Annotated in this window: 60 protein-coding genes and 1 pseudogene; 26 read left to right on the top strand and 35 right to left on the bottom strand. The window is 53.6% G+C overall.

Annotation, left to right across the window (positions count from 1 at the left end; translation table 11 throughout):
- A partial coding sequence (recO, locus tag AC2FNV_RS16260) for a DNA repair protein RecO (RefSeq protein WP_496773907.1) occupies window positions 1–174 on the bottom strand: 174 nt, incomplete at its 3' end.
- Between the two features lie 88 nt (window positions 175–262).
- A complete protein-coding gene (locus AC2FNV_RS16265; protein WP_170608396.1) occupies window positions 263–586 on the bottom strand; it encodes a SemiSWEET transporter in 324 nt (107 codons plus the stop codon).
- 413 nt (window positions 587–999) lie between these two features.
- Here AC2FNV_RS16265 and AC2FNV_RS16270 point away from each other — a divergent pair, with 413 nt between their 5' ends.
- Window positions 1,000–1,650, top strand: a complete 651-nt coding sequence (locus AC2FNV_RS16270) for an FkbM family methyltransferase (RefSeq protein WP_170608398.1) — start codon at window positions 1,000–1,002, stop codon at window positions 1,648–1,650.
- Window positions 1,651–1,742: 92 nt separating this feature from the next.
- Here the strand turns inward: AC2FNV_RS16270 and AC2FNV_RS16275 are convergent, their stop codons facing one another.
- The 12 genes from AC2FNV_RS16275 to folK all read right to left on the bottom strand — a co-directional run bounded on the left by AC2FNV_RS16275 (window position 1,743) and on the right by folK (window position 11,426).
- Window positions 1,743–2,072, bottom strand: coding sequence for a DUF1491 family protein (locus tag AC2FNV_RS16275; protein ID WP_170476889.1), 330 nt, complete (start codon window positions 2,070–2,072; stop codon window positions 1,743–1,745).
- Window positions 2,069–2,977, bottom strand: coding sequence for a GTPase Era (era, locus tag AC2FNV_RS16280; RefSeq protein WP_496773908.1), 909 nt, complete (start codon window positions 2,975–2,977; stop codon window positions 2,069–2,071). Before era ends, AC2FNV_RS16275 begins: the two co-directional genes overlap by 4 nt.
- A 180-nt stretch (window positions 2,978–3,157) precedes the next feature.
- Complete coding sequence (rnc, locus tag AC2FNV_RS16285) at window positions 3,158–3,838, bottom strand: ribonuclease III (RefSeq protein ID WP_170476888.1); 681 nt, start codon at window positions 3,836–3,838, stop codon at window positions 3,158–3,160.
- On the bottom strand, window positions 3,835–4,674 hold the full coding sequence (lepB, locus tag AC2FNV_RS16290) for a signal peptidase I (RefSeq protein ID WP_170608400.1): 840 nt from the start codon (window positions 4,672–4,674) through the stop codon (window positions 3,835–3,837). The genes rnc and lepB overlap by 4 nt, the downstream gene beginning before the upstream one ends.
- A 59-nt stretch (window positions 4,675–4,733) precedes the next feature.
- Window positions 4,734–5,153, bottom strand: coding sequence for a holo-ACP synthase (acpS, locus tag AC2FNV_RS16295; protein WP_170476884.1), 420 nt, complete (start codon window positions 5,151–5,153; stop codon window positions 4,734–4,736).
- Between the two features lies 1 nt (window position 5,154).
- On the bottom strand, window positions 5,155–6,132 hold the full coding sequence (locus tag AC2FNV_RS16300) for an NADPH:quinone reductase (RefSeq protein ID WP_170608402.1): 978 nt from the start codon (window positions 6,130–6,132) through the stop codon (window positions 5,155–5,157).
- Window positions 6,133–6,175: 43 nt separating this feature from the next.
- Complete coding sequence (locus tag AC2FNV_RS16305) at window positions 6,176–6,799, bottom strand: LysE family translocator (protein WP_170608404.1); 624 nt, start codon at window positions 6,797–6,799, stop codon at window positions 6,176–6,178.
- The gene (locus AC2FNV_RS16310; RefSeq protein ID WP_170608406.1) at window positions 6,796–7,542 is read right to left on the bottom strand and encodes a pyridoxine 5'-phosphate synthase; all 747 of its coding nucleotides are present in this window, start codon (window positions 7,540–7,542) and stop codon (window positions 6,796–6,798) included. Before AC2FNV_RS16310 ends, AC2FNV_RS16305 begins: the two co-directional genes overlap by 4 nt.
- The gene (locus AC2FNV_RS16315) at window positions 7,535–8,233 is read right to left on the bottom strand and encodes a DUF2062 domain-containing protein (protein ID WP_170476876.1); all 699 of its coding nucleotides are present in this window, start codon (window positions 8,231–8,233) and stop codon (window positions 7,535–7,537) included. Before AC2FNV_RS16315 ends, AC2FNV_RS16310 begins: the two co-directional genes overlap by 8 nt.
- Before the next feature lie 16 nt (window positions 8,234–8,249).
- Entirely contained in the window at window positions 8,250–10,382 is a 2,133-nt protein-coding gene (locus AC2FNV_RS16320; protein WP_170608408.1) for a RelA/SpoT family protein, read from the bottom strand.
- 26 nt (window positions 10,383–10,408) lie between these two features.
- Window positions 10,409–10,762 (bottom strand): DNA-directed RNA polymerase subunit omega, encoded by a 354-nt coding sequence (gene rpoZ, locus AC2FNV_RS16325; protein WP_170476872.1) that lies wholly within the window; start codon window positions 10,760–10,762, stop codon window positions 10,409–10,411.
- Window positions 10,763–10,856: 94 nt separating this feature from the next.
- Window positions 10,857–11,426, bottom strand: coding sequence for a 2-amino-4-hydroxy-6-hydroxymethyldihydropteridine diphosphokinase (folK, locus tag AC2FNV_RS16330; protein ID WP_170608410.1), 570 nt, complete (start codon window positions 11,424–11,426; stop codon window positions 10,857–10,859).
- A gap of 137 nt (window positions 11,427–11,563) precedes the next feature.
- Here folK and AC2FNV_RS16335 point away from each other — a divergent pair, with 137 nt between their 5' ends.
- The 6 genes from AC2FNV_RS16335 (at window position 11,564) to AC2FNV_RS16360 (ending at window position 15,407) form a co-directional block, all read left to right on the top strand.
- The gene (locus AC2FNV_RS16335) at window positions 11,564–12,139 is read left to right on the top strand and encodes a LabA-like NYN domain-containing protein (RefSeq protein ID WP_170608412.1); all 576 of its coding nucleotides are present in this window, start codon (window positions 11,564–11,566) and stop codon (window positions 12,137–12,139) included.
- Window positions 12,140–12,337: 198 nt separating this feature from the next.
- Window positions 12,338–13,288 (top strand): 4-hydroxy-3-methylbut-2-enyl diphosphate reductase, encoded by a 951-nt coding sequence (gene ispH / locus AC2FNV_RS16340; RefSeq protein ID WP_170608414.1) that lies wholly within the window; start codon window positions 12,338–12,340, stop codon window positions 13,286–13,288.
- The gene (locus AC2FNV_RS16345; RefSeq protein WP_170476864.1) at window positions 13,285–13,737 is read left to right on the top strand and encodes a DUF3429 domain-containing protein; all 453 of its coding nucleotides are present in this window, start codon (window positions 13,285–13,287) and stop codon (window positions 13,735–13,737) included. The genes ispH and AC2FNV_RS16345 overlap by 4 nt, the downstream gene beginning before the upstream one ends.
- Window positions 13,734–14,327, top strand: coding sequence for a class I SAM-dependent DNA methyltransferase (locus AC2FNV_RS16350; RefSeq protein WP_170608416.1), 594 nt, complete (start codon window positions 13,734–13,736; stop codon window positions 14,325–14,327). The genes AC2FNV_RS16345 and AC2FNV_RS16350 overlap by 4 nt, the downstream gene beginning before the upstream one ends.
- Window positions 14,320–14,787, top strand: a complete 468-nt coding sequence (rnhA, locus tag AC2FNV_RS16355; protein WP_170476860.1) for a ribonuclease HI — start codon at window positions 14,320–14,322, stop codon at window positions 14,785–14,787. The genes AC2FNV_RS16350 and rnhA overlap by 8 nt, the downstream gene beginning before the upstream one ends.
- Window positions 14,784–15,407, top strand: coding sequence for a trimeric intracellular cation channel family protein (locus AC2FNV_RS16360; protein ID WP_170608418.1), 624 nt, complete (start codon window positions 14,784–14,786; stop codon window positions 15,405–15,407). Before rnhA ends, AC2FNV_RS16360 begins: the two co-directional genes overlap by 4 nt.
- A 440-nt stretch (window positions 15,408–15,847) precedes the next feature.
- Here AC2FNV_RS16360 and AC2FNV_RS16365 read toward each other — a convergent pair whose 3' ends face one another.
- The 5 genes from AC2FNV_RS16365 to def (AC2FNV_RS16385) are packed head-to-tail and all read right to left on the bottom strand — an operon-like array spanning window position 15,848 to window position 18,275.
- Window positions 15,848–16,084, bottom strand: coding sequence for a GlsB/YeaQ/YmgE family stress response membrane protein (locus AC2FNV_RS16365; protein WP_170476856.1), 237 nt, complete (start codon window positions 16,082–16,084; stop codon window positions 15,848–15,850).
- 1 nt (window position 16,085) lies between these two features.
- Entirely contained in the window at window positions 16,086–16,322 is a 237-nt protein-coding gene (locus AC2FNV_RS16370; protein ID WP_170476854.1) for a hypothetical protein, read from the bottom strand.
- Between the two features lie 6 nt (window positions 16,323–16,328).
- Window positions 16,329–17,243: a methionyl-tRNA formyltransferase gene (fmt, locus tag AC2FNV_RS16375; protein WP_170608422.1), complete on the bottom strand. Its 915-nt coding sequence runs from the start codon at window positions 17,241–17,243 to the stop codon at window positions 16,329–16,331.
- Window positions 17,244–17,265: 22 nt separating this feature from the next.
- Window positions 17,266–17,760 (bottom strand): peptide deformylase, encoded by a 495-nt coding sequence (gene def / locus AC2FNV_RS16380; RefSeq protein WP_170608424.1) that lies wholly within the window; start codon window positions 17,758–17,760, stop codon window positions 17,266–17,268.
- Window positions 17,757–18,275, bottom strand: coding sequence for a peptide deformylase (gene def / locus AC2FNV_RS16385; protein WP_170476848.1), 519 nt, complete (start codon window positions 18,273–18,275; stop codon window positions 17,757–17,759). Before def (AC2FNV_RS16385) ends, def (AC2FNV_RS16380) begins: the two co-directional genes overlap by 4 nt.
- A 94-nt stretch (window positions 18,276–18,369) precedes the next feature.
- Between def (AC2FNV_RS16385) and AC2FNV_RS16390 the strand changes: the two genes are divergently transcribed.
- Window positions 18,370–19,542 (top strand): MalY/PatB family protein, encoded by a 1,173-nt coding sequence (locus AC2FNV_RS16390; RefSeq protein WP_170608426.1) that lies wholly within the window; start codon window positions 18,370–18,372, stop codon window positions 19,540–19,542.
- 523 nt (window positions 19,543–20,065) lie between these two features.
- On the opposite strand, the gene AC2FNV_RS16395 is transcribed toward AC2FNV_RS16390, so the two are convergent.
- The gene (locus tag AC2FNV_RS16395) at window positions 20,066–20,419 is read right to left on the bottom strand and encodes a hypothetical protein (protein WP_170476844.1); all 354 of its coding nucleotides are present in this window, start codon (window positions 20,417–20,419) and stop codon (window positions 20,066–20,068) included.
- A 207-nt stretch (window positions 20,420–20,626) separates the two neighbouring features.
- Between AC2FNV_RS16395 and AC2FNV_RS16400 the strand changes: the two genes are divergently transcribed.
- On the top strand, window positions 20,627–21,616 hold the full coding sequence (locus AC2FNV_RS16400) for a glutathione S-transferase family protein (protein WP_170608428.1): 990 nt from the start codon (window positions 20,627–20,629) through the stop codon (window positions 21,614–21,616).
- Here AC2FNV_RS16400 and AC2FNV_RS16405 read toward each other — a convergent pair.
- Window positions 21,598–21,960, bottom strand: coding sequence for a response regulator transcription factor (locus AC2FNV_RS16405; RefSeq protein WP_170608430.1), 363 nt, complete (start codon window positions 21,958–21,960; stop codon window positions 21,598–21,600). The genes AC2FNV_RS16400 and AC2FNV_RS16405 overlap by 19 nt on opposite strands.
- A gap of 183 nt (window positions 21,961–22,143) precedes the next feature.
- On the opposite strand from AC2FNV_RS16405, the gene AC2FNV_RS16410 reads away from it, so the two are divergent.
- The 3 genes from AC2FNV_RS16410 to AC2FNV_RS16420 are packed head-to-tail and all read left to right on the top strand — an operon-like array spanning window position 22,144 to window position 25,207.
- Window positions 22,144–23,109 carry a threonine-phosphate decarboxylase gene (locus AC2FNV_RS16410; RefSeq protein WP_170608432.1) on the top strand — a complete coding sequence of 322 codons (966 nt, stop codon included), beginning with the start codon at window positions 22,144–22,146 and terminating at the stop codon, window positions 23,107–23,109.
- On the top strand, window positions 23,106–24,044 hold the full coding sequence (gene cbiB, locus AC2FNV_RS16415; protein ID WP_170608433.1) for an adenosylcobinamide-phosphate synthase CbiB: 939 nt from the start codon (window positions 23,106–23,108) through the stop codon (window positions 24,042–24,044). The genes AC2FNV_RS16410 and cbiB overlap by 4 nt, the downstream gene beginning before the upstream one ends.
- Window positions 24,044–25,207: a lytic murein transglycosylase gene (locus tag AC2FNV_RS16420; RefSeq protein WP_170608505.1), complete on the top strand. Its 1,164-nt coding sequence runs from the start codon at window positions 24,044–24,046 to the stop codon at window positions 25,205–25,207. The genes cbiB and AC2FNV_RS16420 overlap by 1 nt, the downstream gene beginning before the upstream one ends.
- 12 nt (window positions 25,208–25,219) lie before the next feature.
- Here AC2FNV_RS16420 and AC2FNV_RS16425 read toward each other — a convergent pair whose 3' ends face one another.
- The 4 genes from AC2FNV_RS16425 to AC2FNV_RS16440 form a co-directional block, all read right to left on the bottom strand.
- Window positions 25,220–26,017: a class II glutamine amidotransferase gene (locus AC2FNV_RS16425; protein WP_170608434.1), complete on the bottom strand. Its 798-nt coding sequence runs from the start codon at window positions 26,015–26,017 to the stop codon at window positions 25,220–25,222.
- Between the two features lie 130 nt (window positions 26,018–26,147).
- Entirely contained in the window at window positions 26,148–26,498 is a 351-nt protein-coding gene (locus AC2FNV_RS16430) for a hypothetical protein (RefSeq protein ID WP_170608435.1), read from the bottom strand.
- A 54-nt stretch (window positions 26,499–26,552) separates the two neighbouring features.
- Window positions 26,553–30,008: a chromosome segregation SMC family protein gene (locus AC2FNV_RS16435; protein WP_170608436.1), complete on the bottom strand. Its 3,456-nt coding sequence runs from the start codon at window positions 30,006–30,008 to the stop codon at window positions 26,553–26,555.
- Window positions 30,009–30,383: 375 nt separating this feature from the next.
- The gene (locus tag AC2FNV_RS16440; RefSeq protein WP_170608437.1) at window positions 30,384–31,571 is read right to left on the bottom strand and encodes an aminotransferase-like domain-containing protein; all 1,188 of its coding nucleotides are present in this window, start codon (window positions 31,569–31,571) and stop codon (window positions 30,384–30,386) included.
- 159 nt (window positions 31,572–31,730) lie between these two features.
- Here AC2FNV_RS16440 and AC2FNV_RS16445 point away from each other — a divergent pair, with 159 nt between their 5' ends.
- Window positions 31,731–32,501, top strand: coding sequence for a FadR/GntR family transcriptional regulator (locus AC2FNV_RS16445; RefSeq protein ID WP_170608438.1), 771 nt, complete (start codon window positions 31,731–31,733; stop codon window positions 32,499–32,501).
- A 613-nt stretch (window positions 32,502–33,114) separates the two neighbouring features.
- Here the strand turns inward: AC2FNV_RS16445 and AC2FNV_RS16450 are convergent.
- The 5 genes from AC2FNV_RS16450 to AC2FNV_RS16470 form a co-directional block, all read right to left on the bottom strand.
- Window positions 33,115–33,675 (bottom strand): F0F1 ATP synthase subunit B, encoded by a 561-nt coding sequence (locus AC2FNV_RS16450; protein ID WP_170608439.1) that lies wholly within the window; start codon window positions 33,673–33,675, stop codon window positions 33,115–33,117.
- 5 nt (window positions 33,676–33,680) lie between these two features.
- Window positions 33,681–34,232, bottom strand: a complete 552-nt coding sequence (locus AC2FNV_RS16455) for a F0F1 ATP synthase subunit B' (RefSeq protein ID WP_170476821.1) — start codon at window positions 34,230–34,232, stop codon at window positions 33,681–33,683.
- Window positions 34,233–34,318: 86 nt separating this feature from the next.
- Window positions 34,319–34,543 (bottom strand): F0F1 ATP synthase subunit C, encoded by a 225-nt coding sequence (locus AC2FNV_RS16460; protein ID WP_008755373.1) that lies wholly within the window; start codon window positions 34,541–34,543, stop codon window positions 34,319–34,321.
- A gap of 48 nt (window positions 34,544–34,591) precedes the next feature.
- A complete protein-coding gene (locus tag AC2FNV_RS16465) occupies window positions 34,592–35,350 on the bottom strand; it encodes a F0F1 ATP synthase subunit A (RefSeq protein WP_170476819.1) in 759 nt (252 codons plus the stop codon).
- A 2-nt stretch (window positions 35,351–35,352) separates the two neighbouring features.
- Entirely contained in the window at window positions 35,353–35,685 is a 333-nt protein-coding gene (locus tag AC2FNV_RS16470; protein WP_170608441.1) for an AtpZ/AtpI family protein, read from the bottom strand.
- Between the two features lie 394 nt (window positions 35,686–36,079).
- Here AC2FNV_RS16470 and AC2FNV_RS16475 point away from each other — a divergent pair, with 394 nt between their 5' ends.
- Window positions 36,080–36,415: an ArsR/SmtB family transcription factor gene (locus tag AC2FNV_RS16475; protein ID WP_170476816.1), complete on the top strand. Its 336-nt coding sequence runs from the start codon at window positions 36,080–36,082 to the stop codon at window positions 36,413–36,415.
- A 7-nt stretch (window positions 36,416–36,422) separates the two neighbouring features.
- Here the strand turns inward: AC2FNV_RS16475 and AC2FNV_RS16480 are convergent, their stop codons facing one another.
- From AC2FNV_RS16480 to AC2FNV_RS16495, 4 genes are all read right to left on the bottom strand, one after another.
- Window positions 36,423–36,836: a universal stress protein gene (locus AC2FNV_RS16480; RefSeq protein WP_170476814.1), complete on the bottom strand. Its 414-nt coding sequence runs from the start codon at window positions 36,834–36,836 to the stop codon at window positions 36,423–36,425.
- 99 nt (window positions 36,837–36,935) lie between these two features.
- A complete protein-coding gene (locus AC2FNV_RS16485; protein ID WP_170608443.1) occupies window positions 36,936–37,214 on the bottom strand; it encodes a hypothetical protein in 279 nt (92 codons plus the stop codon).
- Window positions 37,215–37,294: 80 nt separating this feature from the next.
- Window positions 37,295–38,218 (bottom strand): DMT family transporter, encoded by a 924-nt coding sequence (locus AC2FNV_RS16490; RefSeq protein WP_496773900.1) that lies wholly within the window; start codon window positions 38,216–38,218, stop codon window positions 37,295–37,297.
- Window positions 38,206–39,084 carry a LysR family transcriptional regulator gene (locus AC2FNV_RS16495; protein ID WP_170608444.1) on the bottom strand — a complete coding sequence of 293 codons (879 nt, stop codon included), beginning with the start codon at window positions 39,082–39,084 and terminating at the stop codon, window positions 38,206–38,208. Before AC2FNV_RS16495 ends, AC2FNV_RS16490 begins: the two co-directional genes overlap by 13 nt.
- A gap of 118 nt (window positions 39,085–39,202) precedes the next feature.
- Here AC2FNV_RS16495 and AC2FNV_RS16500 point away from each other — a divergent pair, with 118 nt between their 5' ends.
- Entirely contained in the window at window positions 39,203–39,784 is a 582-nt protein-coding gene (locus AC2FNV_RS16500; protein WP_170476807.1) for an FMN-dependent NADH-azoreductase, read from the top strand.
- Between the two features lie 73 nt (window positions 39,785–39,857).
- Window positions 39,858–40,598, top strand: coding sequence for an aspartate/glutamate racemase family protein (locus AC2FNV_RS16505; RefSeq protein WP_170608446.1), 741 nt, complete (start codon window positions 39,858–39,860; stop codon window positions 40,596–40,598).
- Here the strand turns inward: AC2FNV_RS16505 and AC2FNV_RS16510 are convergent, their stop codons facing one another.
- Window positions 40,599–41,129: a prolyl-tRNA synthetase associated domain-containing protein gene (locus AC2FNV_RS16510; protein WP_170608448.1), complete on the bottom strand. Its 531-nt coding sequence runs from the start codon at window positions 41,127–41,129 to the stop codon at window positions 40,599–40,601. It abuts the gene before it with no gap.
- Window positions 41,130–41,219: 90 nt separating this feature from the next.
- On the opposite strand from AC2FNV_RS16510, the gene AC2FNV_RS16515 reads away from it, so the two are divergent.
- The 10 genes and pseudogenes from AC2FNV_RS16515 to AC2FNV_RS16560 form a co-directional block, all read left to right on the top strand.
- Window positions 41,220–41,738, top strand: a complete 519-nt coding sequence (locus tag AC2FNV_RS16515; protein ID WP_170608450.1) for a hypothetical protein — start codon at window positions 41,220–41,222, stop codon at window positions 41,736–41,738.
- Window positions 41,739–41,898: 160 nt separating this feature from the next.
- Complete coding sequence (gene ffh, locus AC2FNV_RS16520; RefSeq protein ID WP_170608452.1) at window positions 41,899–43,404, top strand: signal recognition particle protein; 1,506 nt, start codon at window positions 41,899–41,901, stop codon at window positions 43,402–43,404.
- Window positions 43,401–43,943, top strand: a complete 543-nt coding sequence (locus AC2FNV_RS16525) for a GNAT family N-acetyltransferase (RefSeq protein WP_170608454.1) — start codon at window positions 43,401–43,403, stop codon at window positions 43,941–43,943. Before ffh ends, AC2FNV_RS16525 begins: the two co-directional genes overlap by 4 nt.
- The gene (locus tag AC2FNV_RS16530; protein WP_170476796.1) at window positions 43,940–44,488 is read left to right on the top strand and encodes a GNAT family N-acetyltransferase; all 549 of its coding nucleotides are present in this window, start codon (window positions 43,940–43,942) and stop codon (window positions 44,486–44,488) included. Before AC2FNV_RS16525 ends, AC2FNV_RS16530 begins: the two co-directional genes overlap by 4 nt.
- Window positions 44,485–45,036, top strand: a complete 552-nt coding sequence (locus AC2FNV_RS16535; RefSeq protein ID WP_170608456.1) for a GNAT family N-acetyltransferase — start codon at window positions 44,485–44,487, stop codon at window positions 45,034–45,036. Before AC2FNV_RS16530 ends, AC2FNV_RS16535 begins: the two co-directional genes overlap by 4 nt.
- The gene (locus tag AC2FNV_RS16540) at window positions 45,033–45,329 is read left to right on the top strand and encodes a chorismate mutase (protein ID WP_170476793.1); all 297 of its coding nucleotides are present in this window, start codon (window positions 45,033–45,035) and stop codon (window positions 45,327–45,329) included. The genes AC2FNV_RS16535 and AC2FNV_RS16540 overlap by 4 nt, the downstream gene beginning before the upstream one ends.
- A gap of 69 nt (window positions 45,330–45,398) precedes the next feature.
- Complete coding sequence (gene rpsP, locus AC2FNV_RS16545; protein ID WP_170476791.1) at window positions 45,399–45,794, top strand: 30S ribosomal protein S16; 396 nt, start codon at window positions 45,399–45,401, stop codon at window positions 45,792–45,794.
- Between the two features lie 13 nt (window positions 45,795–45,807).
- Window positions 45,808–46,443, top strand: a complete 636-nt coding sequence (bluB, locus tag AC2FNV_RS16550; RefSeq protein ID WP_170608458.1) for a 5,6-dimethylbenzimidazole synthase — start codon at window positions 45,808–45,810, stop codon at window positions 46,441–46,443.
- A gap of 146 nt (window positions 46,444–46,589) precedes the next feature.
- Entirely contained in the window at window positions 46,590–47,093 is a 504-nt protein-coding gene (gene rimM / locus AC2FNV_RS16555; RefSeq protein WP_170608460.1) for a ribosome maturation factor RimM, read from the top strand.
- A pseudogene (locus AC2FNV_RS16560) lies at window positions 47,093–47,391 on the top strand (hypothetical protein); the annotation flags it as partial. The gene rimM and the pseudogene AC2FNV_RS16560, both read left to right, overlap by 1 nt.

Consider the following 47,391-nt stretch of genomic DNA (forward strand, 5'->3'; position numbering starts at 1 on the left):
CCACAACAGATCCAATTGAGCTCCTGGCTGCAGAACAGGTGCAATTTTTCGACTTGTACCACCACGGACGACGCCTGCGTGTCTGCCATGAGACTCGGTAAAGACTTCGATGATCGCAGACGTTTCGCCGTGGCGGCGTGAGGTCAGAAGTATACCGTGATCGCGCCAGTCCAAGTCCTGTCCTATTCTGCTGGGGTGGTTCTTACTGATCTAGAAAACCGCAAAGCGTTCAACGCCGCAAGTCGGACGGCTTAGATCATGTTTAGAACGTAACACCTGCGTGCAGAAGGATACCAACAACCATGAGCGCATTGAGTACCATTGAAATGCCATTGCCTACATAAATCGGCAGTTTATTGACCATCAGACCATAGACGAACCAAAGAACCGACAATGCCGCATACAGCGACCACGTAACCAGTGATTGACCGGGCGCATGCTGTGAATGGGTGAAATAAAGCTTCGCCAGCTGTGGAAGTGTTGCAAAGGGTCCAACGACGCCGACGAACACCATGAATCCCTCAAAATGCTTCATAACCCGACCAAGGTCGGATTTGATGAACTTCTGACCAATTGAATGCAACAAAAGCGGTCCTCCCTTACTCGCTGTGTATTTTTTCTTTATGCGGCCCTGGCTAAAGAAACTCTCTGTTAAGGTACTTGGTTCGTGTAGCCAGACCAAGTTTTGATGGCAACATTTCGCAGAAATCTAGTCCGTAGGTTGCTGGCAACCACAAATCTACAGCAAGGTTTTTTGTGATGGCCGTAGATATGAATGCCGCCGTCGATCAATTGAGCGAATAATCTGGTTTCAGTAAGCAGCCCAAATGATATTAGGTTCTCCAGGAAACGTTTTCTGCAGGTACGAGACACGACTTTATGGAATGGCCCCACGATCTTCTTCGACAGATTTGCAACGATCCGACGACTCCGAAGAAAATTAAGCGGTTAATTCGACGCAACCTACGTCCTACCGAAGTTGACTACAAAGGTTGCCGAATGGAGGTCCATCCGTCTGACAATCATACCGAGTTTCTGATTTGGCAAAAAGGGAAAACGATGGAAGAACGTGCGTTAAACCACGTTTTGAACGGTCTGCCGGATCGCCCGATTACCGCCTATGATGTTGGTGCCAATGCAGGGGTTTATAGCCTTAGAATCGCTGCTATTGCTGTGCCTGGTTCTGCCATCCATGCGTTCGAACCAAATCCAACCATGCGCGCCAGACTAGAAAAGAATATTGCGTTGAACGGCTTCGACAGCATTCAGGTTCATCCTTGCGCCATTTCTGACGGCGCGGGCGAGTTGGACCTTTACGTTCCAGTCGACACAAATTTGGGCGAGGCTAGCTTAAGTAAACCCAAAAAAGGCGCTACACCTACTCGCGTCCAAGTTCGAAAATTAAGTGACTTTTTGCCTCCAGATAAACAAACGCCAATTGATTTCATAAAAGTCGATGTCGAAGGCCACGAAGATCGTGTCTTGGCGCCATTGTTGTCCGATATGCCGATTGCACAACTGCCAAAATCCGTTTTGTTTGAGGTCGAGCACAACAAGGCCTGGAAATCAGACCTTGGCAAATTGCTTACTAATACAGGTTACGAGTTGGATGCGAAATTCGGACGCAATGCGATCTATCGTTTAAAATAAACAGATTGGTTTCAATGCACCAAAACTTTGCCGTAGGACTTGAAGAGTTTCGAATTTATTGCTCCAAATCGCAGACGACTGGCAACCTGGAACTAATCCAGCCCCTCTTCCCCCAACATGTGTCGCCCCTGCCGATCTTCGACTTCGATCACCCAAAGGTCGGGGTCAAAACTACGTTGGCGTTGAATTGCCTGATCTACGTCCTTCTCGGGACCGTTGGACAACTCGATCCATTTGCGTTCACCGCTCATCAGGTCAAAGCTGCGTTGAAATGCCGTGGCTTGACCATCCAGAGTATTCAACTTGACCAAAACCGCACCAGCTGTGTCGTCGCCGTGGGCAACCACAAAGGCAGGAATTTCTTGAAACCGCAAACGCGCCAGGTAGGCGTGAACCCAGAATTCCGCCGTCAGTCGGGTCATGCGTTACCGTCTTTGAAGTCCAGTCCCATCTCCGAATAACGCTCGGATTCCTCTAACCAGTTAGGACGGACTTTGACCTGCAGGAACAGGTGGATTTTGCGGTCTAGAAATTCTTCTAACTCTGCACGAGCCGCTTGGCTTACCGCCTTTATCGTCTCACCCTTTTTACCAAGCACAATGCCTTTGTGGCCGTCCCGCATTACATAAATGACCTGATCAATTTTGGCTGACCCGTCCTTGCGTTCTTCCCAGTTCTCAGTTTCAACGGTTAGTTGATAGGGCAGTTCCTGATGCAGGCGCAGGGTCAATTTCTCACGCGTCATTTCCGACGCAATCATGCGCAAAGGCAGATCAGCGATTTGATCTTCGGGATAGAGCCATGGACCCTCTGGCAGCTGAGATGCCAGCCACTTGCGTAGATCATCCACACCGTGACCGCGTTCCGCCGAAATCATGAAAGTTTCGGAAAATGGATAACGTGCGTTCAGGTCAGATGTCAGCGCCAATAGCTTCTCCGACGGCACTTTGTCGATCTTGTTGATTGCCAGGGCAACCTTGCGGTTTTGCCCGATCTCCTCGAGGCCATCGAGTATATGTTCAACCCCTTCAGTGATCCCGCGGTGGGCTTCGACCATCAGGACCACGATATCAGCATCAGCCGCCCCGCCCCAAGCCGCTGCAACCATCGCCCGGTCAAGCCGGCGGCGCGGTTTGAAAAGTCCGGGAGTATCCACAAATATCAGCTGTGCATCGCCTTCTATTGCGACGCCACGGATTCGAGCCCGCGTGGTCTGCACTTTGTGAGTCACAATCGAAACCTTGGCCCCAACCATGCGGTTCAACAAAGTGGATTTGCCCGCGTTAGGCTCTCCGATTAGTGCTATAAATCCGGTGTGTTTGGTCATATGATATGCGATCCAGTTTGCAGGGCGCATCCCTATCCCAGAAAGCCGATACGGGCTAGAGGGTTTTGGAAAAGTATAGGTTTGGCCCATTGCCACCTTTTGGCGAGGCATCTTACGTCTGCCAAATCTTGATACGGCCGCCCGAGTTCATTTATCAAGTTGAGTGCCGTCGCACTTAGTTTACTTCGTCAGGGTTGTCAGCATCGCTTTAGCGGCCGCTTGCTCGGCAAGTCGTTTTGATCCTGCCGTTGCTTGCGCCTCGGTTCCATCTTGCAGACGCGCCGCAATAGTAAAGAGGGGAGAATGGTCCGGTCCGCTACGCGAAATTTCGACATAAGACGGCGGATTTTGTCCACGGGCCTGAGCCCACTCCTGCAGCGCTGTTTTGGCGTCACGCGCATCGGATTCGACATTACGAATCCGGTCGCCCCAAAGGCGCAAAATGACGTCGCGCGAGGCTTCAAACCCTGCATCACGATAGATGGCGGCAATGACTGCTTCCATTGCATCCCCCAGCAGTGCTTGTTTGCGGCGTCCACCTGACAACATCTCTGACCGTCCCAGTTTCAGAACAGCACCCAAATCAATCTGCCGCGCCACTTCTGCACACGCTTCTTTCCTCACCAACGCGTTAAATCGAGGAGCCAGTTGTCCTTCGGTGGCCTTTTGGTCCGCCTCAAGCAATGCCGAAGCCATTACAAGCCCAAGCACACGGTCGCCCAGAAATTCCAAACGCTGGTTGTCCGGTCGCGTAGGAGACGAAACTGACCCATGGGTCAATGCGCGGATCAAAAGCTTTGGGTTGCTGAACTCGTAGCCCAACCTCTTCTGGAAGGCTTTTATCTCGGTCGAAACACTCAATTGACCGCCTTAAAGAACCGATCGCCGCGCCAAGTCCAGAAAAACAACATCGAACGCCCCGCAGATGAGAACATGATCCGGTCCGCACGGCCGATAAGGTTGTCGTAAGGTACATATCCGACGCCGCCGACTGACTGCGGCAAACGGCTGTCAGCGGAATTGTCACGGTTATCACCCATAAAGAAGTAATGCCCTTCCGGTACTACGTACACACCTGTGTTGTCCGAACCCTGATTGCCAATATTCAGCACTTCGTACGAAACACCATTTGGCAAGGTTTCAATCGCGCGTGACTTTTCACAGACACCGCCAACACCAACCGGCCCGTTTTCACACCTTGGTCGAAGGCCTTGCGGTCCTTGCGGCTCTGCTGTTTCGGTAAATACGCCATCTGGTTCCTGCAGTAATGGTGTCCCATTTAAAGTCACGGTCCCATCACGCACCTGAATACGATCACCGGGCAAACCGATCAGCCGCTTGATATAGTCGCGGCCAGTGACCGGGTGGCGGAAGACTATAACGTCTCCGCGTTCAGGTTCCCCACCCCAAATCCGGGTATTGTCATCCCCTTGCATCCAACCACAGATATCTTCTGCGTCGATGTTCAATCCGACACTTGGGATGATAAGGCTTGGGCAGGACGCATAAGAATAGCCATAGGCCATTTTGTTGACGAACAGGAAATCACCAATCAGCAGTGTCGGTTTCATCGATCCCGACGGAATCCAGAACGGCTGAAAGAACAACGTGCGAAACACGCCTGCTATCAACAAGGCGTAGACGATTGTTTTGATCGTCTCCCAAACGGCGCTTCCTGATTTGGCTTCCTCGGCCATACTGCTCTCTCCGGTCCTTAAGTGGTTGGAGTGCTACATGCGGGGCGGGTCTTGGCAAGTCAAGGCTGCGCAACCGCTTCTTGAACGCGGCGAGCTTCGATCACCACAAAAGCCTGTGCCCAGGGATGATCGTCGGTAAGAGTTACATGTATGATTGCCTCGTACCCTTCTGGAGTCATTTCCTTCAGGCGCTCGGCAGCCCAACCAGTGACGTGCATAACCGGTTGACCTGTGCGCAAATTGGTTACCGCCATGTCTTTCCATGCAATCCCCATGCGCAAGCCAGTTCCAAGCGCCTTGGAACATGCCTCTTTCGCCGCCCAGCGTTTGGCATAGGTACCAGCGGTATCGTGTCGATATTCCGCTTTGCGCTGTTCGATCTCAGTAAAGACACGGTTGCGAAACCGGTCGCCGAACCGGTCAAGCGTACCCTGAATGCGGTCAATGTTCGCTAGGTCTGTGCCGACGCCCAGGATCAAGTCAAACCTCCAACACGACGGTGCCGAGTTTTTCCCCGGTTTCGACCTGAACATGGGCTTTGGCCGCGTCTGTCAGGTGCCCTCCCAAAACGACGGCGTGACCCAATGCCCTTTGCTCTAACCACTGGCTAAGTTGGTCCTCCCCTCGCCGACGCGCCGAGGCATCGAGTTGATATACGATAAGCATATGTAGGCGGATGTTTTTGAACATGAACCCGTAGAAATCCAACTCGGGCCGCATACGCGAAGCGGAAGCATAGCTTGCGATGGTTCCACCGGGGCGGATCAAAGAAAGTGACGCTTCCTGATTAGCCGCAAAATCCACCTCGATTATGCGATCCACACCTTCTCCGCCTGTAAGGTCAAAAACTGCTTCGGTGACGTCCTGTGTGCGATAGTTGATCCATTCAGCCGCCCCGGAATGGGCTGCCTTTTCTTCAGAGCTAACGGTGGTAATGACCCTGGCCCCACCCAGCGTAGCCATTTGACAGGCGTATCGGCCCACAGACCCTGCACCACCTGTGACCAAAACAGTTTTGTCAGCAATCGACCCGTCACAATATAACGCATACCAAGCTGTCATAGCGGGAATTCCGAAACACGCGCCTTCAGCAAAGCTGGTTGTGTCCGGCAGAAACACAGCTTGCTCTGACGGCAAGGCCACATATTCCGCCCCTGTTCCGAAAGCGCGTTGCCAGTGTGCGTTCCAGATCCAAACACGCTCACCGATCCTTGCGGCATCAACTCCTGCCCCAACAGCTTCGATCACCCCGGCGCCATCGGAATGAGGAATAACGACCGCGTACTGCATAGCCGCGCCGGGCCGTGCTCCGCCGCGCAGCTTTACATCTGAGGGGTTAATCCCTGACGCCTTGACGCGTACCAGAACTTCTCCGGGGCCGGGTGAAGGGACCGGCATATCGGTCACCTCCAACACATCTGCAGCAGGCCCAAATTCGCGATATGTAATAGCTTTCACACCGTCACCTCGTTTTGAGAAAATGTCTCATGAGCTAAGCTGCCTACGTCAGCCGCACCGTCAATATCTTATAGCTTGCAACACCAAAGAACCCGGCGAAGGCGAAGTCAAACCAACGGCGGGCGCGGCGATAGGCAAGAACCATGTGCTCGGACGAAAACAGGAAGGCGTATCCAATGAATATCAAAAGCGATCCCGCATAGAGCAAACCGAAATATCCGAGCAACATCAATAGGCTGGCTTCGTTCGGGGCAGCGATAGCATAGATCGAACCCCAGCTAAGGATCGCCTTGGGGTTAGTCAGGTGAATAGCCGCTCCTTTGGCGAAGATGGTGCCATACGAACCGGTAACCGGATTGCCCATCGCCACGTCATCTTTGCTCATAGCCCGACGTAACGCTTTGAGAGCCAACCAGCCCAAGTATGCAACCCCAACATAGCGGATCGCTTCGAATAACCATACGTTGGCAAGCATTATCGCAGACAAACCCAATGCTGCGGCGATGCCCCAAGCTGCCGAGCCCGCGCAAATACCAAGAGCGAATGCCAACCCAGCAGAGCGACCCTCATTCATGGCTGTTCCAGCGATACCCATGGTCGCTGGCCCCGGAGAACCCCCTGCCATTAACCAAGCCAACCAGATAGCCAAGAAAGTCGGTGTGATCATTTCCGAGCCTCGTCCATCAAACGACGCATTTCCACAATCGCTGGTGTCAGACCAAGGAAAATAGATTCGCCAATCAAAAAGTGCCCGATATTCAGTTCACGCACCTCGGGGAACGCAGCAACAGGCTTAACGGTGTCATATGTCAAACCGTGTCCTGCATGTACCTCCAGCCCCAAGGAATAGGCAAATGTCGACATGTCACGCAGCGACGCCAACTCACGCGCTGCTTCTTCTTCCCGGCCTTCCGCGAAAGCGTCGCAATACGCGCCGGTATGCAGCTCGATCACTTCTGCCCCAATCCTATGGGCCGCTTCGATCTGGCGTTGATCCGCGGCTATAAATATCGACACACGGCAGCCTACGTCGCGCAAGGGCGCAATAAAGTGGGCTAGCCTGTTTTCTTCTCGTGCGACGTCCAGCCCACCCTCGGTTGTACGTTCCTCTCGTTTTTCAGGCACGATGCAAACCGCATGCGGTTTGTGACGCAGCGCAATCTTTTGCATCTCATCTGTTGCTGCCATTTCGAAGTTCAACGGAACGGACAAAACCTCCATTAAACCGTCGATATCGGCGTCAGAGATATGTCGGCGGTCTTCTCGCAAATGCGCTGTGATCCCGTCAGCCCCAGCTTCTTGTGCTATTTTGGCTGCGCGCAGGGGGTCGGGATAATCTCCGCCCCGGGCATTACGGACGGTCGCGACATGGTCGATATTCACGCCCAGACGCAAATAGTTTTCAGACATCATTCGATTCCTTCTTGAACCCTGAGGCCGACCCTAATGCGTTCGTCAGGTGAGCGGCAGTCTCGGCCTGTGCCAAGCGTTTGATTTCTTCGAATTTCGCTTTGATCTTGGCCCGACGACGTTGTTGGTAGGTCCTAATCAATGGAAGGCTGAGGTACGAACAAACAGCCCCAGCCACAATTCCCGGAATTATCCCACCTATCATGTAGGGAAAGAAAACCTCATGGTAGAATATTTCCAGACCTCGCCAATCCGCTACGTCATCGGTGAACAAAGCGATTATGTTATTTTTTAAATCTCCAAGAGCATCTGCAAATTTGCCCATAAGCCCATGCGTAGCCCCTTCATCAAATTTGGTTCCCAAAATGAAATGTCCCGTCTGCAAACAAATTACACCGATGGGTACATAGGTTAATGGGTTGCCAAAAAATGTTCCGCTGAGAGCAGCCAGAATATTGCCGTTGATCAACCGTGCCAAAATAGCAGCGACTACAAAGTGGAGACCATAAAATGGAGTGAACGCTGCAAAAACCCCCGCCCCGACTCCCCTCGCTATTCGCTCAGGTGAGTCTGGCAACCGACGCACACGGTGTTTCACGTAGTGAAAGGCCCGGGTCCATCCGCCACGCGGATAGACGAATTCCGAAGCGATCTGGACAGGCGAGCGTCGATCTCGGCGCTTGAATACCACTCCTGATCACCCCTTCTCAGCTTGCCGCGATCTTCGTTTTCGCCCTGTCCCGATACCGTTCGACCGCAGCGACATCGCTTTCGGCTTCAAGCATCAGCATCAGAGAATGCAACTGTTCCAGATCGCGCAGCTCCACACTGATCTGCAAACGGTAAAAATCCGGTTTGCGGTCCACAAATACAAGGTTCGAGATATTGGCCTTTTTCTCGCCGATCAATGTGCAAATACGACCCAGCACACCGGCATCATTACCTATTGTTAGGTCCAAAGTAGCGCCATAGACTGCGGGGTGGGTTCCGGAATGCCAGTGCAAGTCAACCCATCGCTCAGGCTGTTCTTCGAATTCAGACAATCGATCGCAATCCATCGCGTGTACTACAACACCTTTGCCACGGTAGGTAATACCGACGATACGCTCACCTGGCAGCGGTTGGCAGCACGACGCCCGCTCAAATCCTTGCCCCGGCTCAAGTCCGATCACCGCGCGACGCAAGGGAATCGCATCGCCTTCATCTTTTGCAAGTTCCGGGTACACGGCCTCTATCACTTCATGCGCAGTCAACTCGGCGCTGCCCAAACGAGCCAACAGCTCTTTGCTGTCTTTTAGACGCAGATGCTTTGCAGCTGTGTCCAATGCCTTGTCGGTAGCTTTTCGACCGACGTTTTCGAAACCGGCACGTGCCAGTTCCCTTCCCAGTTTGATAAAGCGTTTACGGTCAACTTCTCGCAAGGCCCGACGGATGGCGGTACGGGCTTTACCGGTAACTGCAATTTCCAGCCATGTGACCTGCGGCGTTTGACCGTCTGCAGTGATGATATCCACCGACTGACCGTTTTTAAGACGAGTCCACAGCGGCACCCGAATGCCGTCCACTTTCGCCCCTACGCAGGCATGGCCGATACGTGTGTGAATAGCATATGCGAAATCAATTGGTGTCGCTCCACGCGGTAATTTAACGACGTCGCCTTTTGGGGTGAAACAGAACACTTGGTCCGAATACATCTCAAGCTTGACCGCTTCGAGAAAATCTTGGTGATCCTCTTCGCTGTCAAACTGCTCCGTTAGGCTCGATATCCACTTTGCAGGGTCCACGGCGAAAGGGTTTTCTGAACGCACGCCGTCCCGGTAAGACCAATGTGCCGCAACACCCGTTTCAGCGACGTCATGCATTTGTCTGGTACGTATCTGAACTTCGACCCGCTTTCCGTCACGGCCTGATACTGTGGTGTGAATGGACCGATAGCCATTCGACTTTGGTTGACTGATATAGTCTTTGAAACGTCCCGGCACCGCGCGCCATCGCTGATGGATCGCGCCGAGAGCCCGATAACAGTCTTCTTCCGACCCAGTGATAATACGGAACCCGTATATATCAGACAGTCGCGAAAAACCCTGATCCTTTTCCTGCATCTTGCGCCAGATCGAATAGGGTTTTTTTGCTCGACCGAACACCTCGGCCTCGATACCAGACTTTTCAAACTCATGACGCATGTCACCGGTAATCCGGTGGATCACATCCCCAGTTTCCCTTTGAAGCGTAATGAACCGGCGAATGATCGATTGTCTGCCCTCTGGATTAAGAACGCGAAAAGCCAAGTCTTCCAACTCTTCACGCATCCATTGCATGCCCATGCGGCCAGCAAGCGGCGCATAGATATCCATCGTCTCGCGGGCTTTAACCACCTGTTTTTCAAGCCGCATCGCCCTGATCGTGCGCATGTTATGCAAACGGTCAGCAAGCTTTACGAGAATTACCCGCAAATCTTTGGACATTGCCATAAACAGCTTGCGAAAATTCTCAGCCTGCTTGGTCTCTCGGCTAGAAAGTTGCAGATTGGTAAGCTTCGTGACGCCATCGACCAGCTTGGCGACTTCGTCGCCAAACAACTCAGCTACTTTACCATAATTGGCCTTGGTGTCTTCGATTGTGTCGTGCAGCAAAGCAGTGATGATAGTCGCATCATCCAGACGTTGCTCTGTCAGTATGGCAGCCACGGCAACCGGGTGGACGAAGTAAGGCTCGCCTGAGTGCCGAAACTGTCCATCATGCATCTGCTTACCGAACTCATAGGCCCGGGCGATGCGTTCCGCGTTAGTTTTGGGGTTGTAGTTGCGGACCAGCGCAATCAGGTCGTCAGCAGAAATCATCCGGTCCGCACCTTCGTAGTTTGGGCTTACCCCTGGCCCTGCGCCTCCATCAGAGCGCGCAGGAGCTTTTCTTCGGACATGTCATCATCAACGGGTTTGTCCGATTCGGCCCCCATCAAAAGCGCCATCTGATCTTCTTCAGGCTCATCGACCTCGATCTGGGTCTGGTTGGCTTCGATCAGCCTCTCACGCAGTTCGTCCGCGCTTTGGGTTTCGTCAGCGATTTCACGCAATGAAACAACGGGGTTCTTGTCGTTGTCGCGGTCCACGGTGATCGAGGCACCAGCGGAAATTTCGCGCGCTCTGTGGGCGGCAAGCATAACCAGTTCGAACCGGTTCGGGACCTTGTCTACACAATCTTCAACCGTAACGCGGGCCATGGGGTGCTCTCCGTAATTGAATCCGTGGCAGGAAGACGTTTATCTAAGGCCGATTGTCCGGCTTGACAAGCGAGAAATGCCCTAATTTCTCGGTTCACAAAGGTACAATAGCTGCAACATCTTCGTCGGGAAGATCCGCAATCATATCAAGAACCGTTTTATCCAGCACCGGATGGTGCCATTCTGGGTCAACATCAGCCATCGGCACCAACACAAATGCTCTGTCCTGCAGACGGGGATGCGGCAAGATAAGACGTTCCGGAACTTGCTGAATCTGCGCTGAGGCAGGCAAATTCCTCCAATGATCGTATTCACTCTGGTTGGGCAGCACTAAAGCGTCCCAGCTGACCAAATCAAGGTCCAATGTACGCATACCCCATCGCAGAGAACGCTCGCGCCCGAACTCTCTTTCGATATCGTGTAACACCCCCAGTACCGTGTCCGGAGTTAGATCTGTTTCCACCGAAATGGCGGCGTTAACATAGTCTGGCCCAGCGCCCGCGGGAAAACATGGTGTCGAAAAAAAGCGACTCTGGGACCGAATCACCAAACCCGAGTCGCGCATAGCAATGATTGACTGTTCAAGGGTTTCCCTTGGCCCATTTCCTCTCAACTTGAGATTTGCACCAAGCGCTATTACCGCTTTTGAGCATGTTTTTTGCATGTTTTACCCCATATTCAGTCCAGAGCATACTTGCGATAAAAGCCAGAACATTTATTTTAGGTACACCATCGCTCCGACCAAATTTTTTACACTCACGGATATCACGGCGCGATGGCTTATACCGAAAGGGACTATTTATGTTTTATAAGGACGAACGGCTAGCGCTGTTCATCGACGGCTCGAATCTTTATGCGGCCGCAAAAGCTCTGGGTTTTGACATAGACTACAAGTTGCTGCGTCAGGAATTCATGCGCAGAGGTAAACTCCTCAGAGCCTTCTACTACACAGCGCTTCTGGAAAACGACGAGTATTCTCCTATCCGTCCGTTGGTTGACTGGCTGCATTACAACGGCTTCACAATGGTCACCAAACCGGCCAAGGAATACACCGACAGTATGGGGCGTCGGAAAGTCAAAGGAAATATGGATATCGAATTGACCGTTGATGCCATGGAGCTGGCACCGCGGGTCGATCATATCGTGCTGTTTTCGGGTGACGGGGATTTCCGCCCGCTTATAGCTAGCCTGCAACGTCAGGGCGTACGGGTTTCCGTCGTCTCGACGATACGCAGCCAACCGCCCATGATCTCAGACGAGTTGCGCCGGCAAGCCGACAACTTTATCGAACTGGAAGACCTTCGCGATGTCGTTGGACGACCTCCTCGGGAAGAGCCCGAGGAAGCGCGCGGTATGATGGCTGCAAACGGGGAATAAACAAGCCCGTCGCTTTCGCTAAAAATTTAGAAAAGATGCGGTCAGGTTCCGGGGAGAACCTGGCCGCATTTCATTAACGATAATCACCTTCTGAAATACAGATTAGTTAACAGTCTTCTGTATCAAAGAAATGACAGGTTCGGGATCACTGGACCAATGGATGCAAAAGCCTTACGTGTCCCTTTCAAGGAGACACCCATGAGCAAGCCGCAACTAACACTATACTTGGCTGCCCCGCGTGGTTTTTGCGCAGGGGTCGATCGCGCCATCAAGATCGTTGAAATGGCGTTGCAGAAATGGGGCGCCCCGGTCTATGTACGCCATGAAATTGTCCACAACAAATTTGTGGTGGACGGGCTGAAATCTAAAGGCGCGGTGTTTGTTGAGGAACTCGATGAATGTCCCGATGATCGGCCTGTGATTTTTTCCGCCCATGGCGTTCCCAAATCAGTTCCTGCAACTGCAGCACAGCGCCAGATGATCTTCGTTGATGCAACTTGCCCGCTGGTTTCAAAAGTTCATGTCGAGGCGCAGCGACACTCGGACGCGGGATTGCAAATGGTCATGATCGGCCACAAAGGGCACCCTGAAACAATTGGCACAATGGGGCAGTTGCCCGAAGGCGAAGTGCTGCTGGTCGAAACGGTCGAAGATGTGGCCAATGTGGAAGTACGCGATCCGGAAAAGTTGGCCTTTGTGACGCAAACCACTCTGTCGGTTGACGACACAAAGGACATCATCGCCGCGCTGGAGTCGCGGTTTCCGGCGATTGTTGGTCCCCACAAAGAAGACATCTGCTATGCCACGACAAATCGGCAAGAGGCTGTCAAAGCTGTGGCACCGAAATCCGACGCGCTTTTGGTCGTCGGCGCACCGAATTCCTCGAACTCGCGCCGTTTGGTCGAAGTTGCGTCGCGCGCCGGATGCAACTACGCCCAGTTGGTTCAGCGCGCCACAGACATAGATTGGCGGGCTCTAGAAGGGATAAGTAGCATCGCGGTGACTGCGGGCGCGTCCGCGCCCGCAGTTTTGGTGAACGAAGTGATCGACGCCTTCCGCGATAGGTTCGATCTCAGCGTGGAATTGGTCGAAACCGCTGTCGAAAATGTAGAATTCAAAGTGCCGCGCGTTCTGAGGCAACCAGCGTGAGTGGTATACCCAAATCACCGTTGATATTAGGACTGGCCGGGTTGATTCCATTCATTTGGGGCGCCCTGACCTTGATAAATGGAGACCTACACGACTGGGGCACGCGAACATTCGGCGCCCGTTTTGTAGGCCCTTATGTGCAGCTTTTTTACGGGTCGGTCATTCTCAGCTTTATGTCGGGGATTCTTTGGGGCTTTGCCACAAAGACGTCAGGCGGGAAGGCGACCACATGTTACGTACTTTCCGTTCTTCCGGCGCTTTGGGCGTTTTTCACGACAGGGGGCGGACCAGTCAGCGCCGCGATCAACCTAATCGTTGGCTTTGCCGCTCTTTTGTTGCTGGACGCGGTGTTTTGGTATTGGGGGCTGGCCCCTCGCTGGTGGATGAAGCTCCGCATCCTTTTAACCGCGATCGTGGTTCTGTGCTTGTCTGTCGGAGTATACCTATGAGCGACCAAGATACGATTTCCGTCTACAACGCGCAGGCCGCCCGCTACGCTGCGTTGACGGATGAGGACAATTCCGCCGATCCGCAATTGACCCGTTTCATTCAATCCGTCCCCCAAGGCGGCACGGTGTTAGATATTGGCTGTGGTCCGGGGATGTCGGCAGCGGTTATGGCGCAGTCAGGTTTGAAGGTTGAAGCCATCGATGCATCAACGGAAATGGTTAAACTGGCAGCCAAGCACCCCGGCGTAGTTGCGCAGCAGGCAGCGTTCGGTGAACTCGATGCAACAGAGAAATATCATGGCGTCTGGGCCAATTTTAGCCTTTTGCACGCCAATCGCCGCGATTTCCCAAGACACTTGGCAGCAATTCATAAGGCGTTGAAACCGAATGGCGTGTTTTATATTGCCATGAAGCTGGGCCAAGGGGATGGCCCGGACAGGTTGGGGCGATACTACTGCTACTACAGCGAAGACGAATTGAAGCAAATTGTCCAAGATGCAGGCTTTACCGTGATCGAGAGCTATCTTGGCAGCGGTACCGGGCTTGATGGATCGGTATCTGACTGGATCGGACTGGCCACGCATGCCTGATCTTTTTGCTTATACAGATGGCGCGTGTTCAGGTAATCCCGGACCGGGCGGCTGGGGCGTTTTGCTGCGTGCATTAGATGGAGAAACCTTAATCAGAGAGCGGGAATTGAACGGCGGCGAGGCGGAAACAACCAACAATCGAATGGAATTGCTGGCCGCGATAAGCGCACTTGAAATACTCGACCGCCCCTCAACGATTACCATTGTCACAGACAGCGCCTACGTAAAGAACGGCGTCACCGGTTGGATTTTCGGGTGGAAGCGCAACGGATGGAAAACCTCAAACAAAAAACCGGTTAGAAACGTCGACTTGTGGCAAAGGCTGGACGAGGCCCAAACACGACATAACGTTACGTGGAAATGGGTTAAGGGACACGCGGGACACCCCGAAAACGAGCGTGCCGACGAACTGGCACGCGCGGGCATGGCACCGTTCAAACCAAAAAAGGCCAAAACGTGAGCGGGCTGGCTCTGCTGGATTACGCCTCTGTTCTGGTCTTCGCGTTGACCGGAGCGCTGGTGGCGAGTCGCGCGCAACTCGACCTAGTGGGCTTTGCCTTCATTGCCTGCCTGACCGCTGTGGGCGGCGGTACAGTTCGTGACCTATTGCTGGATAGGCACCCAGTGTTCTGGGTCGATCAGCCAGCTTACATTCTGATCGCATGCGCCGCTGCCATCTTGGTATTCTTCACAGCACACCTTATGGAAAGTCGCTACAACTGGCTGATCTGGTTGGATAGTTTTGCCTTGTCCATTGCTGCTGCGGCCGGTACCGGCGCTGCCCTGTCCTTAGGGCAATCGGGGGTGATTGTTGTTCTGATGGGCGTTACGACAGGTTGCCTCGGTGGATTGATGCGGGATGTTGTGTGCAACGAAGTTCCGTTGGTTCTGAAACAGGGTGAGCTATACGTATCCTGCGCGTTTGCAGGCGCATTAACCGCAGTTTTCGCGACGCGGCTTGGCCTTGAAATTCTTCCGTCGCTTGGACTGTGCGCTCTGATTTGCTGGGCACTCCGGGCTGGATCTCTGATGTTTGGTTGGCGGTTGCCGGTCTATAAAGGCCGCCCGCCACGCACATAAACGAAAACGTCATTCATCCAAACCTACTTAATCTGATTGAATTATGTGAGGTCAGTAACAGCGTCGCTTCACAAAACCTCGATGTTGAAACAACGTCTCCACGTAATAGTGCTCTGGTAGCATCCGGCTGGACATATCCGTTTTCAGATAGCAATCGCCGTGAATTGCAAACCGATGCCTGCGAAAACTTTCACTGCTGGAGAGTATCTGTAGTCTAAGTAACCCAACTGACGGAGAGAGGTACTGCACATCTTTGATACAGCAATTGCTTTTACTGAATAGGCGACGACTAGAATTTAAGTTGGCTCAAAGTTGCTTCATCTCAAGTAAAACGGGGTGCATTGGATAACCGACGCCGAAGCCCATCAGTTGACCAGGAAATCCGGGCGTGCACCTCAATACATTAGTGCCGAAAAACATGGCCAATAAGAAAGTGTTTCTCAGCGGCGCAGGTATTTCTGCCAAATCCAGATCACCAAAAGCGCACCTAATACAGCACCTATAAATCCTGACAACCACCCCATAACGGTGACCAAGGTTCGGAGCAGGAGTCCTCCGACCAACGCACCAACGATGCCTATTAACATAGTTGTGGGAATATCAGCTTCGATCCGCATTAGACGTGTGGCGAGGAAACCTGCAGCCGCACCGATTATTATCAAAGCTACTACGGGCATCTCACTTCCTCCAATGCGTTGGTACGATAATCAAGGCACCGATTGACGATAAAACTGCATCCAGACCAGGTGGGCCAAAACTAATTCCGAACATGATGCGAACGAAGTAAAACAGAAATGCGCCGCCAATACAGATTATGATCGATTGTAAATACCCATTTCGAGTAAATCCTGTCACCTCGGACAAATAGCCGACGATTCCAGCAATAACGACAGTACCCATCATGATCATGAACATGTGGCGTTACTCCACAGCAAAGCGACTGCCGACCGAGATTGGCCTGCCCCGCAAAAAGGTTTCCCTATCCTGCGCCCCCTTGCCCGCCCGTTGCAAGCGCAGCAATTCAATGGCTCCTTCACCGCAGGCAACGGTAAGGTTTTCGCTTAAAACTTCGCCGGGCTCGCCTTGCCCTTCTGCCATACGCGAAGCCAACAGCTTGATTCGTTCCCCGTCGATCTCGGTCCAAGCGCCGGGAAAGGACGACAACCCGCGGATTTGGCGATCGACTTCTACAGCAGGGCAGAACCAATCCACCCGTGCCTCGGCCTTGTCGATCTTGGCAGCATAGGTCACGCCCACTTTGGACTGCGGCTCAGGAATTAGGTCCGGCAACTTGCGCAATGCATCGACAATCAGCCTTGCCCCCAAAACGGACAAACGGTCGTGTAATTGGGCGGTCGTTTCTTCGATTCCTATTTCCGTCGCCTCGCGCAATAGAACCGGACCAGTATCCAGTCCAGCGTCCATCTGCATAATGCAGATACCGGTTTCCACATCACCGGACATGATCGCGCGATGGATTGGCGCTGCCCCGCGCCAACGCGGTAGCAAACTGGCATGTATATTCAAACAGCCGTGCACAGGCGCGTCCAGTATGGCTTGGGGTAAGATAAGACCATAAGCAACTACCACGGCGACATCAGCATTCAACGCCGAAAAGGCGGACTGCTCGGCAGGTGATTTAAGCGAAACTGGGTGACGGACGTTCAGGCCCAATTCTTCAGCCCGCGCTTGAACCGGATTTGGCCGATCTTTTTTGCCACGCCCTGCAGGACGAGGGGGCTGGCAATAGACCGCCAAAATTTCGTGCCCGGCTTCGACCAACGCCTCAAGAACCGGCACCGAGAAATCAGGTGTTCCCATAAAAACTATCCGCATCGGCCCCTCCACTTCTTGGGTTTCACCCCATCTTTTTGGCTTTTCGTAGCAGTATGTCGCGTTTCACCTTGCTGAGACGATCAAAGAACATTCTACCGTTCAGGTGGTCGATCTGGTGCTGGACGCTTGTTGCTTCGATCCCAACGAAGTCGCGCCGATCCACAATCCCGTGTTCGTTAAGAAACTTGACCGTCACGGCACGAGGCCGTTTTACCTTGGCCGATACACCCGGCAGGTTCGGACTGGCCTCTTCATGCTCTCGCAATTCGACTGAACTGTGGAGGATTTCAGGGTTCGCCATACGAACCGCCCGACCACGTTCCGCAGAGCCGTCGACCACCGCCAGCCTCAGCATCACTCCGATCTGAGGCGCAGCCAAACCAACACCCGGCATAGCCTCCATCGTGTCAATCATATCATTCCAGATGGCTTTGACATCGTCATTAATCGCGGCCACTTGCTGTGCTTTTGTTCGAAGACGTTTGTCAGGCCATGGAAGGCACGTCCTAACCGTCATGTGCGGGCCTGTTCGCGCTTCAGCTTTTGCATCTTTCGCGTGATCATCTGCCGTTTCAACGGTTTGAGATAGTCTATGAACAGCTTACCGTTCAAATGATCGATCTCGTGCTGAACGCACGTTGCCCAAAGGCCATCAAAGGTTTCAATTTGCGCCTTACCGTCACGGTCCATCCACGCCACTTCAACCACTTTGGGTCGGGTCACTTCCGCATATTGATCCGGGATGGAAAGACAACCTTCTTCGTAGACATTGGTTTCGTCCGAGGCAGAAATTACCTCGGGATTGAACATGACCAAGGGGCGTGGTGCCTCGCCTTCTTCTTTGACACAATCCACCACGATCAATCGGTCAAGTACACCTATCTGCGGCGCGGCCAGTCCGATACCTGGCGCGTCGTACATCGTCTCCAACATGTCATCAGCCAAAGCGCGCAACGCATCAGTAATGTCGTCAACCGGCGCGCACACCTTTTTCAGTCGGGGATCGGGGTGGATGAGGATTTTACGCTTCATAGGGTTGATTTAGGGCAATGCGCACTAAGCCGCAACGCCCCCCTTGCACACAGCAGAATTGCGAGTAGCTTTCGGCCCAACAAATGGAGCAGATATGACTTTTAACGACCTGATCGACCGCCGGGGCACCAACAGTTCAAAATGGGATAAGATGGAGCAGCTGTATGGCGTATCGCCATCAGATGGGCTGGCCATGTGGACCGCGGATTCTGACTATCCCACCGCACCGTGTGTGATTGAGGCGGTTCGGAAAGCAGCCGAACTTGGCGTCTTTGGATATTCCTGGATTCATCCTGAGTATCTTGCATCAATCCAGTGGTGGATGAAAAATCGCCACGGCTGGGACGTCGACACCGACTGGATTCTCACTACACAGGGATTAGGCAACGCTATTGCACTGAGTATTGACGTTTGGAGCGAACCCGGCGACGGCATAGTTATATTTTCGCCTGTCTATCATGAGTTCGCTCACAAGGTGAACAATGCCGAACGCAGGGTTGTCGAATGCCCATTGGTACGCGAGGGCGATACGTACGTTCTTGATTTGGAAGATGCGCAATCACGGTTGGATGGGACAGAAAAACTATTGTTGTGGTGCTCGCCACAGAACCCGTCAGGCCGGGTGTGGACGCCCGAAGAGTTGAGAGCCGTTGCGGAATTTGCCGAACGCAACGGGCTGATTCTGGTGTCAGACGAAATTCATCACGATCTGGTATATCCGGGCAGCACTTTTGTTCCAATGGATATCGCGGCTCCAGACGCACGACCCTGGACTGTGTCACTGACAGCTGCTTCGAAAACTTTCAATATTGCGGGGCAGCGAACCGGGAACATGATCATTCCTGACGAAAAACTGCGCAAACAGATGCGGCATCGTCTGAAAACCCTTGATTACGACCCCAGCGCTTTGGGTGTTGCAATGATCACCGCCGCTTACAGCCCTGAAGGCGCTGAATGGGTCGACGAACAAATTGTTCATCTGCAGAGCAACTGCCGTCGGTTCGATGAAACGATTGCCAAAATACCTGGTCTTTGGTCGATGCCTTTGCAATCGACTTATCTCGCTTGGGTAGATTTTTCCGGCACCGGAATGGAACACGCAGAGTTTGTCCGGCGACTGAGACAAGATGCAAGGATCGCAACTTCGTCCGGCCCTGGTTTCGGCGCCGGAGGCGAAACGTTCGAGCGGTTTAATCTGGCCACTCAACGCGGGCGGGTTGAAGAAGCCTGTGCACGGCTAATGCATGCTTTCGGAGATTTGCAGTAACTCATACGCCGGGTGAGGCTAATCCTTGCCCTGCCTTTGCTGGTTTTGGGCAGGAGGATCGGGTGGCACGGATATAGTCCAAACCCACCTGCCCCGCGAATGATGCCTGAAGCCAGCCGCATTGAATATTTTTGATTGAAAATCAGCCGCTGGTTGACAGCTTCACTGGATCGAAAGGTTATGAAGCAAGCCAACTCTGTGCAGGGGTTCGCACCCAAAGGCGGCAAGGTAGTGGAAGGTAGCAATAAAATCCGGAAGGGACCTTTGGGATCGATCGCCGCAACCCGCAAAGCACGCTCCAACTGTCATTGGGCATTGACTGTCCACAGGCAGATGACACGGAACATGCCCGACAGGGAAACCACAATTCGGACGGCGACATCTTCATCCACAGGCGACCGAACGAAATTAGAGGAATTGCCCTGTCGTGTGACTCGACATCGGGCTGAATCACAATAGCCAATGCCGAAATGGCCCGATTGTTAAGTTTGAGGCCTAACCGACCAACCGCCTAAATCCGGCTCTAGTCTTCATATCCAAGCAAAGCAATCGGCGCATCCGGAGCGCGGTAAAAATCCAGTGGGGCTTTGTCCGCGCTTGCGGTGCTGCGCTTAAACTCGTAACTCATTTCGCCAGCACCTTCTTCGGCAGCGACGATCAAACACTGATACAAGTGATTTGCTCCGTCAAAAACATCGACCAACCCGCGCAAACGCGGCGTTGTTTCGGTCTCGACCGTAAACCCATCCTTCCACAATCTAAGAATTTTGTAGCTATTGTTTCCGACTTCAACCCGCAAGCGGCTCGCTTTTTTCAACGCAGCGATTCGCGCAGCATCCAATTCGGCGCGTATTTCCCTTGAAACATAGGTACTCATCAAAAATTCTCCGGCAGATCATTAACCATTGTGATCAGTAAATCGTAAAAATCCAGTGAAGCTATAAGGTGCAGGTTGGTTCCGAGATCGTGTTGTGAGGACATTTCGGGATCGCTGTGCGTTTGCGCAGGGACTATGCGCGTTCGCCAATGTAGGAAGTGGGACACCGTCAAGCTATTTGTAAAGCAACTTGAATGGAGGAATGAAATGGGCTTGCTCGTTGACGGAAAATGGCAGGATACATGGTATGACACTAAGTCCAGTGATGGGGCATTCAAACGCTCGGCCGCTCAGTTTCGTAATTGGCTGACAGAAAATGGCGACGCCGGCCCATCCGGCAAGGGTGGTTTCCGAGCTGAAAGCGGGCGATATCACTTGTATGTCAGCTACGCCTGCCCCTGGGCCCATCGCACTTTAATTTTTCGCGAACTCAAAGACCTAAGCGACCATATTTCCGTTTCAGTCGTTCACCCAGATATGTTGGATCAAGGTTGGACCTTTGAAATTGACGACCAAGGCGCGACAGGCGACACGCTCCACGGCATGGATTTTGCGCATCAATTATATACCAAGGCTGATTCTGAGTATTCCGGCCGAGTGACGGTGCCTATCCTTTGGGACAAAAAGACGAAAACGATCGTTTCGAACGAAAGTTCAGAAATTATCCGGATGTTCAACTCGGCTTTCGACGGGATTACCGGAAACAAAGATGATTATTGGCCAGCGCCGATGAGAACCGAGATCGAAGAGGTCAACGCACGCATCTATTCCAACGTCAACAATGGGGTTTACAAAGCCGGTTTTGCCACATCGCAAGAGGCGTATGACGCAGCCGTCAACCCGTTGTTCGATACGCTGGACTGGTTAGAAGGTCATCTTTCCTCAAATCGTTACCTCATGGGGGATCGCCTGACCGAAGCGGACTGGCGGCTGTTCACTACACTGATCCGGTTCGATCCAGTCTATCATTTGCATTTTAAGTGCAATCGGCGGCGGTTGATCGATTATCCAAATCTCTGGGCCTACACACGCGAGCTGTACCAATGGCCCGGTGTAAAGCCCACGGTGAACTTTCATCACATCATCCGGCACTATCACTATAGTCACGATAGTATCAATCCGAACCGGATTATCCCGACGAACCCTGTGTTGGATTATATGGAGCCGCACCGTCGCAGTCAGCGACCCGCTGCGTAATGTGCAACCATTGCCGCCAGATCTTCTGGCGGCGTGCTGCTTTGGACGTAGGCGCAAGCGTTCGGACTGTGTGCAAATATCGAGCCATCCGAGAAGAAAGTGGTATTGGTCACAAAGATTACCCTTGTATTGGGGCGACGATAGCTTGCGAAGTCTGCCACAGCCAAGGCGCTTTCGGTTTCCAACACCAAATCCAGCACGATGATGTCAAAGGCTGTACCGTATAAGGCCAAGATCGCAGCCTCTTGCCCGGCTACTAAAGTAACCTCTCCCCCCTGCCTTTCAAGATGCCTTTGCCAGAGCCCACCAAGGTCAGGGTTACTCTCAACAATCAATACTTTCATTTGCCACAACCTCGGCACTAGATAACAAAAAAACGGCGCCGACCCCATGATCCGTGATCCCGTGATTTTCTTAACAAATGGTTAACGATACCTGCAGCGAGCCCTTTTCACGCAGATTTGCTTGTGTAAATGGCGAAAATCCGCTTGAACCGCCTCTGCACCGGTATTTCACCAGAGGGACGCATGGCAGACACCATTGGCATTCTGCACAGACAAGCCGAGCGGGACCACGGCGGCGGTTTAGATCATGCCATTTCAGTCTATGGTGGTGATCGCACGGATTGGATCGATCTGTCGACGGGTATTAATCCACACCCTTATGACGTCGCGGGGTTGAAAAATAGTGATTGGACAAGTCTTCCAGACAACGATGCATTTAGCCGCCTGTGTGACGCCGCCAGATCGTTCTGGTCAATACCTGACAGCGCATCAATCTTGCCTGCGCCTGGAGCCTCGGCAATCATTGCAAGGCTACCGGCTTTGGCCCCTCCGGGACATGTTCGGATCACCACACCAACTTACAACGAACACGCCGCGGCATTTCTGGCGCATGGCTGGTCAGTGAAGGAAAGCAGTCCTGCTCAGGCTCGAGTGATTGTGCACCCCAACAACCCAGATGGGCGCATTTGGCAAGAGGCTGATGTAGATGCGCCCCTGACCGTGATTGACGAAAGTTTCTGCGATATTTGCCCCAACGCGACGCTGATAAATCAGACGGAAAGACCGGGCGTTGTTGTACTCAAGAGCTTTGGAAAATTCTGGGGACTGGCTGGTTTGCGGCTTGGTTTTGCGGTCGGACAGCCTGACTTGATCGCGCGGCTAAACGAACTGATCGGACCATGGGCCGTATCTGGACCCGCGTTAAGGATCGGCGAAAAGGCTTTGAGGGATGTGAAATGGGCCGAGGAAACCCGGACCAAACTCTCGTGTGATGCAGATCGGTTGGACAAATTGATTTGCGACAAGGGCGCCCGATTGCTTGGCGGAACAGACTTGTTTCGCCTGTACCATGTGAGTGACGCGACAGCGTGGCAATCCAAGCTGGCCCGCTCTCAAATTTGGAGCCGCATCTTCCCGTACTCGACGAATTTTCTCCGTTTGGGGCTACCAAATAAATGTGATTGGGACAGGCTGGAGGGCGCTTTGTGACCGGAGGATTCCTGCTGATTTGCGCCATGTGCTTGGACGCAATCGTAGGTGAGCCGGATTGGCTATGGTCACGCATTCGCCATCCGGCAATCTTAATCGGCGCAGGTATAGAGTGGCTTGATCGGAAATTAAATCTTGGCGCTCAGCGGAGGGCCAAGGGACTACTGGCTCTAACTCTACTGGTCGTAGGCTCATTGATATTGGGTAAACTGCTTTCTTTGCTTGGACCGGCCATAGAAATCATCGTCTGCGCCATCTTGCTGGCCCAGAAATCGCTTGTGATACATGTTCGGGATGTAGCGGTCGGGCTGTCGACGTCTCTTCCCGCCGGGCGGGCAAAAGTCGCCATGATCGTGTCACGCGATACCCAGGACATGACCGAAGCCCAGGTTGCCAGATCGGCAATTGAGAGCGCGGCCGAGAACCTAAGCGACGGAGTGATCGCACCTGCGTTCTGGTTTCTGATCGCAGGCCTGCCCGGGTTGATAGTCTATAAGGCAGTCAACACAGCGGACAGCATGATTGGATATCGTAACGAAACTTACCGCGATTTCGGCTGGGCCGCCGCGAGGTTCGACGACCTGTTGAACCTGATTCCAGCGCGGTTGACCTGTGTGTTAATCGTAGCTCTGTCGCGCCGGTGGGCTTTTTGGTGCCAGATCGTCGCCGATGCACGCGGACACATCTCCCCCAATGCAGGCTGGCCCGAGGCCGCAATGGCCCGCGCGTTGAACGTAGCGCTGGCAGGGCCGCGCAGCTATGACGGAAAACTCCGTGACCTGGCTTGGGTAAACGGCGACGCCAACCGTGAAATCGGCGCGACGGAGGTTTTCCGCGCATGCGACATGCTTTGGAAGGTTTGGGGGCTTGCGCTTGGGTTGTTGTCGGTGTGGTTTAGTTTCAACCTAATAGTTTTAGAATGGAGCATCCAATGATGCGCATCCTCTCGGGCCTGCTGGCCACTACCTTGTTTGCCACCCCTGCCCTGGCGCAGTGCGGTGGCGATTTCGAAAGCTTCGTTGCAGGCTTGAAATCCGAGGCACTTGGGAATGGGTTCGACCAAGCCACTGTCGATGGCTTTTTCCAAGGGGTTCGGCAGGATGGTGCTGTGATAAGGGCTGACCGTGCTCAAGGTGTCTTTCAGAAACCTTTTGTCGACTTTTCGCGGCGCTTGATCTCAGCCAACCGTATTGAACGCGGTCAATCTATGTCACGAAAGTACGATTCAGTGTTTGACCGAATCCAAAGTGAATATGGGGTATCTCGTGGTGTTTTGCTGGCATTCTGGGCATTTGAGACCGACTACGGCGCGGTGCAAGGCGATTTTAACACCCGAAATGCCTTGGTAACACTGGCGCATGACTGCCGCCGACCAGATCTGTTCCGTCCACAGATTTTTTCAGCGATCGAACTTTATGGACAGAACAACTTCGATCCCAATCGCACAACAGGGGCTTGGGCTGGAGAAATTGGAATGGTCCAGATGTTACCGCGCGACATACTGGAAAATGGCGTTGACGGGGACGGCGACGGCAAGGTTTCCTTGAAAACCTCTGCTCCGGATGCTCTGATGTCGGGCGCCAAGATGCTATCGCATCTGGGATGGCGACCGGGTGAGCCTTGGCTGCAAGAAGTTACTGTTCCCGCTCAAATGGACTGGTCGTTGTCCGGGCCGGGCAAACCACGGTCAGTTTCGGACTGGCAGACCATGGGTGTTCAGGCGCGAAGCGGGAATTTACCCGACTTACCCGCGTCGTTGATATTGCCACAAGGGCACAAGGGGCCAGCGTTTCTGGCTTTCCCCAATTTTGACGTCTACTTTGAATGGAACCAGAGCTTTGTTTACGTGTTGACGGCGGCCTATTTCGGCACAAGGCTGGAAGGTGCGGAAATATATAATGCGGGTAACCCGACTGAAGGTTTGTCGGCAGCTCAGATGAAGCAACTTCAGAGCAAACTGCAGGTGCGAGGACACGACGTTGGCAAAATAGATGGAATATTGGGGGCTGGCACACGGGCTGCAGTGCAAGCCGAACAAGCGCGGCTGGGGCTGCCGGCAGATGCTTGGCCAACTGTCGAGTTGCTAAACCGGCTATAAGAACGAGGCTATCTAAGCGACCTCTTCTTCAACGCCAAGCCGGGCTGGAACGAAATCGTGAACTTTGACTACTGATCCTTCTGTCTCAATCGCGGTATCGGGGTTAACCTCGAACCAGTCGTGACAATTGGCATCCAGAGGTTCTGAGGAAATGATAACACCGCTTTTGCATGTTCTGTAATGCAAGCTTGGCGCGTATCGATCCGAAGCATATCGGGCTGCAAATATCCGATTTCCGTCTGAACAGCAGGCCGCAAACCGGAGATATGGTGCCGAGCCCCGACGTTTGGACAGAGCTTCTACACGAGCGACCGCGCGAGCCATGGCGCCAACAGGGTCTGAATCCAAACCTTCACCAAGTGCGAGCAAAAAGATCGCCTCGCTTTCAGTCGCCCCCATTCGATGTTCATACAGTTCTGCTGGGATCATCGCATCCAACTCTTGCCTGATAAGGTCATGACCTCCTGCTTGACCGTTGTGCATAAAGCTCCATTTTGCCGCTCCGAATGGGTGGCAGTTGTTTCGTGAGGTGGCGGTGCCGGTAGATGCTCTTACATGCGCCAGAAACAGACTGGACCGCGTGTGATGGGCCAACTGTTTCAGATTGGCATCCGACCACGCTGGGTTCGTGTCTTTGTAAAAACATGGAGAGTGGCGATCAGAATACCACGCCATTCCAAAGCCGTCAGCGTTTATTGGCGTCTTGCCAATCAGCGCATTTCGGCTTTGGATGACAAGGGATTGCTCCTGTTCTAAAACGAGCTCATCCAAATAGCGCGGTTGTCCAACCCAAGCCAGAAATCGGCACATATGATTTGTCCCACAAAATATAGCGCACTGAGATGATTATCACGGGCTATGTGAGAATATGCCTCTATTAAAAGGCAAAGAAGGCAAAAAACCTATCAAACGATGCAGTCGATTTGAGCTTTTAGATCATTTACTCTTCACGCACCGGAAAACGGTTGCCCATTTGATCAATCAAAATCAGCCGATCATCGCTAAAAACATAAAGGTCGCAGCGACCGAACCCATTTCGGTAAGATACGCAAACACTTCCATCCTCGGCGATCGAATATGTTCCAAAGGCAGACTCTCCGCTGGCATAGGTGTATGAATACGCCCCGCCAGCGGAAAATTTGGACTTGCCATTGTCATAGAAGGTCAATGTCCGACCTGCCAAAGCTTCCAGCTCCTCGGTCGACAATGGAATATCTCCGGGCTTAGTGGACCATTCGGCGGCCCAAACGGGGCAGGAAAACAGCAGAGTCACGATCAAGAAACGGGTCATGTCACTAGTCTAACCTGATCGGTTATAAACCTGACATAACATTGTGTTGATCGTTTAGGCGACCATCTGTTCGGCCTTGTTAAGGTCGACGGAAACCAGTTGGCTTACGCCTTGCTCCTGCATGGTGACACCAAAAAGACGATCCATTCGCGCCATGGTCACTGCGTGGTGAGTAATGATGAGGAATCGTGTATCGGTTTGCCGACACATCTCATCAAGTAAATCGCAGAAACGGGTTACGTTTGCATCATCCAAAGGTGCGTCAACCTCATCCAACACACATATCGGTGCTGGGTTGGCGAGGAACACACCAAAGATCAGCGCAGTAGCGGTCAGAGTTTGTTCCCCGCCAGAAAGCAGGCTAAGGGTTGACAACTTTTTGCCAGGTGGCTGGCACATAATTTCCAGTCCTGCATCTAGTGGGTCGTCGCTTTCAACCATAACCAAATTTGCTTCACCACCACCAAAAAGGTGTTTGAACAACATCGCAAAGTTCGAGTTCACCTGTTCAAACGCAGTCAGCAGTCGCTCACGCCCTTCACGGTTGAGGCTGGCAATCCCACTCCGCAGAGCTTTGATCGCCTCTTCTAAATCAGCTTTTTCACCGTTCAGTGTATCGAATTCTTCCTGAACTTCTTTCGAATCCTCTTCAGCGCGCAGGTTCACCGCGCCCATTGCGTCACGCTGGCGCTTATGCCGATTTACTTCTGCCTCTAATGCGTCGGCGGCAGGCATCTGGTCGGGGTTAACCTCCAGTTGGTTGAGCAACTGGTTCGGTGTCAACTGTTGATCCTCTGCAATTCGTTCAGCGGCAGCTGCGACACTCTCTTTGGCGGCATCGCACCTTGCTTCAGCAGCAGCGCGGGTTTCGCGGGCTTCGGAGGCCAAACGTTCTGCCTCACGCTCGGCCATCACAGCTTCACGCTGATGTGTTTCTGCCTCGGCCAACTTGTCGGCAGCTTCAACCCTACGTCCCTCAGCGGTTTCTATCAGTTCATTGAGTTCCTCGCGAGCTTCCGCGATTTCGCCTGGGGCGGCCATCGCTTCCGACAGCTCTTCTTCCGAACTTTCCTTACGTTCAGCAAGTTCAGAAATACGTTTTTCAGCCGTTTCCAGCCTGTGCCGCCATCCACTAAGATCTTTGGTTACCTCTTGTGCACGGCGGGTTCGCGCTTCGCCCTCGCGGCGCAATTCATCGTGAGTCGAACGGTGGGTCAGCATTGTGATCCGAGCTGCCTCAACCGTTTGTTTAATATCCTCAACCTTTGCGCGGGCGGTGTCCAGATCACCCAAACTGGTCAGCGCGGCCTCGGCTTCGCGCAACTGCGCACGGGCTGACATTGCATCTTCCTTGTGGCGTTCAACCGCCAGAGTAAGGGTCTCCAATTTCCCTTGCGCCAAATTACGGTCCGCTTCGGCCCGGCTAAGCTGTCGCGCGGTTTCAGCCATGCGCTGATCTGCAGCACGACGAGCTTCGCGGGCGCGGCGGTCTGCTTCTGTCACATCAGCCAATTTCTGCGACAATGCTTCGTGCGCTGCGCGTGCGCCATCCGCCTGCGCTTCGGTCCGAGCCAGTTCTTGCTTGAGAGCTTCTAATTTGTTCAATTGCTCCAGCCGCAGCGCGGCAGCGCTTGGCGCGTCTTCGGCCCAGGCGCGAAAACCGTCCCAGCGCCACAAATCCCCTAACTGAGAAACTAGCCTTTGGCCTGGTTTCAGCGATGCTTGAAGACGGGCACCCTGATCCGCATCGACCAGCCCAATCTGAGCGATCCTGCGGCTAAGGCGGTCAGGACCAGAGACATACAAAGCTAATGGTTCTGCCCCTTCGGGCAGAGGCTGGTCGCTGTCATATCCCGAAACCCGCACCCAGCCGGACGGCCCGTCGCCCTCGACCAAAGGCGCGCGCAAGTCATCAGCAAGTGCGGCACCAAGCGCTTTTTCATATCCGGGAGCCACGCGCAACAGGTCAAGCACCTGCCCGCCTTCTGCGGTGTCTCTTTCAACCAATTTAGCCAGTGCACTTGCTTCGGCGCGGATTGCGCCAAGCTCGCCTTCAGCCTCTGAACGCTTTGCGCGGGCTTCCGCCTCTCGTGCCTGAGTTTCAGAACGCATCTCGTCGGCAGTTGTCAAAGCTTCTTCGGCCGCCTCCGCGACCTCACGCGCCTGTTCTTCACCAGTTTTTGCAGTTTCAAATGCTTCACCAGCGCGGCTCAGCGTCGTTTCGGCCTCATCAACCGCGGAACGAGCCTTCTCTTCTTCTGCCTCGCTCCGTGCCAATGTCTTGCGACCATCTTCGACTAAACGCTGAGCAGATTGATGACGGGCTATAAGACGCGCTGTATCTTCCGTCTCTTGCGAAAGAAGATCTTCCCTATCCTGCAGAATTGAGGCGGCCTCGCGCGCAACTTCGGCAGCCTCCAACACTTTGTCTTCGTGGCCTTCGGCCGCCTTGGCAAGTTCACGCGCTTCCCATTCCAGACGCTCGATCATCTGGCCCGCATCACGGTTAAGGCCAGTCTCACGGTCAATATCGTTGCCGAGCTGTTGAATTCGACTGGTCAGAGTTTCAATCGTCTGGCGCGCGCGGGTTTCCTGATCGGTCAAAGCATCGCGTTGCACATGTTGGCGCTGAAGAACTGCGGCGGCAACGGCCTCTTCTTCGCGCAACGGAGGTAAAGTTTCTTCGATCTGGGAACGCCTGGCCGCGGCGGCTCTGGCCTCGGCTTCTGCTCGGGATGCTTCGGTGACCCGATCACGCAATTTTTCTTCGGCCTGCTGGCGGGCAATGTCCGCCTCTTTCCAGCGGCGATAAAGCAACATCCCCTCGGCCTTGCGCAATTGCTCGCCAATTTCTCGATAGCGAGCGGCCTGACGGGCCTGACGGGCCAGTTGCGCAAGCTGGGCACCCAACTGCTCCAGCACGTCATCAACCCGGGTTAGATTGGTCTCGGTGCCCTTTAGTTTAAGCTCTGCTTCGTGCCGCCTCTGATACAGCCCAGAGATACCAGCCGCCTCTTCCAAAATTCTGCGGCGAGCACGCGGTTTGGCGTTGATCAACTCGGCGATCCTGTTCTGCCCCACCAGCGCAGGCGAATGGGCGCCCGTCGAAGCATCCGCGAACAGCATTTGTACATCTCGCGCACGGACATCTTTGCCATTCGTTTTGTAGGCACTGCCGACGTCACGGGTAATACGTCGAACAATCTCAAGTTGGTCACTTTCATTAAATCCCGAAGGTGCAAGGCGATCGGAATTGTCCATCGTCAGGACTACTTCGGCGAAATTGCGGGCTGGACGCGTCGCGGCTCCGGCAAAAATCACGTCCTCCATCGCGCCGCCGCGCATGGATTTAGGACGATTTTCGCCCATTACCCAACGCAAGGCTTCAAGCAGGTTGGACTTGCCGCATCCGTTCGGGCCCACTACACCAGTCAGCCCATCCGCGATGATCAGATCGGTCGGATCAACAAAGCTTTTAAAGCCAGTCAGTTTGAGTTTACTGAAACGCAACGGTGGCTGTTCCTGTGATTCCTATGGTCCGGAAGTCTGCGCGTCACTTGGGCTCAAGTCAACGGACATACGCAGGATATGGCCCAAAGCCCTAAGTTATCCACAATATCTTGGCAAAATCACCCGGTTCTCAATAGGACTCGCACGCGAAAACCAAGTAATCCTATCTACCAAACTCGTTGCAATCGTAATTGGGGCGAGGGCCAACGGCATGCTACAAATACCCACCCAGTTCCTAATGACAGCCGATAATCCCAAGAATTGCTGCTGCGTCACCTAGAACTTCCAATATTGGACAGTTTAATATTTTTGGCCCCTGCAATCGCGGATCCTTCAAGCGGCTTGACGCAATAGGGTTATTGCAATCTTTATGCCTTACATCCGCAGTACTTCTCCGAGCCGCTGTATGCCCTCTTGTATCGTTTTCTCATCTGAATTCGAAAAGCTGAGGCGTAAGTTGTTGGCTCCTGTTTCGTCGGGGAAAAATGCTTGCCCGGGAACAAACGCCACCTTGACCGTTGCCAGTGCCCGCGCCAACAGAGTTGACCCATCCATGCCCTTAGGCAGAGTCACCCAAACGAACATCCCGCCTTCGGGTTTGGTCCATTGAACGCCCTCGGGCATAAATTGATCCAGTGCGGCCAGCATCGCATCCCGGCGTGACCTATAAACTTGACGCAGCATTGGAATATGGGTCTCGAAACAAGCCTCTGCAACGCGATGCACTGCCATCTGGTTGATTGTAGCGGAATGCAGATCCGCAGCCTGTTTCATGAGAACCAGTTGCGAAATCACCGGTTTGGCAGCAACCACCCACCCAACCCGCAAGCCGGGCGACAGCGTTTTTGAAAAACTGCCGCAATAGATAGTCCGGCACTTTTCAAGCGACTGTTTGCGAGAAATTTCAAGCGCCAAAATCGGCGGAACGGGATCGCCATCATAGCGCAGCGCCTGATAAGCACCGTCTTCGATTACGGCACAATCCAATTCCTCAGCCAAGTTCAATAATGCTTCGCGGCCTCGCAAATCGACCGTTTCACCTGTCGGGTTGGCAAAATCGGGCGACAAATAGGCAAACTTTATATCTCCGGTCCCAGCCCGATACTCAGCTGCTCTACGATTGCCGTTGATACTTAGCCTGTCAAAACGCGGCTCGTATGCGTTAAAAGCTGCAAGGGCTCCCAAGTAGGTTGGCCACCCCACCAAAGCAGTATCACTGGGTGAAAGAAATAGCTTACCCAGATAATCAAGCGCCTGCTGCGATCCCGAAGTAATCAGGATGTTATCGATTCCGCATGAAACGCCAATTTGCTTCATGTGGTCTGCCAACCATTGGCGCAGTGGAACATAGCCCTCACTCACCGAATATTGCAGCGCTTGCGATTGATACTTGGGACCTAAGGCAAGCTGAAACGCCTGAGCGAATTCACTGGCCGGAAACAAAGCGGGGTCGGGGATGCCACCCGCGAAAGAAATAATGCCAGGCTGGTCCAGCAGCTTCAACAATTCGCGTATCTCGGATGCTTTCATCCGTGATGCACGGGTAGCGAACAGTTGGTCCATTGGCGTGTTCCTCTTTGGCCGTTTAACCTGCGCAAGCTACGAGAACGTTGTTTAAAGTCAATAATACTGACCTAATATTTCAAGGAAAGTGAATTCGGTTCATTGAACACGGTGTGGATACGTGGTCATATGATTTGACCAATTTCGCAGAATCCGGCCATGCCGTTCCAAAAAGTCCAGACCGAGAAACTTTCCCTAGCCGTTGTTAGACAGATCGAGCTGCTGGTCCTGCGCGGTATTTTGCGACCCGGTGAACGCCTGCCTTCAGAACGGGAACTCGCCGAAAGAATGGGTGTGTCGCGCCCTTCGTTGCGAGAGGCCATTGCAGATCTGCAGGAACAAGGATTGCTGACCTCAAAAGCAGGGTCAGGCATATATGTAGCAGAAGTGTTGGGTTCAGCATTTTCCCCAGCCCTGATCCGGTTGTTCAGCAGTCACGATGAGGCCGTGTTCGATTACCTCTCTTTCCGCCGCGATATGGAGGGGCTGGCGGCCGAACGTGCCGCGCGGATGGGATCAGATAGCGACCTGAAGGTTGTTCAGGCCATTCTGGACAAGATGGAAGCCGCCCATGACCGCAATGCTGCCGAGGAAGAGGCGCATCTGGATGCCCAGTTCCACATGGCCATCATCGAGGCCAGCCACAACGTGGTGATGCTGCATATGATGCGGTCGATGTTCGATCTGCTGCGGCAGGGCGTGTTCTACAACCGACAGATCATGTTCCAACAGCGCACCACGCGCGATGCCATTCTGGACCAACACCGCGCTATCAACGCCGCCCTGCAGGACCGCGACCCAAAAGGCGCGCGAGCGGCTGTTGAGCGTCACCTTAGCTTCGTTGAACAATGCATGGCAGACCAACAAAAGGCCCAAAAAAACGAAGCCGTAGCTCAACAAAGACTGCAACATGAAACGAGAGAAACCTGATGATTGGTTGGCATCTTCCCGGCACCTAGCTGTTATTTCGCGCCTTAACCCTAAGTTAGCCAAAGGCGCGTTGGTCGCCGCTTTGTTGTTTAAAGTAGAACCTTACTAGATTTGCTCAGTTTCTACATGGTCGATAGCTGATCACACCACCATCGCGAACATCTCACCTATCGCTCGATAATATGAGCTAACTTGTCTTTATGGGTCTGCTTTTTCGATTGAACGCGCTGCGGCTTTGTCCGCACTTAGCTTTCCTTGGCGCCGATGGGTTTGTTCAATTGGTGCTCTACTAAATTGCAGAAAGAGTAGCATGGAGTGAACAATTTCCGATTTCAGCAAGCGTCTGGAGACGGTGCGAACGAAGCATTCCAACTGGATTCTGTCTTTTCTGAATCTCTGCACCTTTCAAGTAGAGATTGCGGTAACCCTCCTCGCGCCAATTGTCTGGTGACAAAGCCGCCCCATGAATGGTCTTCTAGACTTCACTTATCAACAGCAGGTTTAGCGGGCGACTACCTGCCCATTGCCGACGGAGCCAGAACGTCAAATTATTCACACCAAAAAACCCGGCTCTTTGGCCAGGTTTTTTTCGAGTTGGGATAGATTTGGAAAGTCAGTGTAACTTATCGCCCACATCAGCAATTGCTGCGTCTATCAACTTGTTGGCTTGCGCCGCTGTCATCTGTTTGGCTAGAACCTCGTTCGCTGCCGACACGGCAACGGTAACTGCTTGGTCTCGCACTTCTTTGACTGCCGTCGCCTCGGCCGAAGCAATCTGATCCTGAGCTGCCGCCAGACGGCGCGCGATAGACTTCTCCAGCTCAGCCTTGGCCTGTTCAGCGGCCAGAGACGCATCCTCTTTTGCCGCTGCAACGATGGCGTCAGCCTGACCCTGCACTTCGCGCTGCTTACGTTCATACGAGGCCAAAAGACTGCGGGCTTCCTCGTGCAAGGCGCGAGCTTCGTCCAGATCGGACTTAATCGCTTCAGCTCGGTTGTCCAACGCACCGCCAATCATTGAAGGAACTTTGAAATAGAAAAGGACCGCAATGAAAACTATGAAGCCAAGGGTGACGACAAAGTCAGTATTGCCGAGCGAGAAAAATGGGCCGCTTGCAGCGAATGCTGGGCTGGCGGCTCCTGCGGTCAGGATAAAGGCAAGGGTTTTCCGCATGTCACTTATCCTTTTGTTTGCGCGTCAACGGCTTTGGAAATGGCATCGGCGTCTGCCTTGCCCCCAAGCGTGGTTACCAATTCGGCCGCCGTGTCTTTGGCAACAATTTGAATGCTTTCCAACGCGCCAGCTCGGATTTCAGCAATTGCCTTTTCCGATTCAGCCGCTTTTGCAGCGATTTCAGCATCCGCCTTAACTATCGCTTCATCCAGGTCGGCCTGGATTTCAGCACGCGCTTCGGCGGCGATACGCTGCGCTTCAGCACGGGCATCGGCCAGCGCCTTGTTATAGGCTTCTTCAGCCTCGACCGCTTTGGCCTTTAGATCTTCGGCCGCAGCCAGGTCATTTGTAATGGTCCCCTGCCGCTCTGCCAGGATTGCCGCGATACGGGGCAAAGCTACGCGAGACAGGACCAGAAAGATGACGACCAGCGTAATGACCAGCCAGAAAATCTGGTTGGGGAACCAATCAAAGCAGAGCTGCGGCATCCCGATGGCAGAGCCATAGGAGTCAACGCAAGAGCCAACTACTTCTTCGCTAATGGGTTCAGTCGCCATGATGTCCTCCGTCGGAACGTTGTCTTTACAACAGGTGGGCCGCTATGGCTTGAGCCCACCTGCGCGTAAGGATCAGGTTCCGCAGATTAGACGGCGAACATCAGCAGCAGCGAGACAAGGAATGCGAAGATTCCCAACGCTTCTGCGAACGCGATACCGATAAAGAGGGTTGCGGTCTGCGATGCAGCCGCCGAAGGGTTGCGCAGGGCGCCAGACAGGAAGTTTCCTGCAACGTTGCCCACCCCGATTGCGGCTGCGCCGGAACCGATTGCTGCCAGGCCTGCGCCGATGTGTGCGAGATCGCCTTCCATGATGTTTCTCCTTACGAATTGGAAGTTTCGATGTTGGGTTATCAGACCTTAGTGAGAAGGATGCAGTGCATCTTTTAGATAAACACAGGTCAGAATGGTGAAAACGTAGGCCTGGATAAAGGACACAAGAACCTCAAGACCATACATTGCGGTAATCGCCAGAACGGATACGGGCGAGATCGCGGCGATCGCAGCAAAACCTGCGAAAACCTTGATGACGGCGTGGCCTGCCATGACGTTACCAGCAAGACGAATGGAGTGGCTGACGGGGCGCACAAAGTACGATATCAGCTCGATGATCGCAAGAACCGGGCGCAGCGCCATGGGTGCGCTGGATACCCAGAACAACCCCAGAAACGCGGCACCGTTCTTGACGAAACCTAGAACGGTCACAGTCAGGAACACGGCCAGTGCGAGAGGGATTGTTACGGCGAAATGTGATGTGGTGGTAAAGGACATGGGTAACATACCCAAGAAGTTCGCGCAGACGATGAACATGAACAGAGTCATCACATAGGGGAAGTACTTGACGCCCTCCTTGCCGCAAATGTCTTCCAGCATCTTGTAGATAAAGCCATAGGCGAGTTCGGCCACTGACTGCATCCGCGTTGGAACGATGGCTCGCTTCGAGGTACTCAAAACCAATAAGCCAAATACAGCAGCAATGGCCAAGAACAACCAAAGTGTCACGTTGGTGGGCGTGTACCACGCAATTCCGCCATCGCCGAAAAGCGGCTTGACGATGAACTGATCCATCGGATGGAAAACCAGGCTGCTGCCTTCTGCTTCGGTGGTCTCGGTCGCCACGTTCAGTCCCTCTCGTCCTTTACGGCTGCCTCGGCCGCCGCTTGTTTATCTTGAACCTCTTTGGCGCTGCGGAGCATAACCTTTACCCCGGCGACAAGGCCCAGCAATGTGAACAGCACCAGAAATATCGGGATCGTCCCGAACAGGCTATCCAGCCCATATCCGATGCCGAATCCGATCCCTAGACCGGATACCATTTCAATGACCATCCTCCAGGCAAGCTCGCCTCCGGACACGTCCGCGTCTGCGCGTGGGGCCGGTTCCCTGGCCTTTTTGGCCGCCTCGATCTTGGCCTCAAGCCGCGCCATACGCTGCTTTTGGTCATCGTCGGTCACGGGCGTTTCCCTCGCACAGTCTTGCGCATTGTGCTAAGGGGCTTAGGGCGCAGAGTCAACGGCCTAGATGTCGCTAAAAAATTCAAGTTAACTAATTGATATTAATAAATTAATCGCCCAGCGATCTTCAGCCCAGATTTGAAAGGAATGCTTTGATTGTAACCAAATAAAGAAATGCGCATATTCAACCTTTTGGTTGATTGTTCAACTAAATGCGCATGCACGCAAGGAAACGGTTTAGTCAAACAGCCCAATGCGGAACTCAGGGCGCGTGACGTGGGATTGCCCCAATACTTTCAGCGAAGTCAGAACCCTGCGCTTTCTGCACGTACTGACAAACTTCCAATGCTACGAGGCCCTTTTCGCTTTGAACGTAAGCGACTAAAACTGACGTATGAATGAACCTTTGGACATCGTTTTTTCGGCCCTTGCCGACCCCACCCGCCGTACTATTCTGGCGATGCTGCTGGAGGATGACATGGCCGTTACGGACGTCGCCGAGCCATTTGAGATGTCGCTGGCAGCCATCTCAAAACATTTGGTGATTTTGACCAAAGCCGGCCTGATTTCACAAGAAAAGCGTGGCCGCGTGAAATGGTGCAAGCTGGAACCCGACGCCCTGAGGTCTGCGTCAGTTTGGATGCAGGGTTTCGGTCAATTCGAACCTGTCAACCTGGATGCATTTGAGCGGTTTTTGGAAATCGAGATTCCCAACGCAGAAGAAACCTGAACAGGCTTTACCTCACGACAAACACCGACATTTTAGCGTGCTTTGCCAAGTATCCAGCGTGGCTCGAGAAAATATGATCCGTGATACGCGGCGCGTGCGTACCGACAACGATCAAATCCGCGCCCATATCTTCTGCTGCGCGTCTTAGATCACCGTCAACTTCAATTGCCACATCAACCGAGTGAATATTGAGTGTGTCCACTTCTGAACCACTTTGCTCAGATAATTTCTCGGCCAGAGCAGCAAGATCCGCGGTGATCGACGACTCCGATTGTGTTACATCACCGGGTTGCGTACCGGTAACGCTGACCAACGTTATCTTAGCGTTTTGCCATTTAGCCACTTCGGTCGCGACTTTGGCGGCCTTGTAGACTTCTGGCGGCATATGCAGATCAACGGGGAACATTATGTGTTCGAACATTGATTACTCCTCCTACTCATCGCAATGATAGGCGGGAGGCTTGGGGAAAGCTTTGATCTGCCTCAAAGGTATTCAGCGCATTGACGCCGCGAGGGAGTTTCAACCTTCCTCGCTGTATTCAACACCGAATACAACGCCTGTTGGTCCGGCCTCACACAGCCAAGGTGCAGCGGCTCCGGCAACTGAAACGGTGGTCACGGACCCAGTCGGCAGGGATTTTGTCGAAATGGCCGCGACGTCACGAGCGTTCACCCCAGTTTGCGCAGAAACCAGAGCCTCGCAGCTTGCTTGTAGATCGGTAATGTCCACACTGCTTTGGCTATCCGGAGCGCAAGCGCCCAAAACACACAAAATGCTGATAGAGAAAAATCGGTTCATGTTCGCGCTTTCCAAATTGGATACCGGCCTTGCTATTACCGTTGGACAGGATGCGTCGGAACCTTAAGAGAAAGCAATGATCAATCTAAGACGCTTTGTTTTGATGTAGGGCTGGGCGCCTCGTCTTTAAGCAGCAGTAGCAACGCCACGACCGTCAATAGAACGCCCACAATGATCAACCCGGGTGGCGTGCCATTGCCCAGGGCGACCTCCCACAGAATTACCCAGCTCGGCACCAAATAGGTGTAGGCCATCACCTTTGCGGACGGTAAGCGCATGGCGGCAAACTGCACCAAAACAAAGCTGGCGGCTGTGGCAAAGACTGAAAGGTACAAAAGGCCGCTCCATACCATAACCGGTAAGGTCAACCAATTGGTGGAGACAATATCCCGCCAGCCATAAATCACAAGCAGCAGACATCCGGCCATCAATGTTCCAAAAGTAAAAACAACGGCAGGCTCACCCCGGTTCAACTTTCGAACCATGGGGGTGTAAACCGCATGCGCCGCACAGCCGCAAAAATAGATGAGTTCCCCAATACCTATTTCAAAGGCTTGAAACGATTTCCAGTCGGCCCTGAATATCACCCATAGCGCGCCAAAAGCCCCGACGGTTAACGCGAACGCCATGCGTGGTGTCGTTATTTGTCGCAGCAAAAACCATCCCGCAAAGGCCGACATTATCGGAGTTAACGTGAATACCGCGGCCGCGCTTACCGAAGGCGCCGTCTTGAGGCCGTAAAACATCAGAACGAAATAGGTAGCGAATAAGCCGCCTAGCACGAAATACCGCCAAGGCGCCTGTGCCGAACCGGAAGACAAACCAGTTGTCAGCAGTGCAGCAACCCCGATGATACCTGCGGCAATCGCAAAACGCATCGCAGTCAATGCCGCAGGCGCGATTTCATTTGCAATCATGGATCCCAGCGAAAAGCTTCCCGCAACAAGTGCAGAAAATGCCAACATCGCAACGTGCCCGCGCCCCTGAGGGGTTAGGGCCTCCATTTTTTGGCTGCCTCCTTCAGGAATGTCAGAAAGGTCTGCACTTTGTTCGTGCGGTGCAGGTCAACATGCGTCACCAGCCACAAACTTCCCGACCACTCTGGCAACGGTTCCATCACCTCGACAAGATCCGGCAGGCGCGCCGCCTCCCAGCGCGCCATGAAGCCGATCCCCGCGCCAGCCTTCACAGCCTCGCGAATGGCAAGATTATTGGTGCATCGGAAGATGATGGCTTCAGTCGGGGCGTTTTCACGCAACCATTTGGAAAAAGGTGCTCGGCTTTCTTCGTCATCGCTGCCAACGAACAGGTGGTTGGCAAAATCCTCGACGCTCGCCGGTTTGCCGCGACTGGAGATATAAGACTTGCTGGCATACAAACCGATTTCCAAAGCACCAAAGGGCTGCACCACATTATCCGGCTGATCCGGGACTGCGCCTGCACGTATGGCTACGTGTGCTTCACCATATTCCAGCCGAAACAGCCGATCCCCAGTCAGGTAACGCACGATCAGATCAGGATGCATCTGCTGAAACTCAGTCAGCGTCGGGACGATAAGTGGAGCAAGCGAGGCCAGCGAGGTCACCACAAGTTCCCCTGACACATCGTCACCACGCCCTTTCATTCGCCCGACAAGTTGGTTGAACTGATCTTCAGTTGCTTGAGCTACCCGCAAAAGGTCCTCTCCCGCATCGGTCGGAGTGTAGCCGCGTGCGTGGCGTTGAAACAGTTTTACACCAAGACGGGACTCGATGGCATCGATGTGACGGATGACGGTCGCATGGTGTACGCCCAGGACTTCGGCCGCGCCGCTGACAGTACCCATCCGAGCCACCTGATAGGCAGTTCTCACTTCATCCCAATTGTCCATTGCAAATATTCCTATGTGCAAATACCAACAATACCTGTTGGTATATCCGTGTTTTGTTCGAAAACGCAACAATCATATTGGGAACGGAATTTACATCACCCTGCAAGGAGCAGCCGATATGACCAAGACCGTCCTTCACATTGATGCATCGCCACGACGCAAAGACTCGACCTCTCGTGACCTGTCCGGTCGCGTGGTGAAACACCTTGATCCCGCTCGCATTATCCGTCGCGATCTGGCTACGCCTTTACCCCTTTTGACCGAGGAATGGATAACCGCCAACTTCACGCCAGCAGATCAGCGAGACGCTGTACAACGAGATCTGTTGTCAATATCGGACGAGTTGGTACGTGAATTGCAGCAGGCGGACGCGATTGTAATCGGCTTACCCATTTATAACTTTTCGATCCCGGCCGCTCTTAAGGCGTGGATTGATCTTGTCGCCCGTGTTGGCCTGACTTTCAAATACACCGAAAACGGCCCTGTCGGTTTATTGCAGGGAAAGCGGGTTGTTCTTGCGATCGCATCCGGTGGAACTGCGGTCGGATCGGAAATTGATTTTGCCACCGACTATGCGCGCCATGTGCTTGGCTTCATGGGCATCAGCAATGTCGACGTCGTAGCTGCGGATCAGATGGCATTGGATGCGCAATCGGCTCTTAAGAATGCTCATCAAGCTGTGTCGTCGCTGGCTGCATAATCTCAGTCTGGTTTTTGCCGTATGAAACGTCCAATCTGCAGCCATCAAGGTGATTGCTGATTGGACTTTTAGCATGAAAAAGATTGGAATTCTGGGCGGTGTGGGCTGGGCGTCAACCGTGGACTATTATCGGGGCATCGCTGAGGGTGCAGGACGTTACTACACTGAACGTGGGTACTCCTCTCCCCTGCCCGTACCCCCGATGACAATCGAGTCGGTAACTCAGTCCGAAACTCGTGCTTTACGAGGCGAACCTGGCGATGAAGATAGCTGGGCCGCGTTCGATGCCGTTTTTCGCAATGCCATGTTTTCGCTGGAGCGTTCTGGGTGCGACTTTGCTATTATCGCGTCAAACACTCCGCACGCCAGATTGCACGCAATCCGCGAAGGTGTCTCGATTGATATCCTCAGTATATTCGATGCGACTGCAGAGACGACGGCTAAGACAGGGGCTGCGAACGCTTTGGTGCTTGGAACAACGGTGACCATGCAAGCCGACAACTATGCACAGCACCTTTCGGCAAAAGGCATCAAAGCAAATGAACGGTTACACGAGGCCGAGATTTCTGAGATGCAAGAGATGATCGACGAAGACTTTTATGGCGGTGCCTCAAAAAAAGCCCGAACACGTCTGCTACAATTCTGCAACCGCCACGCCAAACCCGGCACAGCTATTCTATTAGCCTGTACGGAATTGCCACTCGCGTTCCCTGACCATTTGGATGATCCCGTCTTCAAATCAAACGGTCATTTGTTCGTCAATCCATCTGCTGCTCATGTCTCGGCGGCGCTGAAACGGGCACTGGAGGATTGATCAGGGCAACCATGTGACCTCGCAGCCGACTCGGTCAAAAAAAGCCATCAAATCCGGACGAGGCATTGCAACGGTTCGATCATTTACAAGCGGATGCATGTTGATGACGTCCGCTCGTTGGGCCGTCGCATCCATCAGAAAGAACACGTTGCTTTTTACCCCGTTAATCATTGCCAGCGGGCTGACTGCACCGGGGCGGATGCCAAGGTGTTGCAAAAGTCGCTCTGGCGACCCAAACGACAGACCGCCAACCCCAAGCTGATTTCCCAACTGCTTAAGGTCGATCTGTCGGCTCTGCTCCAGTGAGACCAGATAGTTTCGCTTTTTTCTGTCACGCAGATAAAGGTTCTTAAGACACAGAGTATTTTCGCCAGATACCACAAACTGGTCTTCAACAGACTTGGCGTCCTCGACCGTGCGCAGTGGCATGTGTGTATGCAGACGATAAGTCAGACCCCAGTCGTCCATCTGCGCCAACAAGGAGTCAGAACTAAGCGGCAATGTATCCTGAAAGTCAGACGATGCATCCATGAGAACCTCCTGATATCAGGTGCTCATGGCTTATATCCTGGGGAATTTCAACTGTGGGACAACTGTTGGGTTCAGTGCTAGCATGCAACTATGAAAATCAGGCGAAACACACCGGATCAACTAATTCTTGCTGACACACCATGGTTCATCGGGATCATGTTGATCATTTTCATTATGGCATTTGTCGGTCCCGGCATTTTACTAATGAGTACCGGTGGCGAGAATATCTGGTTCGGCTTGATTTTCGCCCTTGGCGGCGGCGGACTAGGTTTTGGTGCCTTTTGCGTATTTGTCCGACGCGTGCAGGTAATACTGGACCGCAACAAGGACAGTGTCTTAATTCGCCGTCAGTCTGTTTTTGGCTATCAGGCTGTCGAGCACAAGCTGTCCAACCTATCCCATGCTGAACTGGAAAGCACCACGTCCACACGTGAGGGTCGAACCTCGACGCTTTATCGTCCTGTTTTAGTTCTCGACAACGGTATAAGCGCAGGCCGCCACCCTATTGTCGAGGTATTTACCAACGGGTCCGGCTCTCACAGGATGGTAAGCGCAGTCAATGACTGGCTGCCTGCGCGCGTGGTTGACTCTGACACTCAATCCGCCTAAATCCGCCGAAACATCCGGAAGAGAATAACCTTCCGGTCCCTTGAGCCGTTCAGGGATCGCCCCCCACCAGCGAGTTTCGCCCGTGGGGGCGTTTGTGCATTTAACCGGCGCATCCTATGTAGGGCACGCCATCAGATAACCGGCATAGGAGGCCGAAGGCATGTTTGAAAATCTATCCGAACGCCTTTCTGGCGTCTTTGACCGGCTGACCAAACAGGGCGCTCTGTCCGAAGAAGACGTCAAAGCGGCCCTTCGCGAAGTGCGTGTGGCACTGCTTGAGGCTGACGTTTCACTTCCGGTTGCCCGTGAATTCGTCAAGAAGGTGCAGGACAAAGCGACTGGACAGGCCGTGACCAAGTCGGTCACCCCCGGCCAGCAGGTTGTCAAAATCGTGCACGACGCATTGGTTGACGTGCTGCGCGGTGACGAAGACCCCGGCAAGCTCAAGATCGACAACCCACCTGCTCCGATCCTGATGGTCGGTCTCCAGGGCTCTGGTAAAACAACGACCACAGGCAAGCTGGCCAAGCGCCTGAAGGAAAAAGAAGGCAAAAAGGTTCTGATGGCATCGTTGGACGTCTATCGCCCGGCAGCTATGGATCAGCTGGCAGTGCTTGGCACGCAAGTTGGCGTGGATACTCTGCCGATAGTTCCCGGCCAGAAACCCGTCGATATCGCCAAACGTGCAAAGCAGCAGGCGACATTGGGCGGCTACGACGTCTACATGCTCGACACTGCGGGGCGCCTCCATATCGACGAAGTTCTGATGGATGAGGTCGAACAGGTCCGCAACGCAGTTGACCCTCGCGAAACTCTGCTGGTGGTCGACGGCCTGACAGGTCAGGTCGCTGTTGAGGTCGCCGAGGAGTTCGACGCAAAGGTCGGCATCTCAGGCGTGGTCCTTACGCGAATGGACGGTGACGGGCGCGGCGGCGCGGCGTTGTCTATGCGCGCGGTCACCGGCAAGCCTATTCGCTTTGTTGGTTTGGGCGAGAAAATGGACGCGCTCGAAACTTTCGAGCCGGACCGGATCGCCGGTCGTATTCTGGGCATGGGCGACATCGTTGCCTTGGTCGAAAAGGCCCAGGAAACGATGGAGATGGAACAGACCGAGCGCATGATGAAGCGCATGGTCAAGGGTCAGTTCAACATGAATGACCTTAAACTGCAGCTAGAGCAGATGATCCAGATGGGCGGCATGCAGGGCATGATGGGCATGATGCCCGGCATGGGAAAGATGGCCAAGCAGATGGATCAAGCTGGTCTGGACGACAAGATCCTGCGCCAGCAGATTGCCCTGATCCAATCGATGACCAAACGCGAACGCGCTAACCCCCAATTACTTCAGGCTAGCCGGAAGAAGCGCATCGCCGCCGGTTCGGGCATGGAGGTCAGCGACCTTAACAAGCTGCTCAAAATGCATCGTCAGATGTCGGATATGATGAAGAAGATGGGCAAGATGGGCAAAGGCAAGATGCTGAAACAGGCCATGAAAGGCATGTTCGGCAAAGGCGGTCCCTCGCCGGAAGAAATGGCCGCAGGTATGGACCCAAAAGCGCTGGAACAGGCTGCCAAAGCAATGGGTGGCAAGATGCCCGGCATGCCCGGTATGGGCGGCGGCATGGCTCTGCCGCCGGGTCTGAGCGGATTTGGAAAGAAAAAGTGAACCTAGCCCCCACCATAACGACAGCGCGCTTAAAGCTGCGCCATCACGTGATGCAGGATTTTGCTTTGCTTCACAATGTGATGGGTAGTGAGCGTTCGCGATTTATGGGTGGCCCTTTCTCATTGAAAGACAGCTGGCAGACTATCGCCTCAGAAGTTGGAAGTTGGTCTCTTCTTGGTTTTGGTAGTTGGGCCATCGAACGTTCCGAAGATTGCACGCTGGTGGGCCAAGTAGGAATCAACCGACCCGCCCATTACCCCGAAGCCGAAATCGGCTGGATGCTGTTGGATCAATTCGAAGGGCACGGGTACGTAACCGAGGCAGCCTACGCAGCACTGAACTGGGCTTGGAAGCAGGGTTTCGAAACGCTCGTTAGTTATATTACACCAGGGAACGATGGATCCGTCGCTGTGGCGCGGCGTCTAGGTGCGAAGCGCGATGCCTACGCACCTTTGCCTCAGGGAGAAACGCCCAGCGAAACAATCGTTTATCGGCACCTTGCCACAAACGCCGATGGCGGGATGGAAACCTATCGATGATCGCTGAGTCCATACCCACTGTTGAAACTGAACGCTTGATAATGAGAGCACCCTGCGAGGCCGATTTTGAAGCCGAGGCAGAGTTCTTTAATAGCGAACAATCGAAGTTTGTTGGCGGGCCAAAACGTCCTGACGAAACGTGGCGTTCCATTGCCATGCTTTTGGGGCACTGGGCCATGCGCGGTTACGGGTTTTGGGGCGTCGAGGAAAAAAACTCGGGCGCTTATGTTGGTCGCGTTGGATTGTGGTACCCGCACAGCTGGCCCGAGCCCGAAATTGGTTGGACCCTGATGAATCATGCAACCGGCAAGGGTTATGCCACTGAAGCGGCCATTGCCGCTCGCGCCCATGCCTATGATGTGTTGGGCTGGGCAACTGCGATTTCGCTGATTGATCCAGATAATATGGCCAGCAAGGCGGTAGCCGAAAGGTTGGGCGCTCAGTTTGAATATACCTATGAGCACCCGGCGTTTGGAACCATGCACGTATGGCGACATCCTGCACCAGCAGATTTGGTGAATGGCGGAATGGGGGCTTATGCATGACCTCGTTCGCTATTCCAAGTGTCGAAACAGAGCGCCTGATCCTTCGTGCACCCTCGATGGATGATCTACCCGCAATGACTGCATTCTTTTCGACGAAACGTAGCCACATGGTTGGCGGTCCAAAGGATGAACTGGGTTGTTGGAGCTCGTTAGCGGGCCGACTGGGTCACTGGGCGCTTAGGGGCTATGGAATCTGGCATTTGACTGAAAAGGCCTCCAACGAATTCGTTGGGTGGGTGGGAATTATCGACATACCCGGATGGGACGAACCAGAGCTGGGATGGGTTTTGATGGAAGAAGCCGAGGGCAAAGGCTTGGCGTTCGAAGCTGCACAATCGGGACGCGACTATGCGGCACGCCACCAGGGCCTAAACGGGGTCATAAGTTACATCGCCCATGCAAACGATAGATCTCTCGTGTTGGCTGAAAGGCTTGGCGCCACGTATGAGCGTGAAGGCGGGCTGCTTGGCAAACGCGCTCAGGTTTGGCGACATCCGGACATCGATACTACGACCACCGGATTGACTACCGAAAGGAATGGCCAATGACCGACGCTGTAACACAGGCCGCCACAATCTTGAAAGAGCACCGCAAAAGCATCGATAGGCTAGATGCGATCCTTGTCTACACGCTGGGTGAGCGGTTCAAACACACACAAGCCGTCGGCAAGTTAAAGGCACTTCACAACCTTCCCCCGTCCGATCCAACGCGCGAGGCAACTCAGATCGCACGTTTAGAAGAAATGGCTAAAGAGGCCGAATTGGATCCCGATTTCGCCAAGGCTTTCCTGAACTTCGTTATTCAGGAAGTCATCCGTCACCACAGGAAACAACAGGAATGAACCTTTGGTTCAGCAAACAACAGAACTAACCGGCCTTTGCCGGACACGCCATTCAAAGGAGATACCACCATGGCAATGAAAATTCGTCTCGCCCGCGGCGGCTCGAAAAAACGTCCTTTCTACCGCATCGTAGCGGCCGACAGCCGTATGCCGCGCGACGGTCGTTTTATCGAGAAACTGGGCACCTACAACCCGCTGCTGCCGAAAGACAGCGAAGAGCGCGTGAAAATGAACATGGAGCGCATCCAATACTGGCTGGATCAGGGTGCGCAACCAACCGACCGGATCGCACGTATGCTCGAAGCAGCCGGGACGCGTGAGAAAGCGGAGCGTAACAACCCGCAAAAAGGCACCCCTGGCAAGAAAGCTCAGGAACGTGCAGAAGAGAAAGCTTCGAAAGCTGCTGAAGCCACTGAAGCTGCGGAAGCGCCCGCTGAAGAAGAAGTGGCCGCAGCAGAAGAATAATCGGAACGATAGCGTGCAGGATCACGCATTCACCGATGAGTTCCGCATGCAGTTTGATCTGTTGATGCGGCTTCGTCGTGACGTGCGCCGATTTCGCACCGATCCAATTGACGAGGCAGTGCTCACGCGCTGCCTCGACGCATTTCTAAGGGCGCCTTCCGTGGGATTGAGCGAACCCTGGCGCTTGATCCGTGTCGATAGTGAAGACGCCCGCTCTGCCGCACTTAAGAATTTTCAGGCGGCGAACGAGCAGGCACTTGCGGGCTACTCCGGTGAAAAAGCCTTGAGCTATAGCCGCCTCAAATTGTCCGGCATGCAGGAAGCCCCTGTGCAATTGGCAGTCTTTTGCGACGACTCTACCACAAAAGGAATGGGTTTGGGTGCCGCTACAATGCCTGAGACACGGCGGTATTCCGTAGTGTCTGCAATAACACTTTTCTGGCTTGCCCTGCGCGCCGAGGGGTTAGGGATGGGTTGGGTGTCCATCCTGGATCCCGAACAGTTGAAACAGGACCTTGACGTCCCCGACATTTGGTCTTTGGTGGGATATTACTGCATTGGCCGGCCGCAAATGGTCTCAGACCAACCTGAACTGGAACGCTCAGGCTGGGAGCGGCGGCGCGATGCGATGCTGATCGAAATACGCTGAGGACATATGTTCGGACTTATAAGATTGCCTTTATTACTTTGCATTGCTTTCGTTGCCGGAGTTTTGTTTGAGCGTAACGCACACACAGACAGATGTCTTGACGCCGGCGGTCGCGTTGTGGCGAATTTATGCGAAGGAGGACGCAGATGAGTGATCTGGTCTGCGTAGGCAGCATCACAGGCTCTTACGGCGTGCGGGGTGAGGTTAGGCTAAAAAGCTTTTGCGCGGTTCCCGAGGATATCGAGGTTTATTCACCTCTGACCAATGACACTGGCAACGAACGCTACCCGCTTGTGCTGACACGGCAGATCAAGAACGGCTTTGCTGCTCGATTGGGCGGAATCGAAACAAAAGAGCAGGCGGACGAGCTGAAGGGCCTGCGATTGTATGCGCGTCGTGATCAGTTGCCGTCGTTGCCAGATGACGAATTTTATCACACTGACCTGATCGGTCTTGACGTCTATGACACTGGCGGGACATTGCTGGGCAGCGTGAAATCCGTTCAGAACCACGGCGCGGCTGACCTTTTGGAACTTCATGGGCCAGGCCTGAACTCAACCGTCTTGCTGCCATTCACCCGCGAAGCGGTTCCAACCGTCGATCTTGAAAAAGGCCGAATTGTTGCCGATCCACCCGAAGGATTGCTTTGATGCGCCGGGTTATGCTGCACCTGGGTTTTCACAAAACCGGAACGACAGCAGCCCAATCCTTTTTGTTTGAAAACCGGGAACTTATCTGGCCGCAGTACGCGCTGGTTCTGCCTTTTCGCACACGCAAGACAGGGCTGGCGGACGCCGCAACGCATTTTTCAATCTATGGAACCCATGACGCTCTAACTGCTTTCGGCAATCAAATGCGCAAGCTGTTGTGCACATTGGACCTTGGCGCAAGACGCGGGCTGATACTGAGTGAAGAGAATTTCTCGGGTTTGCGACCCAGCCGTAATCC

The organism is Ruegeria sp. BHSA163, assembly GCF_059613365.1.

What these genes read in the sequence shown, in the direction of transcription:
- AC2FNV_RS16270 (WP_170608398.1), top strand. Translation starts at nt 1,000, where the DNA reads ATGGAGGTCCATCCGTCTGACAATCATACCGAGTTTCTGATTTGGCAA.
- AC2FNV_RS16275 (WP_170476889.1), bottom strand. Translation starts at nt 2,072, where the DNA reads ATGACCCGACTGACGGCGGAATTCTGGGTTCACGCCTACCTGGCGCGT.
- era (WP_496773908.1), bottom strand. Translation starts at nt 2,977, where the DNA reads ATGACCAAACACACCGGATTTATAGCACTAATCGGAGAGCCTAACGCG.
- lepB (WP_170608400.1), bottom strand. Translation starts at nt 4,674, where the DNA reads ATGGCCGAGGAAGCCAAATCAGGAAGCGCCGTTTGGGAGACGATCAAA.
- AC2FNV_RS16305 (WP_170608404.1), bottom strand. Translation starts at nt 6,799, where the DNA reads ATGATCACACCGACTTTCTTGGCTATCTGGTTGGCTTGGTTAATGGCA.
- AC2FNV_RS16310 (WP_170608406.1), bottom strand. Translation starts at nt 7,542, where the DNA reads ATGTCTGAAAACTATTTGCGTCTGGGCGTGAATATCGACCATGTCGCG.
- AC2FNV_RS16320 (WP_170608408.1), bottom strand. Translation starts at nt 10,382, where the DNA reads ATGATTTCTGCTGACGACCTGATTGCGCTGGTCCGCAACTACAACCCC.
- rpoZ (WP_170476872.1), bottom strand. Translation starts at nt 10,762, where the DNA reads ATGGCCCGCGTTACGGTTGAAGATTGTGTAGACAAGGTCCCGAACCGG.
- folK (WP_170608410.1), bottom strand. Translation starts at nt 11,426, where the DNA reads ATGCAAAAAACATGCTCAAAAGCGGTAATAGCGCTTGGTGCAAATCTC.
- AC2FNV_RS16335 (WP_170608412.1), top strand. Translation starts at nt 11,564, where the DNA reads ATGTTTTATAAGGACGAACGGCTAGCGCTGTTCATCGACGGCTCGAAT.
- ispH (WP_170608414.1), top strand. Translation starts at nt 12,338, where the DNA reads ATGAGCAAGCCGCAACTAACACTATACTTGGCTGCCCCGCGTGGTTTT.
- AC2FNV_RS16350 (WP_170608416.1), top strand. Translation starts at nt 13,734, where the DNA reads ATGAGCGACCAAGATACGATTTCCGTCTACAACGCGCAGGCCGCCCGC.
- rnhA (WP_170476860.1), top strand. Translation starts at nt 14,320, where the DNA reads ATGCCTGATCTTTTTGCTTATACAGATGGCGCGTGTTCAGGTAATCCC.
- AC2FNV_RS16365 (WP_170476856.1), bottom strand. Translation starts at nt 16,084, where the DNA reads ATGCCCGTAGTAGCTTTGATAATAATCGGTGCGGCTGCAGGTTTCCTC.
- AC2FNV_RS16370 (WP_170476854.1), bottom strand. Translation starts at nt 16,322, where the DNA reads ATGTTCATGATCATGATGGGTACTGTCGTTATTGCTGGAATCGTCGGC.
- fmt (WP_170608422.1), bottom strand. Translation starts at nt 17,243, where the DNA reads ATGCGGATAGTTTTTATGGGAACACCTGATTTCTCGGTGCCGGTTCTT.
- def (WP_170608424.1), bottom strand. Translation starts at nt 17,760, where the DNA reads ATGACGGTTAGGACGTGCCTTCCATGGCCTGACAAACGTCTTCGAACA.
- def (WP_170476848.1), bottom strand. Translation starts at nt 18,275, where the DNA reads ATGAAGCGTAAAATCCTCATCCACCCCGATCCCCGACTGAAAAAGGTG.
- AC2FNV_RS16390 (WP_170608426.1), top strand. Translation starts at nt 18,370, where the DNA reads ATGACTTTTAACGACCTGATCGACCGCCGGGGCACCAACAGTTCAAAA.
- AC2FNV_RS16395 (WP_170476844.1), bottom strand. Translation starts at nt 20,419, where the DNA reads ATGAGTACCTATGTTTCAAGGGAAATACGCGCCGAATTGGATGCTGCG.
- AC2FNV_RS16400 (WP_170608428.1), top strand. Translation starts at nt 20,627, where the DNA reads ATGGGCTTGCTCGTTGACGGAAAATGGCAGGATACATGGTATGACACT.
- AC2FNV_RS16405 (WP_170608430.1), bottom strand. Translation starts at nt 21,960, where the DNA reads ATGAAAGTATTGATTGTTGAGAGTAACCCTGACCTTGGTGGGCTCTGG.
- AC2FNV_RS16410 (WP_170608432.1), top strand. Translation starts at nt 22,144, where the DNA reads ATGGCAGACACCATTGGCATTCTGCACAGACAAGCCGAGCGGGACCAC.
- AC2FNV_RS16420 (WP_170608505.1), top strand. Translation starts at nt 24,044, where the DNA reads ATGCGCATCCTCTCGGGCCTGCTGGCCACTACCTTGTTTGCCACCCCT.
- AC2FNV_RS16425 (WP_170608434.1), bottom strand. Translation starts at nt 26,017, where the DNA reads ATGTGCCGATTTCTGGCTTGGGTTGGACAACCGCGCTATTTGGATGAG.
- AC2FNV_RS16430 (WP_170608435.1), bottom strand. Translation starts at nt 26,498, where the DNA reads ATGACCCGTTTCTTGATCGTGACTCTGCTGTTTTCCTGCCCCGTTTGG.
- AC2FNV_RS16440 (WP_170608437.1), bottom strand. Translation starts at nt 31,571, where the DNA reads ATGGACCAACTGTTCGCTACCCGTGCATCACGGATGAAAGCATCCGAG.
- AC2FNV_RS16445 (WP_170608438.1), top strand. Translation starts at nt 31,731, where the DNA reads ATGCCGTTCCAAAAAGTCCAGACCGAGAAACTTTCCCTAGCCGTTGTT.
- AC2FNV_RS16450 (WP_170608439.1), bottom strand. Translation starts at nt 33,675, where the DNA reads ATGCGGAAAACCCTTGCCTTTATCCTGACCGCAGGAGCCGCCAGCCCA.
- AC2FNV_RS16455 (WP_170476821.1), bottom strand. Translation starts at nt 34,232, where the DNA reads ATGGCGACTGAACCCATTAGCGAAGAAGTAGTTGGCTCTTGCGTTGAC.
- AC2FNV_RS16460 (WP_008755373.1), bottom strand. Translation starts at nt 34,543, where the DNA reads ATGGAAGGCGATCTCGCACACATCGGCGCAGGCCTGGCAGCAATCGGT.
- AC2FNV_RS16475 (WP_170476816.1), top strand. Translation starts at nt 36,080, where the DNA reads ATGAATGAACCTTTGGACATCGTTTTTTCGGCCCTTGCCGACCCCACC.
- AC2FNV_RS16480 (WP_170476814.1), bottom strand. Translation starts at nt 36,836, where the DNA reads ATGTTCGAACACATAATGTTCCCCGTTGATCTGCATATGCCGCCAGAA.
- AC2FNV_RS16485 (WP_170608443.1), bottom strand. Translation starts at nt 37,214, where the DNA reads ATGAACCGATTTTTCTCTATCAGCATTTTGTGTGTTTTGGGCGCTTGC.
- AC2FNV_RS16490 (WP_496773900.1), bottom strand. Translation starts at nt 38,218, where the DNA reads ATGGAGGCCCTAACCCCTCAGGGGCGCGGGCACGTTGCGATGTTGGCA.
- AC2FNV_RS16495 (WP_170608444.1), bottom strand. Translation starts at nt 39,084, where the DNA reads ATGGACAATTGGGATGAAGTGAGAACTGCCTATCAGGTGGCTCGGATG.
- AC2FNV_RS16500 (WP_170476807.1), top strand. Translation starts at nt 39,203, where the DNA reads ATGACCAAGACCGTCCTTCACATTGATGCATCGCCACGACGCAAAGAC.
- AC2FNV_RS16505 (WP_170608446.1), top strand. Translation starts at nt 39,858, where the DNA reads ATGAAAAAGATTGGAATTCTGGGCGGTGTGGGCTGGGCGTCAACCGTG.
- AC2FNV_RS16510 (WP_170608448.1), bottom strand. Translation starts at nt 41,129, where the DNA reads ATGGATGCATCGTCTGACTTTCAGGATACATTGCCGCTTAGTTCTGAC.
- AC2FNV_RS16515 (WP_170608450.1), top strand. Translation starts at nt 41,220, where the DNA reads ATGAAAATCAGGCGAAACACACCGGATCAACTAATTCTTGCTGACACA.
- ffh (WP_170608452.1), top strand. Translation starts at nt 41,899, where the DNA reads ATGTTTGAAAATCTATCCGAACGCCTTTCTGGCGTCTTTGACCGGCTG.
- AC2FNV_RS16530 (WP_170476796.1), top strand. Translation starts at nt 43,940, where the DNA reads ATGATCGCTGAGTCCATACCCACTGTTGAAACTGAACGCTTGATAATG.
- AC2FNV_RS16535 (WP_170608456.1), top strand. Translation starts at nt 44,485, where the DNA reads ATGACCTCGTTCGCTATTCCAAGTGTCGAAACAGAGCGCCTGATCCTT.
- AC2FNV_RS16540 (WP_170476793.1), top strand. Translation starts at nt 45,033, where the DNA reads ATGACCGACGCTGTAACACAGGCCGCCACAATCTTGAAAGAGCACCGC.
- rpsP (WP_170476791.1), top strand. Translation starts at nt 45,399, where the DNA reads ATGGCAATGAAAATTCGTCTCGCCCGCGGCGGCTCGAAAAAACGTCCT.
- rimM (WP_170608460.1), top strand. Translation starts at nt 46,590, where the DNA reads ATGAGTGATCTGGTCTGCGTAGGCAGCATCACAGGCTCTTACGGCGTG.